Annotated in this window: 56 protein-coding genes, 1 riboswitch and 3 other annotated features (1 of these 60 running past the window's edge); of the genes, 51 read left to right on the top strand and 5 right to left on the bottom strand. The window is 45.5% G+C overall.

Annotated features, from left to right (window positions below; translation table 11 throughout):
• Nucleotides 1–209: 209 nt before the first annotated feature.
• The 22 genes from CN378_RS21775 to CN378_RS21875 all read left to right on the top strand — a co-directional run bounded on the left by CN378_RS21775 (nt 210) and on the right by CN378_RS21875 (nt 22,536).
• Nucleotides 210–929, top strand: coding sequence for a response regulator transcription factor (locus CN378_RS21775; protein WP_098354602.1), 720 nt, complete (start codon nt 210–212; stop codon nt 927–929).
• Entirely contained in the window at nt 926–2,698 is a 1,773-nt protein-coding gene (gene pnpS, locus CN378_RS21780) for a two-component system histidine kinase PnpS (protein ID WP_098354603.1), read from the top strand. The genes CN378_RS21775 and pnpS overlap by 4 nt, the downstream gene beginning before the upstream one ends.
• 332 nt (nt 2,699–3,030) lie before the next feature.
• Nucleotides 3,031–3,993, top strand: coding sequence for an FtsH protease activity modulator HflK (hflK, locus tag CN378_RS21785; protein ID WP_098354604.1), 963 nt, complete (start codon nt 3,031–3,033; stop codon nt 3,991–3,993).
• Entirely contained in the window at nt 3,986–4,921 is a 936-nt protein-coding gene (gene hflC, locus CN378_RS21790) for a protease modulator HflC (RefSeq protein WP_098354605.1), read from the top strand. Before hflK ends, hflC begins: the two co-directional genes overlap by 8 nt.
• Before the next feature lie 154 nt (nt 4,922–5,075).
• Complete coding sequence (gene polA / locus CN378_RS21795) at nt 5,076–7,706, top strand: DNA polymerase I (protein WP_098354606.1); 2,631 nt, start codon at nt 5,076–5,078, stop codon at nt 7,704–7,706.
• A 24-nt stretch (nt 7,707–7,730) separates the two neighbouring features.
• Nucleotides 7,731–8,552: a DNA-formamidopyrimidine glycosylase gene (gene mutM / locus CN378_RS21800; protein ID WP_098354607.1), complete on the top strand. Its 822-nt coding sequence runs from the start codon at nt 7,731–7,733 to the stop codon at nt 8,550–8,552.
• Nucleotides 8,553–8,620: 68 nt separating this feature from the next.
• Nucleotides 8,621–9,253 (top strand): sporulation membrane protein YtaF, encoded by a 633-nt coding sequence (gene ytaF, locus CN378_RS21805; RefSeq protein WP_098354608.1) that lies wholly within the window; start codon nt 8,621–8,623, stop codon nt 9,251–9,253.
• A 26-nt stretch (nt 9,254–9,279) separates the two neighbouring features.
• Nucleotides 9,280–9,885 (top strand): dephospho-CoA kinase, encoded by a 606-nt coding sequence (gene coaE / locus CN378_RS21810; protein ID WP_098354609.1) that lies wholly within the window; start codon nt 9,280–9,282, stop codon nt 9,883–9,885.
• A gap of 567 nt (nt 9,886–10,452) precedes the next feature.
• Nucleotides 10,453–11,481: a glyceraldehyde-3-phosphate dehydrogenase gene (locus CN378_RS21815; RefSeq protein WP_098354610.1), complete on the top strand. Its 1,029-nt coding sequence runs from the start codon at nt 10,453–10,455 to the stop codon at nt 11,479–11,481.
• A gap of 351 nt (nt 11,482–11,832) precedes the next feature.
• Complete coding sequence (speD, locus tag CN378_RS21820; protein WP_098354611.1) at nt 11,833–12,213, top strand: adenosylmethionine decarboxylase; 381 nt, start codon at nt 11,833–11,835, stop codon at nt 12,211–12,213.
• A gap of 131 nt (nt 12,214–12,344) precedes the next feature.
• Nucleotides 12,345–12,725, top strand: a complete 381-nt coding sequence (locus tag CN378_RS21825; RefSeq protein ID WP_098354612.1) for a cytosolic protein — start codon at nt 12,345–12,347, stop codon at nt 12,723–12,725.
• Nucleotides 12,726–12,807: 82 nt separating this feature from the next.
• Nucleotides 12,808–13,263: a transcriptional regulator NrdR gene (gene nrdR / locus CN378_RS21830; RefSeq protein ID WP_034757001.1), complete on the top strand. Its 456-nt coding sequence runs from the start codon at nt 12,808–12,810 to the stop codon at nt 13,261–13,263.
• 67 nt (nt 13,264–13,330) lie between these two features.
• On the top strand, nt 13,331–14,716 hold the full coding sequence (locus CN378_RS21835) for a replication initiation and membrane attachment family protein (protein ID WP_098354613.1): 1,386 nt from the start codon (nt 13,331–13,333) through the stop codon (nt 14,714–14,716).
• A gap of 12 nt (nt 14,717–14,728) precedes the next feature.
• Entirely contained in the window at nt 14,729–15,661 is a 933-nt protein-coding gene (gene dnaI / locus CN378_RS21840; RefSeq protein WP_098354614.1) for a primosomal protein DnaI, read from the top strand.
• Between the two features lie 98 nt (nt 15,662–15,759).
• A complete protein-coding gene (locus CN378_RS22385; protein WP_142323651.1) occupies nt 15,760–15,951 on the top strand; it encodes a hypothetical protein in 192 nt (63 codons plus the stop codon).
• Nucleotides 15,952–16,200: 249 nt separating this feature from the next.
• On the top strand, nt 16,201–17,067 hold the full coding sequence (locus tag CN378_RS21845) for a putative sporulation protein YtxC (RefSeq protein ID WP_098354615.1): 867 nt from the start codon (nt 16,201–16,203) through the stop codon (nt 17,065–17,067).
• Between the two features lie 52 nt (nt 17,068–17,119).
• Nucleotides 17,120–17,374: a binding site (T-box leader), on the top strand.
• A gap of 58 nt (nt 17,375–17,432) precedes the next feature.
• Nucleotides 17,433–19,364 carry a threonine--tRNA ligase gene (thrS, locus tag CN378_RS21850; RefSeq protein WP_098354616.1) on the top strand — a complete coding sequence of 644 codons (1,932 nt, stop codon included), beginning with the start codon at nt 17,433–17,435 and terminating at the stop codon, nt 19,362–19,364.
• Between the two features lie 206 nt (nt 19,365–19,570).
• Nucleotides 19,571–19,710: a sequence feature (ribosomal protein L20 leader region), on the top strand.
• Nucleotides 19,711–19,782: 72 nt separating this feature from the next.
• Nucleotides 19,783–20,301 carry a translation initiation factor IF-3 gene (infC, locus tag CN378_RS21855; RefSeq protein WP_167562127.1) on the top strand — a complete coding sequence of 173 codons (519 nt, stop codon included), beginning with the start codon at nt 19,783–19,785 and terminating at the stop codon, nt 20,299–20,301.
• Nucleotides 20,302–20,324: 23 nt separating this feature from the next.
• Nucleotides 20,325–20,525, top strand: coding sequence for a 50S ribosomal protein L35 (rpmI, locus tag CN378_RS21860; protein ID WP_032087387.1), 201 nt, complete (start codon nt 20,325–20,327; stop codon nt 20,523–20,525).
• A gap of 28 nt (nt 20,526–20,553) precedes the next feature.
• Nucleotides 20,554–20,913: a 50S ribosomal protein L20 gene (gene rplT / locus CN378_RS21865; protein ID WP_034757014.1), complete on the top strand. Its 360-nt coding sequence runs from the start codon at nt 20,554–20,556 to the stop codon at nt 20,911–20,913.
• Nucleotides 20,914–21,590: 677 nt separating this feature from the next.
• Nucleotides 21,591–21,869: a DUF1294 domain-containing protein gene (locus tag CN378_RS21870; RefSeq protein WP_098354617.1), complete on the top strand. Its 279-nt coding sequence runs from the start codon at nt 21,591–21,593 to the stop codon at nt 21,867–21,869.
• 97 nt (nt 21,870–21,966) lie between these two features.
• On the top strand, nt 21,967–22,536 hold the full coding sequence (locus CN378_RS21875) for a TVP38/TMEM64 family protein (RefSeq protein WP_098354618.1): 570 nt from the start codon (nt 21,967–21,969) through the stop codon (nt 22,534–22,536).
• Nucleotides 22,537–22,559: 23 nt separating this feature from the next.
• Here CN378_RS21875 and CN378_RS21880 read toward each other — a convergent pair whose 3' ends face one another.
• Complete coding sequence (locus CN378_RS21880) at nt 22,560–22,958, bottom strand: sigma-w pathway protein ysdB (RefSeq protein ID WP_098354619.1); 399 nt, start codon at nt 22,956–22,958, stop codon at nt 22,560–22,562.
• A 142-nt stretch (nt 22,959–23,100) separates the two neighbouring features.
• Between CN378_RS21880 and CN378_RS21885 the strand changes: the two genes are divergently transcribed.
• Nucleotides 23,101–23,589 (top strand): dUTP diphosphatase, encoded by a 489-nt coding sequence (locus CN378_RS21885; RefSeq protein ID WP_098354620.1) that lies wholly within the window; start codon nt 23,101–23,103, stop codon nt 23,587–23,589.
• 105 nt (nt 23,590–23,694) lie between these two features.
• The gene (locus CN378_RS21890; protein ID WP_098354621.1) at nt 23,695–24,780 is read left to right on the top strand and encodes a M42 family metallopeptidase; all 1,086 of its coding nucleotides are present in this window, start codon (nt 23,695–23,697) and stop codon (nt 24,778–24,780) included.
• Between the two features lie 46 nt (nt 24,781–24,826).
• Here CN378_RS21890 and CN378_RS21895 read toward each other — a convergent pair whose 3' ends face one another.
• Together CN378_RS21895 and sspI are read right to left on the bottom strand one after the other, a co-directional pair.
• Nucleotides 24,827–25,369 carry a cysteine hydrolase family protein gene (locus CN378_RS21895; RefSeq protein WP_098354622.1) on the bottom strand — a complete coding sequence of 181 codons (543 nt, stop codon included), beginning with the start codon at nt 25,367–25,369 and terminating at the stop codon, nt 24,827–24,829.
• 136 nt (nt 25,370–25,505) lie between these two features.
• The gene (sspI, locus tag CN378_RS21900) at nt 25,506–25,727 is read right to left on the bottom strand and encodes a small acid-soluble spore protein SspI (RefSeq protein ID WP_044340454.1); all 222 of its coding nucleotides are present in this window, start codon (nt 25,725–25,727) and stop codon (nt 25,506–25,508) included.
• Between the two features lie 125 nt (nt 25,728–25,852).
• On the opposite strand from sspI, the gene CN378_RS21905 reads away from it, so the two are divergent.
• The 3 genes from CN378_RS21905 (at nt 25,853) to pheT (ending at nt 30,465) form a co-directional block, all read left to right on the top strand.
• Nucleotides 25,853–26,614, top strand: a complete 762-nt coding sequence (locus tag CN378_RS21905) for a TrmH family RNA methyltransferase (RefSeq protein ID WP_098354623.1) — start codon at nt 25,853–25,855, stop codon at nt 26,612–26,614.
• Nucleotides 26,615–26,673: 59 nt separating this feature from the next.
• Nucleotides 26,674–26,914, top strand: a binding site (T-box leader).
• A gap of 71 nt (nt 26,915–26,985) precedes the next feature.
• A complete protein-coding gene (pheS, locus tag CN378_RS21910) occupies nt 26,986–28,023 on the top strand; it encodes a phenylalanine--tRNA ligase subunit alpha (RefSeq protein ID WP_098354624.1) in 1,038 nt (345 codons plus the stop codon).
• A gap of 27 nt (nt 28,024–28,050) precedes the next feature.
• Nucleotides 28,051–30,465, top strand: coding sequence for a phenylalanine--tRNA ligase subunit beta (pheT, locus tag CN378_RS21915; RefSeq protein WP_098354625.1), 2,415 nt, complete (start codon nt 28,051–28,053; stop codon nt 30,463–30,465).
• A gap of 307 nt (nt 30,466–30,772) precedes the next feature.
• Here pheT and rnhC read toward each other — a convergent pair whose 3' ends face one another.
• Nucleotides 30,773–31,696 (bottom strand): ribonuclease HIII, encoded by a 924-nt coding sequence (gene rnhC / locus CN378_RS21920; RefSeq protein ID WP_098354626.1) that lies wholly within the window; start codon nt 31,694–31,696, stop codon nt 30,773–30,775.
• A 132-nt stretch (nt 31,697–31,828) separates the two neighbouring features.
• On the opposite strand from rnhC, the gene zapA reads away from it, so the two are divergent.
• The 22 genes from zapA to CN378_RS22035 all read left to right on the top strand — a co-directional run bounded on the left by zapA (nt 31,829) and on the right by CN378_RS22035 (nt 56,093).
• Nucleotides 31,829–32,089, top strand: a complete 261-nt coding sequence (gene zapA, locus CN378_RS21925; RefSeq protein WP_098354627.1) for a cell division protein ZapA — start codon at nt 31,829–31,831, stop codon at nt 32,087–32,089.
• 7 nt (nt 32,090–32,096) lie between these two features.
• The gene (locus CN378_RS21930; protein WP_098354628.1) at nt 32,097–32,636 is read left to right on the top strand and encodes a CvpA family protein; all 540 of its coding nucleotides are present in this window, start codon (nt 32,097–32,099) and stop codon (nt 32,634–32,636) included.
• A gap of 194 nt (nt 32,637–32,830) precedes the next feature.
• Nucleotides 32,831–34,540, top strand: coding sequence for a DNA polymerase/3'-5' exonuclease PolX (polX, locus tag CN378_RS21935; protein ID WP_098354629.1), 1,710 nt, complete (start codon nt 32,831–32,833; stop codon nt 34,538–34,540).
• Between the two features lie 20 nt (nt 34,541–34,560).
• A complete protein-coding gene (locus CN378_RS21940) occupies nt 34,561–36,915 on the top strand; it encodes an endonuclease MutS2 (protein WP_098354630.1) in 2,355 nt (784 codons plus the stop codon).
• Between the two features lie 21 nt (nt 36,916–36,936).
• The gene (locus CN378_RS21945; RefSeq protein WP_098354631.1) at nt 36,937–37,344 is read left to right on the top strand and encodes a DUF350 domain-containing protein; all 408 of its coding nucleotides are present in this window, start codon (nt 36,937–36,939) and stop codon (nt 37,342–37,344) included.
• Between the two features lie 339 nt (nt 37,345–37,683).
• Nucleotides 37,684–39,378, top strand: coding sequence for a long-chain-fatty-acid--CoA ligase (locus tag CN378_RS21955; protein WP_306471903.1), 1,695 nt, complete (start codon nt 37,684–37,686; stop codon nt 39,376–39,378).
• A 135-nt stretch (nt 39,379–39,513) separates the two neighbouring features.
• Nucleotides 39,514–40,101: a fatty acid metabolism transcriptional regulator FadR gene (locus CN378_RS21960; protein WP_098354634.1), complete on the top strand. Its 588-nt coding sequence runs from the start codon at nt 39,514–39,516 to the stop codon at nt 40,099–40,101.
• A 21-nt stretch (nt 40,102–40,122) separates the two neighbouring features.
• Nucleotides 40,123–40,893, top strand: a complete 771-nt coding sequence (locus CN378_RS21965; RefSeq protein WP_098354635.1) for an enoyl-CoA hydratase — start codon at nt 40,123–40,125, stop codon at nt 40,891–40,893.
• 133 nt (nt 40,894–41,026) lie between these two features.
• Nucleotides 41,027–41,800 carry an electron transfer flavoprotein subunit beta/FixA family protein gene (locus CN378_RS21970; protein WP_098354636.1) on the top strand — a complete coding sequence of 258 codons (774 nt, stop codon included), beginning with the start codon at nt 41,027–41,029 and terminating at the stop codon, nt 41,798–41,800.
• A 43-nt stretch (nt 41,801–41,843) separates the two neighbouring features.
• The gene (locus CN378_RS21975) at nt 41,844–42,824 is read left to right on the top strand and encodes an electron transfer flavoprotein subunit alpha/FixB family protein (protein WP_098354637.1); all 981 of its coding nucleotides are present in this window, start codon (nt 41,844–41,846) and stop codon (nt 42,822–42,824) included.
• A 215-nt stretch (nt 42,825–43,039) separates the two neighbouring features.
• Complete coding sequence (gene trxA, locus CN378_RS21980; protein ID WP_098354638.1) at nt 43,040–43,354, top strand: thioredoxin; 315 nt, start codon at nt 43,040–43,042, stop codon at nt 43,352–43,354.
• Between the two features lie 172 nt (nt 43,355–43,526).
• Nucleotides 43,527–44,714, top strand: coding sequence for a hypothetical protein (locus CN378_RS21985; RefSeq protein WP_257141237.1), 1,188 nt, complete (start codon nt 43,527–43,529; stop codon nt 44,712–44,714).
• Nucleotides 44,715–44,862: 148 nt separating this feature from the next.
• Complete coding sequence (locus CN378_RS21990; RefSeq protein WP_098354639.1) at nt 44,863–45,813, top strand: NAD-dependent epimerase/dehydratase family protein; 951 nt, start codon at nt 44,863–44,865, stop codon at nt 45,811–45,813.
• Nucleotides 45,797–46,726, top strand: a complete 930-nt coding sequence (locus CN378_RS21995; protein ID WP_098354640.1) for a lysylphosphatidylglycerol synthase transmembrane domain-containing protein — start codon at nt 45,797–45,799, stop codon at nt 46,724–46,726. Before CN378_RS21990 ends, CN378_RS21995 begins: the two co-directional genes overlap by 17 nt.
• A 6-nt stretch (nt 46,727–46,732) precedes the next feature.
• The gene (locus tag CN378_RS22000; protein WP_098354667.1) at nt 46,733–48,193 is read left to right on the top strand and encodes an alkaline phosphatase family protein; all 1,461 of its coding nucleotides are present in this window, start codon (nt 46,733–46,735) and stop codon (nt 48,191–48,193) included.
• Nucleotides 48,186–48,953: a glycosyltransferase family 2 protein gene (locus tag CN378_RS22005; protein WP_098354641.1), complete on the top strand. Its 768-nt coding sequence runs from the start codon at nt 48,186–48,188 to the stop codon at nt 48,951–48,953. Before CN378_RS22000 ends, CN378_RS22005 begins: the two co-directional genes overlap by 8 nt.
• A gap of 118 nt (nt 48,954–49,071) precedes the next feature.
• Complete coding sequence (locus tag CN378_RS22010) at nt 49,072–49,821, top strand: hypothetical protein (protein WP_098354642.1); 750 nt, start codon at nt 49,072–49,074, stop codon at nt 49,819–49,821.
• 44 nt (nt 49,822–49,865) lie between these two features.
• Nucleotides 49,866–50,786, top strand: coding sequence for an FTR1 family iron permease (locus CN378_RS22015; RefSeq protein WP_098354643.1), 921 nt, complete (start codon nt 49,866–49,868; stop codon nt 50,784–50,786).
• A 148-nt stretch (nt 50,787–50,934) separates the two neighbouring features.
• The gene (locus tag CN378_RS22020) at nt 50,935–52,398 is read left to right on the top strand and encodes a hypothetical protein (RefSeq protein ID WP_098354644.1); all 1,464 of its coding nucleotides are present in this window, start codon (nt 50,935–50,937) and stop codon (nt 52,396–52,398) included.
• The gene (gene uvrC, locus CN378_RS22025; protein ID WP_098354645.1) at nt 52,395–54,164 is read left to right on the top strand and encodes an excinuclease ABC subunit UvrC; all 1,770 of its coding nucleotides are present in this window, start codon (nt 52,395–52,397) and stop codon (nt 54,162–54,164) included. Before CN378_RS22020 ends, uvrC begins: the two co-directional genes overlap by 4 nt.
• A 3-nt stretch (nt 54,165–54,167) precedes the next feature.
• Nucleotides 54,168–54,419, top strand: coding sequence for a hypothetical protein (locus CN378_RS22030; RefSeq protein ID WP_098354646.1), 252 nt, complete (start codon nt 54,168–54,170; stop codon nt 54,417–54,419).
• Nucleotides 54,420–54,483: 64 nt separating this feature from the next.
• Nucleotides 54,484–54,662: riboswitch (Lysine riboswitch) on the top strand.
• 192 nt (nt 54,663–54,854) lie between these two features.
• Nucleotides 54,855–56,093, top strand: a complete 1,239-nt coding sequence (locus tag CN378_RS22035) for an aspartate kinase (RefSeq protein WP_098354647.1) — start codon at nt 54,855–54,857, stop codon at nt 56,091–56,093.
• Between the two features lie 59 nt (nt 56,094–56,152).
• Here the strand turns inward: CN378_RS22035 and CN378_RS22040 are convergent, their stop codons facing one another.
• Nucleotides 56,153–56,590, bottom strand: coding sequence for a YslB family protein (locus tag CN378_RS22040; RefSeq protein ID WP_257141238.1), 438 nt, complete (start codon nt 56,588–56,590; stop codon nt 56,153–56,155).
• A 352-nt stretch (nt 56,591–56,942) separates the two neighbouring features.
• Between CN378_RS22040 and CN378_RS22045 the strand changes: the two genes are divergently transcribed.
• Together CN378_RS22045 and sdhA are read left to right on the top strand one after the other, a co-directional pair.
• Nucleotides 56,943–57,551 carry a succinate dehydrogenase cytochrome b558 subunit gene (locus tag CN378_RS22045; RefSeq protein WP_034757098.1) on the top strand — a complete coding sequence of 203 codons (609 nt, stop codon included), beginning with the start codon at nt 56,943–56,945 and terminating at the stop codon, nt 57,549–57,551.
• A gap of 73 nt (nt 57,552–57,624) precedes the next feature.
• Nucleotides 57,625–57,671, top strand: the 5' end (the start) of a protein-coding gene (sdhA, locus tag CN378_RS22050; RefSeq protein WP_098354648.1) for a succinate dehydrogenase flavoprotein subunit. The gene runs 1,717 nt beyond the window's last position; the window shows 47 of its 1,764 coding nt (coding positions 1–47); the start codon lies at nt 57,625–57,627; its stop codon lies beyond the right edge, outside the window.

A 57,671-nucleotide genomic window follows, 5' to 3' on the forward strand; every position in this document is an offset into this window, starting at 1 on the left:
AACTCATGATAGTTTTTTATGCATAAATATGATAGAAATAGAGGTCGGGGTGCATCATATAATAGAGTAGAGCGAGAGGTTGAAGAAAACTAAAAAGTGTTAAATCTCTTAATATGATGGTAAGCGCCGGGATTTATATTATAATGAAGGTACAATTACATAACGTTTGGATGTTGGGGTTAATTTTCTTTTGTATGGAGGCACAACAAATGAGCAAAAAAATCTTGGTAGTCGATGATGAACAATCTATTGCAACACTCTTAAAGTACAATCTGGAGCAATCCGGTTATTCGGTTACAACGGCACATGATGGCGAAGAGGGCAGGGACCTGGCGATCGAACAGTCCCCTGATTTGATCATCCTCGACCTGATGCTTCCTACCATGGATGGGATCGAGGTGTGTAAGGAGCTGCGGCAGCGTAAGATTAATATTCCGATTCTGATGTTAACGGCCAAGGATGATGAATTTGATAAGGTCCTTGGGCTGGAGCTTGGAGCAGACGACTATATGACAAAGCCGTTCAGCCCGCGTGAAGTGGTGGCGCGGGTGAAGGCGATCCTTAGACGCAGCCAGGCCATTCAGGAAGCGGCGGAACCGGCTGCCCAGGAACCGACCGATTACAAGGAAGTCGGGGAATTAAAGGTGTATCCTGAGCAATATGAGGCGTATTTCCAGGGCGAATTGCTTGAACTGACACCGAAGGAATTCGAGCTTCTCTTATACCTGACGGATAACAAAGGCAGAGTATTGACGAGAGATCAGCTCTTGAGTGCGGTATGGAACTATGATTTCGCCGGAGATACGAGAATTGTGGATGTCCATATCAGCCACCTCCGGGAAAAAATTGAATCCAATACGAAAAAACCTACCTATATCAAGACCATTCGGGGTCTGGGATATAAATTGGAGGAGCCTAAAAATCGATGACCAAATTTAGGACAAAGCTTCTTTTTGCTCTAATTACATTAATCATCGCTGTCTTAATAGGACTTGGGCTGCTTCTCGGCCAGATATTTAAGAACTTTTATTTAGATACGTTTAACTCTAGGGTACAGAAAGAGGCCAGGTTGCTGGCAAGCTCCATTGAAGAAAATGGAACACCGAAAGACATCAATCCGAATATGATCCAGGAATTGAGTGACATATTGGATGTCAGGATTACCATTGTCGACAAGACCGGAAAAGTGGTTCATGATACAGAAGCGTTGGAATCATTGGTCGGTCCCCAGCAAAAGAGGGTCATACAGGAAATCCAAAAGAATTGGGATGTCAAGCAGAAGCATAAAAAACTCGTCACTTCAGGAAAAGAATATCGGTATTATTGGTATCCATTACGAAGTGCCAATGATGAAATGATGGGCCTGCTCATTATGAGTACCGAGGTCGAAGCCATTGAAAAAGGGACCCAGCAAATCTGGTTTGTGTTGTCCATATCACTGGGCCTTGCCCTGGTCCTCATTATCATACTGGGTTCAAGGATTACTGTGAGGTATACCAAGCCCATCGAATCCGCGACCAACGTGGCGATCGAACTCGCCAAGGGGAATTACCGGGCGAGGACCTATGAGGACCGGCTGGATGAAACGAGTATGCTGAGTACCTCTATCAATATACTGGCAAGGAATCTTCAGGAAATGGTGAATGCCCAGGACATGCAGCAAAATCGATTGACGACCCTGATCGAGAACATGGGAAGTGCCCTTCTTTTGATCGATCATAACGGCTTTGTCGTATTGACGAACAGGACATTCAGGGAGTTCTTCAATTTGAAGGAAAGTCAGTTGAAGAAAGTGCGGTACCATGAGGTGATCCACTATCAGGAAGTGAATAAGCTTGTGGAGGAAATCTTCATGACAGAGGAACGGTTGAGGAAACAGATCCTCCTTCCTCATAAACTCGATCGAAAGCATTATGAAGTGTACGGTGCCCCTATCATCGGGAGCAATGACGAATGGAAAGGGATCGTTGTCGTATTCCATGACATCACGGAACTCAAAAAGCTTGAACAAATGCGGAAAGATTTTGTCGCAAATGTGTCACATGAGCTGAAAACGCCGATCACCTCCATCAAAGGATTCTCGGAAACGTTACTGGACGGGGCGATGAATGATCCCGATACGTTAAAATCGTTTCTAGATATCATCCTGATGGAAAGTGACAGGCTTCAATCCCTGATCCAAGACCTATTGGAACTGTCCAAAATCGAGAAGCAAGGATTCGAGCTCTCCATTCAAGAAGCGGAAGTGGCAGGGCTGATTGAAGATGTGATGCCGATTTTACAGGAAAAAGCGAAATCGAAAAACATCTCCCTTCAGACCTCCTTTGATTCAAGGGGAACGGCTGAAGTCGATTCTTACCGGTTAAAACAGGTGTTCATCAACTTGATCAGCAATGCCATTGTGTATACTCCAAAAGGCGGAACCGTGGAGATTACGGTAGACGAAAATCCGGACAATGTGTTTGTCAGAGTGAAGGATAACGGGATGGGGATCAGTCCTGAAGAACTTCCCCGCATCTTTGAACGCTTTTATCGTGTCGATAAAGCGAGGAGCCGTAACTCTGGTGGAACGGGCTTAGGCCTTGCCATCGTCAAACATATCATGGAAGCCCATGAGGGAAATGTGGAAGTGGAGAGTGAAGTGAATAAAGGAACGACATTCACGGTCACATTAAATAAGAAATGGTCATCCCATTAGGCGTGTACTGGAAGGAAATCCTTAGTATGTTTACGATTATTTTACATTGAGTTTACATTAGGTTTAAATCCAATTAACAATAAGGTGTTACGATACTAAGTGAAACCCCTTCATCCAAGGTGTTAAGAAAAGGCGAGAACCAACCCCGTTCTCGTCTTTTCGCTTTTTATTTTTTGAAAGCGCTGCCTTCTCCTGTGCTGAAAATCCATTCTATCTTCCACACCTTTATTACCTGTCATCTTCTCTTAATATTCTTGAAACCTTTTTGTCTTACGCCCGTATATCTTAGTAAGCAGAAAATAAGATATAGAGATAGAAAAGGGAGGGTCCATATGAGTTTGAAGCGTGTTTATATGGTAGCGGGAATGGTGCTTGCAGCCATTATTCTAATTGTTGTACTACTCACGTCCTGGTATACCGTGGATGAATCAGAACAAGCACTGGTGCTGACGTTCGGGGAAGCGGGCGAACCGGTTGTGGAGCCGGGGCTGCATTTCAAGATGCCGTGGCCGATGCAATCCGTGGAAGTGCTGTCAAAGGAAACCTTCAGTCTCCAGTTTGGTTATGAAGAAAAAGACGGAAAGATCAAAGACTTTCCGAAAGAAACCAAAATGATCACGGGAGATGAATACATCGTCCTTGCCGATCTCGTCGTTCAATGGAAAATCACGGATCCGGAAAGCTATTTATTCAACTCGGATAATCCAAAGGAAATCCTGTACGATGCGACTTCATCTTCATTAAGAAGCATAATAGGAAGCTCATTGATCGATGACGCCTTAACGTCGGGTAAGGCCGAAATCGAGGCGGATGTCAGGGATTTACTGACTGAGCTGATCGATGATTACGATATCGGTATTTCCATCCTCGCAGTTAAATTACAGGATGTGGAGCTGCCGAATGCAGAGGTGCGCTCAGCCTTCACCGCCGTTACGGATGCAAGGGAAACGATGAATACGAAAATCAATGAAGCGAAGAAATATCGTAATCAACGAACCAATGAAGCGCAAGGTGAAAAGGATGCCATCATCTCAAAAGCCAAAGGGGATAAAATCGCACGTGTGGAGCAGGCCCGTGGAGATGTAGCCGTATTCGATAAGCTTTACAATGAATATAAATCGAATCCTGAGATTACAAGGAAGCGTCTCGTGCTGGAAACCCTTGAAAATGTTCTGCCAAATGCAGAAATCTATATTATGAAGGATAGCGGCGAAACCCTGAAATACTTCCCTATCCGTCAGATGGAGAATCAGGTTCCTAAAGTGGAGCAGGAAGGAAGTGAAGGGAATGAGTGATCAAAACGTGTTCGACATCAATTCTAAGAAAAAAGAACCGATCGAATGGAAGCGTTATACGAAACTGGGTATCTTTCTGGTGATCCTCATCGCTCTTCTCCTTCTTCTGTTTACGAGTCTATTCATTGTCAAAGAGGGTGAATACAAAGTCGTCCGTCAGTTTGGGGAAGTGGTGAGGATCGATAAAGATCCCGGTCTGAAATACAAGATCCCATTCATCCAGTCGGTGACCACTCTTCCAAAGCATCAAATGACATACGACGTGACAGAAGCCGAGATCAATACAAAAGATAAAAAGCGGATGCTCATCGATAACTATGCCGTGTGGCGGATTGAAGATCCCCTTAAAATGATCAAAAATGCCCGAACGGTGATCAACGCCGAGACAAAGATGGAAGAGTTCATCTACTCCGTGGTCCGCTCAGAGCTCGGGCAATTGGAGTATGACGAAATCATCAATGATGAGAAGTCTTCACGGGGAAGCTTGAACGATAAAGTAACCGACAAGGTAAATGAATTATTGAAGCGGGACGGATACGGGATCGTCGTCCAGGATGTCCGCATGAAGCGGACGGACCTGCCTGAAGCCAATGAAAACTCCGTCTATACACGGATGATTTCAGAACGTGAATCCAAAGCCCAGGAATACCTCTCCATGGGGGATGCCGAGAAACAAAGGGTGACGGCAGAGACCGATCGTGAAGTGAAGGAGCTGCTTGCCAAAGCGGGTGCGGATGCCAATGTCATCCGTGCCGAAGGAGAAGCTGAAGCCGCGCAGGTTTACAACAAATCCTTCTCGAAAGATCCCAGCTTCTATGATTTGTATAAGACGCTTGAAACCTATAAGAAAACAGTGGATGATAAAACGGTGATCATCTTACCATCCGATTCCCCATATGCAAGGCTGTTGATGGGGTATACGGAATAACATGAAGAAACTCTTGAGAGTGGTCGTGACCATTCTTCAAGGGTTCTTTTTTTATAGAAGGATTCATATCCGACAAGGTCCCCGTTTTTCCTTTCATTCCCCAACATGATAGAATGAAGGTATAGAAACAGAAGCCTTTACAGGAGGTACTTACATGTCCAAAAAATTAGTCTTGATTGACGGTAACAGTATTGCTTACCGTGCATTCTTTGCCCTTCCTTTATTAAACAACGACAAGGGCGTACATACAAACGCGGTATATGGCTTCACGACCATGCTGCAAAAAATACTGGAAGACGAAAAACCATCTCATATCCTCGTGGCCTTTGATGCGGGAAAAACGACATTCCGTCATAAAACATTCACAGAATACAAAGGCGGCAGGCAGAAAACCCCGCCGGAATTGTCCGAGCAATTCCCTTATATCCGTGAACTGTTGGATGCTTACGGGATCAAACGCTATGAAAAAGAAAACTATGAAGCGGATGATATCATCGGAACCCTTTCCCTGCAGGCGGAATCCGACGGCTTCGAAGTAAAGGTATACTCAGGGGATAAGGATTTAACCCAGCTGAGCTCCAAGGATACGACGGTGTGCATCACGCGAAAAGGGATCACGGATATCGAAGTATACACCCCTGAGCACATAAAAGAAAAATGGGAAATCACTCCTGACCGGATCATTGACATGAAAGGCCTGATGGGGGATAGCTCTGATAACATCCCCGGGGTCCCTGGTGTCGGTGAGAAAACGGCGATCAAGCTTCTGAAGGAATTCGACTCCCTTGAAAAACTTCTGGAATCCATTGACCAGGTAAGCGGAAAGAAACTGAAAGAAAAGCTGGAAGAGAATAAGGACCAGGCGATCATGAGTAAAGAACTGGCTACGATTCTCCGGGAAGCTCCCATCGAGATTACAGTTGAAGAATTGAATTATGAAGGCTGGAATGAAGGAAAGCTGAAAGAAGTGTACCGGGATCTCGGATTCAATTCCCTGCTTGAGAAAATGGGGGAATCCACTCAAGAGGAGCCGGAGGAACTTGATGAGATTTCCTTTGAAGTGGTGGAATCCATTCAAGAAGAGCATCTTTCAGGGGAAAGCTCCCTTTACATCGAGATGCTGGAAGAGAATTATCACCTTGGGGACATCATCGGCATGAGTCTTCACAATGAGAAAGGGACGATCTTTTTCACCCTCGACACGGCATTGGATTCAGAAGTCTTCAAGAAGTGGGCAGAAGACGAATCGAATGAGAAGTATGTGTACAATTCGAAAGAAACGGTTGTTGCACTGAAGCGGCAAGGGATCGACATCAAAGGCATCGGATTCGATCTGCTGTTGGGATCCTATATCATCAACCCTTCTGAATCGAGTGAGGACTTTGCGTCGATTGCAAAAGGCCATGGTCAGCCTTCCATCGAGTCGGATGAAGCGGTGTATGGTAAAGGGGCCAAGCAGAAAGTTCCTTCCACTGAGGTCTTATCCGAGCACCTTGCACGGAAGGCCGTCATTCTTCACGAGTTGAAGGACACCTGCATGAAAGAGCTCGAAGAAAACGATCTTTATGATTTGTATATGGAGCTGGAATTACCCCTTGCGCTCATTCTTGCCGAAATGGAATTCACCGGAGTGAAAGTCGACCAGGAGCGTTTGCAGACTATGAAGGAGGAACTTGCCCTCCGCCTGGAAGAGCTGGAGAAGAACATTCACGAGCTGGCAGGTGAAAGCTTCAACATCAATTCTCCGAAGCAGCTCGGCGTGATCCTGTTTGAAAAACTGGGTCTGCCGGTTGTGAAGAAAACAAAGACGGGATACTCCACTTCGGCAGACGTTTTGGAAAAGCTGCAATCGAAGCATGAGATCATTGATCATATCCTCCATTACCGTCAGTTAGGGAAGTTACAATCGACTTATCTGGAAGGGTTATTGAAGGTCGTGCATCAAGATTCAAGCAAAATCCATACGCGTTTCAACCAGGCCCTTACACAAACGGGTCGACTGAGTTCAACGGATCCGAATCTTCAAAACATCCCGATCCGCCTTGAAGAAGGGAGAAAGATCCGTCAGGCGTTCATTCCTTCTGAGAAGGGATGGGTCATGTTCGCTGCCGACTATTCTCAAATCGAACTGCGGGTCCTTGCCCATATCGCAGGAGACGAGAAATTGGTTGAAGCCTTCCGTAACGATATGGATATCCATACGAAAACCGCGATGGACGTCTTTGGAGTGGAGAAGGACGAGGTCACGTCCAATATGAGAAGGCATGCAAAAGCCGTCAACTTCGGAATCGTCTATGGGATCAGTGATTACGGACTGTCCCAAAGCCTTGACATTACGCGTAAAGAAGCAGGGGAATTCATTAAGAAGTACCTGGAAAGCTTCCCCGGCGTGAAAGAATACATGGATGATATCGTCCAGGATGCGAAACAGAAAGGGTATGTGACAACTCTGATGAATCGCCGCCGTTACCTTCCTGAAATCACGAGCCGTAATTTCAATTTGCGAAGCTTTGCAGAACGTACAGCGATGAATACACCGATCCAGGGAAGTGCAGCAGATATCATCAAGAAAGCCATGATCGACATGGCTGCCCGGTTGAAGGAAGAGAATCTTCAATCCAGAATGTTGTTACAGGTGCATGATGAATTGATTTTTGAAGCGCCTGAGGATGAAATCGAAATGTTGAAGAAAATCGTGCCTGAAGTGATGGAAAACGCGATGGAGCTTGAGGTTCCATTGAAAGTTGATTACTCATACGGACAAACATGGTACGACGCGAAGTAGTTCTATATAGAAGGAGGTGGCACAATGCCTGAGCTGCCTGAAGTAGAAACGGTCAGAAGAACATTGGAACACCTGATCCTGGGTAAGAAAATCAAGGACGTCAGCGTCTTTTGGCCGAAAATGGTCAAACACGCTGAAACGGAAGAGTTCATTCATAGCTTGAGAGGCCAGGAAATTCTCGAAATGCGAAGAAGAGGGAAATTCTTGATCTTTTATTGCGATGATGTTGCCCTTGTTTCTCATTTGAGAATGGAAGGGAAGTACAATCTGGCAGATCAGCATGATCCCATTGAAAAACATACCCATGTGATCTTTCACTTTACGGACGGTACGGAGCTGAGATACCGTGATGTCCGGAAGTTTGGAACGATGCATCTTTTCAAGAAGGGGGAGGAACTGCTGCAGCTTCCCCTCCTTCAGCTGGGACCCGAGCCTTTTCAACCTGAGTTCACGGCGGACTATTTGACAGAAAAGCTCAGCAGGACGGAACGGATCGTGAAAGCTGCGTTACTGGATCAGACGGTCCTTGTCGGCCTCGGGAACATCTATGTGGATGAAGCCCTATTCCGTGCAGGGATACATCCCGACCGAAAGTCCAAGTCCCTGTCTGAAAAAGAGATCGAGGGGCTGCACCGGGAGATCGTCCACACCCTGACCGAAGCCGTCGACATGGGCGGGAGCACGATCCGGTCGTATGTGAATTCCCAAGGACAAATGGGGATGTTCCAACAGAACCTGTATGTTTATAGCAGAAAAGATGAGCCGTGCCGAAACTGCGGCACCCCCATCGAGAAGAAAGTCTCAGCAGGGAGAGGGACTCATTATTGTCCCCGCTGTCAGCGGTAGAAAGAACGTTTAACATTTGATAAGCCCTTACCATATAGTATTGTAATGATTTTTGGGAGGGCTATTAGATGAGTGAAACAATCTCCTTATTACTGCTGGCGTTTGCTGTGAGTCTCGATAGTTTTAGCACCGGTTTAACTTATGGATTGCGAAAAGTGAAAATCCCTACAAAATCAATCAGCATCATTTCGATCTGTTCAGCGAGCTCTTTATTGCTGGCCATGCTACTCGGTCAAACCATCGGGTCCATCATCACCACGGTCTGGGCAGGTAGGATCGGCGGACTGATCCTTGTCGTGATTGGCGCAGCCGTTCTTTACCAGTTCTTCAGACCGGAAAAGGAAACGGTGTTATCACACGAAAAAACACTGATCAATTTTGAAATCAAATCCATAGGTTTGGTGATACAAATATTAAGAAGGCCGCTGACGGCGGACTTTGATAAATCGGGTACGATTACCGGGATCGAAGCATTCATGCTGGGGATCGCCCTGTCACTCGATGCCTTCGGTGCCGGAATCGGTGCCGCCTTATTACATTTCTCGCCAGTGATGCTTACCCTAGCGATCTTTGTGATGAGCTTTACCTTCTTATTCTCGGGATTGAAGATGGGGGAATTCTTCTCGCATCTGCGCTGGATTCACCGCGTCTCGTTTCTTCCGGGAGTCTTGCTCATCCTGATCGGGATCCTGCGGTTTTAGCAGCTGGTGGAAGAAAGGATACGATCATGGCAACTATTATAGGATTAACAGGTGGGATCGCGAGTGGTAAGAGTACCATTTCCACCATGTTACATGAAAAAGGATATACGATAATCGATGCAGATCTGGCTGCCCGTATGGTCGTAGAAGTCGGCCAGCCGGCTTACCTTGCAATCGTCGAGGAATTTGGTGAACGTATCCTGCACGAAAACGATCCAACCATCAATCGGGAAAAACTCGGTCAAATCATTTTCAACTCTGAAGAAAAAAGGAAAAAACTCAATAGCATCGTCCATCCAGCTGTCAGGACCATGATGCTTCAGCACAAGGATGAAGCCATCGCATCCGGGAAAAACACGATTTTCATGGATATCCCGTTACTATTCGAAAGCGACCTGACCTGGATGGTGGAGCGCACCCTGGTCATATTCGTGAACGAAGAAACACAGCTGACACGTCTAATGGAACGGAACCATCTCAACCGTGAAGATGCAGAAGCACGAATCGCATCCCAGTTCCCACTCAAAGACAAAGTCAACCTCGCCGACGCAGTCATCGACAACAACGGATCACTGCATGAGACAAAAGAACAACTCGAAGCACTATTAACAGAATGGGACCTGCAACCATAACATCACAAATGACCGACAAGAAACCCTTGTCGGTTTTATTTTGTCTAAGAGGGTTAGAGTATTGGAATGATCTGATATCAATTATTGGTACCGTCATAATATTCATGTTGAGTGTAACGGAAGGCTGCTCGACTCCTGCGGGAAACGTGGGACAGTTCGAAAAGCGGAGGCGGCTTGTTCAGACCCGACAAGCATAAGATGAATGGAACGGGAAGGCGTTCTTTGCCTTCATGGGCCATTTAGCTTATGACCTCGAGGGGCTAGCCGCCGGAGCTGGACAGGTGAGACCCCGCTAAAGCCGAGGAGGCTCACCGCCCACCCCGCGGAAAGCGAGCAACCTGGAGTGGAACTCAACCAGCACATGCCCCGTCAAATTATTAACCGTCAACATTTGAAATCAAGTATGTTTCCAAACCACAAAAATATACATACAATAAGCCTATTTGTCAGAATTATAAAACATTTAAAATCCGCAAAATACTTATTAACTAATTCTCCAAATATGTTATACTATTTTTAGCAAATAAACATATAAGTATAACATTAATATAGAGGGGAGCCGGATTTATGAAGGCGAAAATTGCAATCAATGGTTTTGGACGTATTGGAAGAATGGTTTTCAGAAAAGCGATATTAGAGGATAACTTAGAGGTTGTAGCCATTAACGCAAGCTACCCGGCTGAAACGTTAGCTCATTTAATAAAGTATGACACAAATCATGGTACATTCCAGGCGGATGTCGTGACAGAGGACGATGCACTCATCGTCAACGGCAAACGTGTCCTGCTATTAAGCAATCGTGATCCCAAAGCATTACCTTGGAATGAACTGAACATCGATATCGTCATCGAAGCGACGGGGAAATTCAATTCAAAAGACAAAGCGAGCCTTCACTTAGAAGCAGGAGCGAAAAAAGTCATCCTGACGGCCCCGGGTAAAAATGAAGACGTTACCATTGTGATGGGCGTAAATGAAAGCGCATTAAATATAGAAGAACACAGCGTCATTTCCAATGCTTCCTGCACGACGAACTGTCTGGCTCCTGTAGCGAAAGTGCTGGATGAGCAGTTTGGAATTGAAAACGGTCTCATGACGACGGTCCATGCTTACACGAACGATCAAAAAAATATCGATAATCCTCATAAGGACTTACGAAGAGCGAGAGCGTGCGGGCAATCGATCATCCCGACAACGACTGGTGCTGCAAAAGCATTATCATTGGTCCTGCCACAATTAAGCGGGAAGCTTCACGGAATGGCGCTGCGTGTGCCGACTCCGAACGTGTCATTAGTGGATCTGGTCGTGGATGTAAAAAGAGACGTAACCGTCGAGGAAATCAATGATGCATTCATCACGGCATCCCTTGGTTCCCTGCACGGTGTGCTTCAATACACGACAGAACCATTGGTGTCGATCGACTTCAATACAAATCCTCATTCCGCGATCATCGACGGTTTGTCCACCATGGTGATGGGCAGCCGAAAAGTGAAGGTATTGGCCTGGTATGACAACGAATGGGGCTACTCATGCCGCGTCGTGGACCTGGCTAAATTCGTCGCCAACAAAATGAACGCCAAACAAGAAGTCAACGTTTGAAAGAACCAATATAAACAATAAATCAAATCGCTAGAACGTACCTTTTTCGGGTGCGTTCTTTTCTTATGATTAGACTATCTTCGTGAAATTTGTTATTTTTACAAAAGGAGGGGCCGGGGGGAGTTCATCCTGACAACCCCACTAAAAAAAGTTTGTAAAAATTTATTGCAAAAGAGATTTAAACAAAGTATACTATTTTTCGTGAACTTCTTATTAGCAAATGAATACTGATTTAACTACTTAAAGGGTTAGGACCTCTTCGGACTAACTTTCCCCCGTGGTAGTTAAGATTTTGCCAAAGGATTCGTTCATTTTGACGAAAAAAATTATGTCAAAGGGGGAAATACGAAAATGGAAACAATGGGTCGTCATGTAATCTCGGAATTATGGGGTTGCGATTTTGAAAAATTAAACGATGTAGTAGGAATTGAGAAAACATTCGTAGATGCTGCGCTTAAGTCAGGTGCAGAAGTGCGTGAGGTAGCTTTCCATAAATTTGCTCCTCAAGGTGTGAGTGGAGTCGTGATCATTTCTGAATCACACTTAACTATCCACAGTTTTCCTGAACATGGTTATGCCAGTATTGATGTATATACGTGCGGCGATTTAGATCCTAATATCGCAGCTGAATATATTGCAGATGCTCTTGGTGCTGACACACGCGAAACGATTGAATTGCCGCGTGGAATGGGTCCTGTACAAATGAAGAAGTCCCAGGCTCAAGCCCTTTAATCGATAATAACTCAGAAGAGATGCGTGAATTCATGCATCTCTTTTTTTTCGCGCCTTCGCAGGTGCACTTATGGGTTTTTCAATCTTGCCTTTTCGTGTAAAATAAGGGTAACTAAAGGGAGGAACTTGATATGAGTGGAATACGTACCCTGTTAAAGCGATTTCAATCGGAGTGTGAAACGTCCGATCAGCATGAAGATAAAGAGCTGCAATCACACTATTATAAATCGATGCACCAAGGTGTATTTAATGCGGTACTGGAATTATTCTCATCGTCGGAGTATGAGGTGATTTCCCAGTCCAAGGACAGAGGGGAAATCACGGTCCGGAAAAACGGAACGCCTCAATTATTCATCGTGGCCACGGTCATTACGGTGAGGCCGCTTGAAACGGCAGTCGATTTCAAGGTGAGTGCAGACAAAGGGAAGATCTTTGGTACATATACGGTGTTAAAAGCGCAGATCTGCCATTATTATCAGAAGCTTGACAGCGAATTGAGGAAAGTGAAATAACGGTAAATCCCATAGAAGCTTGTGTATGTCGCAGCTTTTTTATATGATGAAAGTAATAGTATGTAATAACGGAGCTGATATTATGAAATGCCCGTCTTGCCAGCATAATGGTACCCGAGTGGTCGACTCCCGGCCTGCTGATGAAGGACGTTCGATCAGGAGAAGAAGAGAATGTGAAGAATGCACGTTTCGCTTCACGACCTTTGAGAAGGTTGAAGAGCTTCCTTTAATTGTGGTGAAAAAAGAAGGGGTAAGAGAAGAGTTTAGTCGAGAAAAGATTTTAAGAGGATTGATCAAGGCCTGTGAGAAGCGCCCGGTTCCTCTTGAAAGATTAGAAAAGATCTCCACGGATATTGAAAAGGACCTTCGTAATCAGGGTGCCTCTGAAGTGGAATCCGTGAAGATCGGTGAGATGGTCATGGATCACCTTGCCAAAGTAGATGAAGTGGCATATGTCCGTTTTGCATCCGTATATCGACAGTTTAAAGATATCAATGTATTTATAGATGAATTGAAAGAATTAATCAAAAAAGAGTAGAAGAATGAGCTGAAGATGGTATTCTTTAGCTCTTTTCTCTTTATGTATTGAAAGGTAGAATCACGCTATGAAGAAGCATTGGAATGAAATACAGCCAATCGATCATTACACGGTAGGGACCCATGGGATGCTTCAGGAATATGACCGGAAAATCATCACATTTCTATACCAGCCACTGATCGGTTCCGTTTGCTACAGCCTCTATATGAGTCTTTGGGGCGAAGTGGAGGAAAATCGGCTGTGGTCGACCGAATCCACCCATTATCATCTGATGAACGTTCTTTCGGTCAATCTTCAGGATGTCTATGAGGCACGGATGAAGCTTGAAGGGATCGGGTTGTTGAAGACCTTTGAGAAAAAGGACCATGAAGAGCGCCGTTTTCTTTATGAACTGCAGCCGCCTTTATCGCCGCAGGAATTCTTTCACGATGGCATGCTGAATGTGTATTTATACCGGAAGATCGGGAGGACTCATTATCTCCGTTTGAAGAAATTTTTCACGGATGTGTCTGCTGATAAACATCAGTACACCAACATTACCCGTTCTTTTCAGGATGTCTTTAGGTCGGAACAAATTAATTTTCTACACCATGATGCGAATATGGATTCCGAAACCGCGTCTGGTGAACAATATATGAAATACGGCAAGAATGATGGACTTGCCCTGGACGAAGTCGATTTCGATTTTCAACTGTTACTGTCCGGGTTATCCGAATCCATGGTCCCGCGCAAAGCCTTTACGCCAAAAGTGAAGGAAACCGTATTGAAACTGAGCTATCTGTACGGGATCGATCCTCTTCAAATGAAGAATATCGTACTAAGCTCACTGGATGCGGACGATACGATCGATATCGAATTGTTACGAAAAACCGCCCGGGACTGGTATGGCATGCAGACAGGTGATCAACTGCCTGACTTGACTGCGAGAATGGAAACGAAACAACCTGCCCCACGGGATAAACCGCTCTCCAAGGAAGAAGAGCTCATTGAATACCTGGAAACAACGTCCCCGAAGGATGTATTATCGGACATTTCCAATGGCGGATCTCCTTCAAAGGCGGATCTCCAGGCGGTTGAAGAAGTGCTCATGTCACAGAAGCTGCCGATCGGCGTCATGAATGTGCTGGTCCAATATGTGCTGTTAAAAACCGACATGAAACTGACAAAGGGATACATGGAGAAGATTGCCTCCCACTGGTCCAGGAAAAAAGTGACCTCGGCAAGCGAAGCGATGAATCTGGCGAAAAAGGAACACAAGCAGTATCTTGAGTGGGCTGAGGGGAAAAAGGAAACCAAATCGAACAGGCGGAGAAAGCCGATCCGCACAGAGAAACTTCCTGAGTGGTTCAAGGAAGAGGAAACGTCGAACGAAGCCGATGCCTCTTCTGACGAATACGATTTCGAAGCTGAAAAGAAAAAACTCGAGGAAGAGCTTAAAAATTTTCGGAAGTAGGTGAACAATACGGTGGAGAGAATCAATAACACCTTAAAAAGGTTGGCGACTTCTGGTTCGTTTCAACAGAGATATGAACAAATGAAAAAAGAGATTTTAGAAAACAATGACGTAAAAGACTTTATCCGGAGGAACGAAGGCCTTGTAACAACTGAAATGGTCAACGAAAGCCTGATGAAGCTGTATGAATACATTTCCCAAAGCAAGGAGTGCCGGTACTGCCCTTCATTGCAGGAATGTAAAAACATGATGCAAGGCTATGACCCCCATCTGGTGATCAGGGGGAACACCATCGACATCGATTACCACCGCTGCCCGCGTAAAGTCATCCATGATGAGAGAACGAGTGCCCAGCGATTGATCAAAAGCCTGTATGTGCCAAAGGATATTTTACAAGCATCCTTCCAGACCCTCGACCTTGATTCGAAAAGCCGCCTGGAAGCTGTGCGTTTGGCGAAAAATTTCGTCGAGACCTATACGGAAGGCACAAAAATGAAGGGCCTCTATTTTTATGGGAAGTTCGGGGTGGGCAAATCCTATCTGTTAGGGGCCATGGCCAATGAACTCGCCGAGAAAAAGATCGGCTCTCTTATCGTGTATGTTCCCGAGTTCTTCAGGGAGATCAAACAATCACTCGGTGATAATACGGTAAATGAAAAGCTTGAGATGGTGAAATCGGCACCGATCCTCATGCTGGATGATATCGGCGCGGAAACGATGTCCAGCTGGGGAAGGGATGAAATCCTCGGAACGATCCTCCAGTACCGGATGCTTGAGAATCTGCCGACCTTCTTCACTTCCAACTTCAACTTCAACGAGCTGACTCATCATCTGACGTACAGTCAGCGCGGGGAAGAAGAGAAGCTGAAGGCTGCACGGATCATGGAGCGGATCAAATATCTGTCCAAGCCTGTGTTGATTGATGGGCGTAATCGAAGAGAATAGGTTGAAAGAGAGGTGATTGCTTGCGATGATCCTCTCTTTTTTTTGGTTGGGTGGTATGTGATTGTGTTTCCGATTATTGGAAAAAAGCTGGATTCTGTGTGCTTTCGGCTGGATTATTACAGGAAGCGGCTGGATTAAGCGGGATTTCCGCTGGATTCTCGTCCAAAACGGCCGGATTATCGGCAAAATCGGCTGGATTTATTGCAACGGTAGGGAGGATTCAACGCCAAATTGGTCTGGATAACTACACCAACAACCAAAACCACGTTAAACTGCCCACATCGTCCTAACCACCGACCTGAAACCCGACAAATAACCCCAACAAACGACCATACCACCTCAAACTCACAAAAATCAACGAACCGACCATCGGGTTTCGTCAAACCAATACCCCATCATCCTCATAACCGACCGATCTCTTCACCATTACGTATAAAGCACCACCCCTTACAAAAAAGAAATTCCCTCATCAACTTCTAATTTATACAAGCCTCCCATATATATAAATCAGGGAATTGGGTTTAAGGAGGCGAGAAAGTTTGATTGAATTTATTTTCAAGCAAAAAAGTGATGCGATAAAGCTTCAAGAATACCTCAATAAAGAGTTCATCCAATCATGGTTCCATGAAACGCTCTTTCAACATAAAAGGCACTATAATTTGACGATAGAGGTCTCCCCCTTTTTCAAGGAGAGAGAAAAACTGTTCAACGGGGTGACCCGCTTTGTCTTGAATGATAAATGCATGGACTGGTCCGAATCAGTCCTGAGGGAAAATTATTTCTATGAAGATAGTGATGAAATCAATCAGATTTTAGAAATCGTATCAGAGATGAGGATGGGGGAGCGGCCCGAATTGATCGAGCTGATCGGCGAATGGGACGAAGGGGGATACGTTCGTGACAGCCTGGAACATTTGTTGGAAGGGAAGGCGCCCATATCATTCGACTCGTTCAGTAAGTTCAGGCTGAAGAAGCTGGAGGAGAGGCTGCTCCTGATGGTGGACCTGGCCATCGATGAATATAAGATGGAACAGGAATATCAGATGTTCGTGCATATGCTCCGGGAGTATCTTGCGTCCAGGGAGCAGAAGGTGCTCACGATTCATCTTTACTCGACTGGATATGGTTTCCGTTTCTTTGATGAAGACATGAAAGAGCTGACCCGGCAGGACCTGACGAAGGCGATTGATAAACGGCTCCTGACCAATCACCCTTTATATGTGGATTCGTACACCATCGCCCCATTATTGTCCCTTGCCCCACGGAAGATCCACGTGTATGGGAATGGGGACCATCAATTGGTCAGGACCCTTCAGAATATTTTTGAAGAACGGATCGAGCTTTTGCCGTTGAATTATTTTCCCGACACGCTTCTGTATCCTTCGTGGGATATCGCAAGTGAATAGGCTTGCTTTTCGACACATAACCGATTATAATACCTACATAATAAGTCAATAAATAAAGGTTATGATGAGGACAACAATATTCCTATTCCATTCACAGAGAGGGAAGTCATTTGGCTGCAAGCTTCCTAATTCGGTAGTGATATTTACCACCTCGGAACTTCAATCATGAACGGAATCATAAAGGATTCACAGTAATGATTGACGGCTAAATGTCGTTATTCGTTTTCAATGAAGTCATTGTCTTTAAAACCAAGACAGTGAGAAGTTGGGTGGAACCACGAGTTTACTTATTAACCTCGTCCCTTCAAACGTGAAGGGGCGGGGTTTTTTATGTTTTATAACGATATTTTAAGGAGTGAAATCACATGTCAGAAGTAGTGAAAATGCAGTTCCCTGATGGAAATGTCAAGGAGTTTCCAAAGGGTACGACAACAGAAGAGATTGCTGCGTCCATCAGTCCGGGACTGAAGAAGAAGGCGCTGGCTGGAAAAATAAATGGTGAAATGATCGACCTGCGTACAGGAATTCAAGAAGATGGAGCAATTGAAATCGTGACGGCTCCATCAGCGGATGCCCTTGAAGTCCTTCGTCACAGTACCGCCCATTTAATGGCACAGGCCATCAAACGTTTATATCCAGAAACGAAGCTAGGGATCGGTCCGGTCATTGAAGGCGGATTCTATTACGATATCGATTCAGAGCATTCGTTCACTCCGGAGGATCTTCCGGTGATCGAGAAGGAAATGAAGAAGATCACAGGTGAAAACCTGGAAGTGATCCGTAAAGAAGTCAGCCGCGACGAGGCGCAGAAAATGTATGAGGAAATCGGAGACGAGTACAAGCTTGAACTCCTTGAAGCCATTCCTGCAGGGGAGCAGGTTTCCATTTACGAGCAAGGTGAATTCTTCGACCTTTGCCGTGGGGTCCACATCCCGTCTACGAATAAAATCAAAGAATTCAAGCTGCTGAGCATTGCCGGTGCTTACTGGCGCGGGAACAGCGATAATAAAATGCTTCAACGTATTTACGGTACCGCGTTCTTCAATAAAGAAGATCTTGAGGAGCATCTTCGCCTTTTAGAAGAAGCGAAAGAGCGTGATCACCGTAAGATCGGGAAAGAATTGAACCTATTCATGAACTCGCAAAAAGTGGGACAAGGACTGCCGATGTGGCTTCCTAAAGGTGCGACGATCCGCCGCATCATCGAACGTTACATCGTGGATAAAGAAGAGCGTCTGGGCTATGACCACGTCTACACTCCAATCATGGGTAGCGTAGAACTTTACAAAACAAGCGGTCACTGGGATCACTATCAGGAGAACATGTTCCCTGTCATGGAGATGGATAATGAAGATCTTGTCCTTCGCCCGATGAACTGCCCGCACCATATGATGATTTACAAAAACGGCATCCACAGCTACCGTGAGCTTCCGATCCGTATTGCTGAGCTTGGCACGATGCACCGTTACGAATTGTCTGGAGCCCTTTCTGGCCTGCAGCGTGTACGCGGGATGACTCTGAATGATGCCCATATCTTCGTGCGTCCCGACCAAATCAAGGAAGAGTTCAAGCGTGTTGTACGCCTTGTTCAAGAAGTATACAAAGACTTTGATCTGAATGACTATTCGTTCCGTCTTTCGTATCGTGATCCTGAAGATACTGAGAAGTACTTTGATGACGATGAGATGTGGAACCGTGCACAGGGCATGATCAAGGAAGCGATGGATGAGCTGGATGTCGAGTACTTCGAAGCAGAAGGGGAAGCGGCATTCTACGGCCCTAAACTGGACGTTCAAGTGAAAACGGCATTGGGGAAAGAAGAAACATTATCCACAGTTCAATTGGACTTCTTACTTCCAGAGCGCTTTGATCTGACTTACGTTGGAGAAGACGGGAAGCAGCACCGTCCGGTTGTTATCCACCGTGGGGTTGTTTCCACTATGGAACGCTTCGTGGCCTTCCTGATCGAAGAATACAAAGGAGCATTCCCGACATGGCTCGCTCCAACGCAGGTTCAGGTGATCCCGGTTTCTCCGGATGTTCACTTCGACTACGCGAAAGAAGTGAAAGAAAAGCTTCAGGCTGAAGGACTTCGTGTGGATATCGATGACCGTAATGAAAAGATCGGTTACAAGATCCGTGAAGCACAGATGAGTAAAGTTCCTTACATGCTTGTGGTGGGAGACAATGAAATCAAGGAAACGGCCGTCAACGTCCGTAAATACGGAGAGCAAAAATCCGAAACTATCTCCCTTGATGAATTCATTGGCCACATCACAAAAGAAGCGAATCGATAAAATCGGATGAGGGACGGACCTCCAAATGGTCATTGTGGTTTACCATAATGTTTCCGTTGGAGGTCCGTCCCTCCCGTATAAATTTCAAAAAAACTGTTGCACTCTCCTAAGATGTCTGATATTATGAAATACGTTGTGATATTAAATGATTATTTGACAGCGGTATTGTCATGTGATATAGTATCTAAGGTGAATTGAATACAGTTTGGTACAAGCAGAAGCTACCCGCTTCTCACCTGAATAACGCGTTAAAGCTGTTTACAGGTATGTGATTGACTATTAAAGCCATTAATATATGCTTAATAATCAGGTGCGGGTGTTTCGACACTCGCATCTTTTTTTGTGTGTTGCACGCAAAAAAGGACGCGAGTGCGTCGGCCAAAGCCGTGTATTCTTTTAATAAACCTTGGAGGTGCTAATTATTAGCAAAGACATGATCTTAAACGAAACGATTCGTGCCCGTGAAGTACGTCTTATCGATCAAAACGGTGAGCAGCTTGGAATCAAATCCAAGAATGAAGCTCTTGAAATTGCTGAACGTGTAAACCTTGATCTTGTTCTTGTTGCTCCAAATGCAAAACCACCCGTTGCTCGTATCATGGACTACGGTAAGTTTAAGTTTGAACAACAGAAGAAAGAAAAAGAAGCACGTAAGAATCAGAAGATCATCAATCTTAAAGAGGTGCGCCTAAGCCCTACGATTGATGAGCATGATTTCAACACAAAGCTTCGTAATGCTCGTAAGTTCCTTGAAAAAGGAGACAAAGTTAAAGCGTCAATCCGATTTAAAGGTCGTGCGATCACGCACAAAGAAATTGGTCAACGCGTTCTGGATCGCTTCAGTGATGAGTGTAAAGATGTAGCAACCGTTGAATCAAAACCGAAAATGGATGGTCGCAGTATGTTCTTGGTGCTTGCACCAGTTAACGAAAAATAAAGGACCCGAGGAGGAAAAGCATCATGCCAAAAATGAAAACTCACCGCGGCTCAGCTAAGCGTTTCAAGAAAACAGGTTCTGGTAAACTTAAACGTTCACACGCTTACACAAGCCACTTATTCGCAAACAAATCTACTAAAGCAAAGCGTAAGCTACGTAAAGCGGCTGTTGTCTCTAAAGGAGATTTCAAACGCATTCGTCATATGCTTGACAACCTAAAATAAGAAGTAATAGAAACAGGAGGGAATTATTATGCCACGCGTAAAAGGCGGAACAGTAACACGCAGACGTCGTAAAAAAGTTCTTAAATTAGCCAAAGGTTATTTCGGTTCAAAACATACTTTATATAAAGTAGCAAATCAACAAGTCATGAAATCATACATGTATGCTTATCGTGACCGTCGCCAAAAGAAACGTGACTTCCGTAAACTATGGATCACACGTATCAATGCGGCTGCACGCATGAACGGTCTTTCTTACAGCCGTCTAATGCACGGATTGAAACTTGCTGGTATCGAAGTAAACCGCAAAATGCTTGCTGAGCTTGCGATTTCTGACGAAAAAGCATTCAACCAATTAGCTGACGCTGCTAAAGCTCAACTAAACAAATAATACCTGCTGACTAAGTTAGCAGATCAAAAGGACTGGCCACTGGCCGGTCCTTTCTTATAATCTCTTTTTATCATTTTGTAGTACTGTACATAAGGTCTGCTAAGGATGAATCGATTAGGTGTGAATAATGGGGAGGAGAACTGCTAGCGTTATCCAACACCTCCATAGCTTCGCTTCCCCATTCACGTACGATACCCGACGAAGTTTACGTAGCTCACCTCACTATCTTTAATAGATAGAGCAAAAAAGTGATAATGAAAAATCTAATATAAAACAAAATTTTTCTCCTTGAAACGAAGCTATTTTCTACTTATCTTTGAACTTTAAGGATACATGCTTGAAAAGTTGATTGGAGCGGAAGGATGCTCGACTCCTGCGGGAATAGCTGGACAGCTCGAAAAGCGGAGACGGCTTGCTCAGCCCCGACAAGCATAAGGTGGATGGACCTAGAAGGCGCTTTTTGCCTTCTTGGACCATTTAACTTATGACCTCGAGGGGCTAGCCGTTGGAGCCGGACAGGTGAGACCCCACAGGCGCAGCCGAGGAGGCTCACCGCCAGCCCCGCGGAAAGCGAGCATCCTGGAGCGGAAATCAACTACTACTTACTCATCTAAGGTACTTAGGTAGTTTGAGAATAATGTTCTTATATCAATCAAACCAGAAAGCAGGTAGAAATCATGGATACATTAACAGGGATTTTATATCTATATGCCGTTATCATCAACTTCATAGGCTTTACGGTCATGGGAAGGGATAAGAAAAAAGCAAAGCGACACGAATACCGGATCAGCGAACGGGTATTGTGGCAGATTGCGATTGTAGGAGGGAGCGTAGGGGCTTACATAGGGATGAAAATCTACCGTCATAAAACCAGGCATAAACAGTTCGCCATTGGTATTCCACTCCTCGTCATGCTTCACTGCGTGCTGTTCATCTGGCTGAACGCGAAACTGTAGCAACCAAAGTTTTTCATTCTTTAACCCGTCTCCCTGACATACGATATAGAGAGTATGTAGAAACAGCTTAGAAAAGCAGAAGGAGGTCGCGTTAGCCATGGACGAACGGTTGGTTGCTGCATTCGCCCTGATGGAATCAAGCGGATATATGGCTCCTGTTCTGTTTATCTTATTTCATGTCCTGAGGCAGTTTCTGTTCATTCCCGTCGCCCTTGTCTGTATGGCGGGAGGGGTCCTGTTCGGAAGCCTCTTCGGCACGTTGTATTCATTGATCGGATTAACGCTCTTATCTGTCACTTTTTATTTTGTCATCAAAGGCTTCAAATCCTTTTATGAAAAGCTTCTGAGGCTGAAGGAAAAATGGTTCGGACGGAATGCCACCCTCACCACGGGCCAGATCGCGGTGCTCAGGTTGATCCCATTTGTCCATTATCAGCTCCTTAACCTTTGCCTGCTCGAGCGAAAGAAGGAGCTCAGACCCTTCGTTCGTGCCTCCGTCCTTTCCAACATTCCCCTGGCGTTTTTTTACACGGTATTCGGCCAATACATCAAACAATTTTCCCCGCCCATTCTCGTTATGATCTTCATCGCACTTATCGTCCTGTTTTACCTGCTGAGAGAAAAAGTAAGGGTCATTCAGTGGAGGGAGTTTTTTCCCGGTAAATAAAATCAAAAAAACGACCAGCTCTGCTAGTCGTTTTTTTGTTGGTTTTTTTGAAGGAATTCGTGAATCGGACTTTTCCAATCAAGTTTCGCGTTGGGGTAACGTTCTTTGATTTCGTTCTGCAGGTATTCGAAGTCCTCCCGGGTGAGGCCTTTTAAGGAGGAGACATTTTTCGTCCAGACGAAGATGGAAACCACTTCGAAAGACGTTTCTGTCGCCCCGAGATATTTCTCCCCTTCAAATCGGACGCCCTTGTACGTTATGTGAAAATTTTTACGGACATTTTCCTGATCATCGAGAAAATAAAAACGTTTCTGCTCCTGGGCAAGCTCCAGTTTGCGCTTTGGATTTATGATGTATTTGACGCTGCTATATAAAAGATAAAGAATAAGGAAAAAAATCACTAACCGAATAAGCCAAAGCATAACCATTACCTCCATAGGCATATTTCTTCCACTATTATTTACGATGAAAACAGAAAAAGGTTTCATATTATTTAAAATTTGCTCGAAAATTTGTCATACTAAGAGGGTGAGTCAAAAAATAAATGCCTCGGGGAGTTTTAAAATGAATATTGAAACGTTATTGGATATGCAGAAAAAGCTTGATCATCACATCGAAGAGCAACACGGTTTGGAAAAGGAAGATTTGATCGATAAGAAAATCCTTGCCCTGCTCGTCGAGGTGGGGGAACTGGCAAACGAAACGAGAAGCTTCAAATTCTGGAGCACGAAACCATCTTCCTCTAAGGACGTGATCCTGGAAGAATTCGTCGACGGCGTGCATTTCATCCTGTCACTTGGAATTGAAATCGGGATCCAGCAATTTGACTTGGGAGAGACGAATTATGCGAATGAAGATGTGACAAAGCAATTCCTAACCGTGTTTAAATATGCCAACCACTTTGCCGAAGAACGTTCGGTTGAACATTTCCAGGAGTTATTCAGACACTATGTATACCTTGGGGAGCTGCTCGGGTTCTCCCATGAAGAAGTGTTCGATGCCTATGTGAAGAAAAATGAAGTGAATTATAATCGCCAAAAAGAAGGATATTAATCAATGGATTCTTCCCATTCATAGTAAAGAAGATTCAGGAAATTTTGATGAATCACACAGATTTTAGTATAATGAAAGGGAATGAACATTTAGGGGGTCGAAACAATGGCAAAACTAGACGAAACATTGACAATGCTTAAGGATCTGACCGATGCAAAAGGTGTACCGGGTAATGAGAGAGAAGTACGGGAAGTCATGAAGAAATACATAGAGCCTTTTGCAGATGAAGTGACGACAGATAATCTCGGGAGCCTGATCGCAAAAAAAGTCGGCGATGAGAATGGTCCCAAGATCATGGTGGCAGGCCACTTGGATGAAGTCGGATTCATGATCACACAAATCGACAGCAAAGGGTTCCTGCGCTTTCAAACCGTAGGAGGCTGGTGGTCACAGGTCATGCTTGCCCAGCGTGTGACGATTGTGACTAGCACTGGGGAAGTAACGGGTGTGATTGGTTCCAAACCGCCACATATCCTGCCTCCTGAAGCCCGTAAAAAGCCGGTCGATATCAAAGATATGTTCATCGATATCGGTGCTTCAAGCCGCGAAGAAGTACAGGAATGGGGAGTGAAGCCGGGAGATATGGTTGTCCCTCATTTCGAATTCACGGTGATGAATAACGAGAAGATGCTCCTTGCGAAAGCATGGGATAACCGCATCGGATGCGCGATCGCCATCGACGTATTGAGAAACCTGAAGGATGAGAAGCATCCAAACGTTGTATATGGTGTCGGTACGGTACAGGAAGAAGTGGGTCTGCGTGGAGCGAGAACGTCGGCTGCCAAGATTCAGCCGGACATCGCATTTGGCGTGGACGTTGGAATCGCAGGGGATACTCCTGGTGTTTCCGATAAAGAAGCGTCAAGCAAGATGGGTGAAGGTCCACAGATCATCCTGTATGATGCGTCCATGGTTTCCCACAAAGGATTGCGTGACTTTGTAACGGATACAGCGGATGAGCATAATATCCCGTATCAATTCGATGCCATCGCCGGCGGTGGAACGGATTCAGGTGCGATCCACTTAACAGCGAATGGAGTCCCAGCCTTGTCCATCACTGTGGCAACGCGCTATATTCATTCCCATGCAGCGATGTTGCATCGTGATGACTACGAAAATGCCGTTAAACTGATTACCGAAGTGATCAAGAAGCTTGATCGTGATACAGTGGCGAAGATTACGTTTGATTGATTGTAATGAAGGAGACCCTTGTACATCAGGGTCTCTTTTTTTGTGTTTAAAACGTCATTTCACCCGACAAGGTCATATCCGCACCAATCGTTTTTTTGATGATGCGGACGGCGCTTTCATTGTCTTCATCCGTTTCCGAAGCCATGCAGTCCTTTGGTATCGACATTTCATACTCCCTCATATAGGCATCATTGGCTGTGTACAGGACACAGATGTCACCGGCGATTCCTGTTAAAATGAGGTTCCCTACGTCAAGCTGATGAAGCAAAATATCAAGCTGCGTTCCGAAAAAGCAGGAGTGCTTCGGCTTGATGATAAAATAATCGTCCGTATCGGGATGCAGTTTTTCAATCACCTTTTCCCCTTTTCCTTTTTTGCATTCTTCAATGATGTCATTCATATTGTCCTGCCACAGCCCGTAATTGTCATTCACATAAATGACCGGTACCCCGGCTTCCTTTGCCCGCTTCTTCAATTCGTGAATGTTTCCGACGATTTTCAATGTGTTTTCGTATAAATCCTCTCCGCCTTGGAAATCAAAGGTATTAATCATGTCGATGATCAATAAGGCGCTTTTATTTTGACTCATACATCCGTTTCCCCTTCCTTTTCTGTGATATTTTTTCATTACCACCGAAAGAGTCTAGCTAAAACAAAATCAAGGGGGAATTTTAAATGGTGAAATAAAAACAAGGGCAACCCTTTTTAAAGGATTGCCCATGCATTTATTGCGGTTGTTGCTGCTGCAATGATTCCTCCAGTGTTTCAAGGACCATTTTTTGTTCCTGGGGATCGGCGTTTTGCCAGAAGACTTCAAGAAGTACACCCAGACCTGGAAGGGTTTTTTCTTCTCCCCCCTGGATGGCGTCAACGATGGTGTCTCTCAGTTCGTCCTGGTTGTTGCCAGATACGTTGTGTATGATCGCTTTTCGTAAGTTAAGATTCATCACACATTTCTCCTTTTTCGATAGGATGAGGAATTCATTGTTATCTTGTCTCAAATTGAATTTATTATGTAAGAAAGTTAAGGTATAATGAGACCCTGAATAGTCATTTAAAGGAGCGGATACGATTGAAGTATATTCAATCCTCGAAAAATCCTGTTGTAAAGCAGTGGAAGAAATTATTGACCAAAAAGGAACGGGATCTCACCCGTACATATATCATTGAAGGTTTTCATCTCGTGGAAGAAGCATTGAAGCAGGAGGATACGGTCCTTGAGCTGATCGTTGTGGAAGGAATCGATCTTCCACAGAAATGGACAGTGGACGATGTGTCCATCACCATGGTTTCGGATGAAGTCGGAAAAGTCCTGACCGATACCGAGACATCACAAGGCGTATTTGCCATTTGTAAGCAAAAAGAAGCTGAGCATGAACTGGGCAGGGCTTCAACCCTGATGCTTCTCGACGGCCTCCAGGATCCCGGGAATATTGGAACGATCATCCGCACAGCCGATGCGGCAGGGATGGATATGGTCGTTTTAGGGAAAGGGACGGTTGACCCTTATAATCCAAAAGTATTACGCTCGGCACAAGGAAGCCACTTTCATATCCCGATTGTCAGAAAGGAACTTCCTGAAACCATTTCGGCACTGAAAGAACGCGGCATCCCCGTGTATGGGACGGCTCTGGAAAATGGAGTGGAGTATACGACGATCCAGCCTAGCTCTTCATATGCCCTCATTGTAGGAAACGAGGGAAATGGCATGTCGAAGGACCTTTTAACAGAAACGGATCAGAATCTCTACATCCCTATTTACGGCAAGAGTGAATCATTGAACGTAGCGATAGCGGCAGGGATTTTATTATACTATTTTAAAAATGGGCAGTGAATTTCGTGAAAAGGTTTGAATTATGCCGTGAAATTCACTATAATAATGCACATATAACTTTAAAAACGTTGAAAGAGGAAAGTAGCACATGACCTTCTTCAAGGGAGAGGATGCCTAAGACTGCAAGCATCCTTAAGAAAACATGGTGTGAACATTTCACCTCTCGAGTTGGCATCGGGACCATTCTTTTGATCAGAATGTAAAGATGCTCCGGCAAAGCCGTTATCCGAATGAAGTGAGTATGTCCCCTGGTGGATATGCTTATAAGGGTGGTACCGCGATATAAACCTCGTCCCTTTTTGGGATGGGGTTTTTTTATTTGTTCTAAAAAGGTACCCGTTCGGAGGATATACATTAAAGGAGGAAGAATAATGGAGGACAAATTACGATCCCTTCAACAAGAAGCAATCGAAAAGGTGAACGAAGCACAGGATCTGAAAGAGCTGAACAATATCCGTGTTGCTTATTTAGGGAAAAAAGGACCTGTCACCGAAGCCTTAAAAGGAATGGGCAAACTGTCGGCGGAAGAGCGTCCTAAAATGGGGGCCCTTGCGAATGAAGTCCGTGGAGCCATCACAGAAACCATTGAAGCAAAGCAGGCCATTCTTGAAAAAGAAGCGGTTGAAAAGAAGCTTCAATCTGAAACGATCGATGTCACACTACCGGGCCGTCCTGTGAAAAAGGGTAATCACCATCCGCTTACGATGATCATTGAAGAAATCGAAGACTTGTTCATCGGAATGGGCTACACCGTTGCCGAGGGTCCAGAAGTGGAAAAGGATTACTATAACTTCGAAGCACTGAACCTTCCGAAAGGTCACCCTGCCCGTGACATGCAGGATTCATTCTATATCACGGAAGAAACCTTGCTGCGTACCCATACGTCACCGGTTCAGGCAAGAACGATGGAGCTCGCCAAAGGGAAAGGCCCGATCAAGATCATCTGTCCGGGTAAAGTATACCGCCGCGATACCGATGACGCGACGCACTCCCATCAATTCACCCAAATCGAGGGGCTTGTCATCGATGAAAACATCCGCATGAGTGATCTGAAAGGAACGCTGAATGTGTTTGCCAAGAAAATGTTCGGGGAAGACCGCGAAATCCGCTTACGCCCAAGCTTCTTCCCATTCACAGAGCCTTCCGTCGAGATGGATATCTCTTGTAAGATCTGTGGCGGAAAAGGCTGCCGCGTATGTAAAGGAACGGGCTGGATCGAAATCCTCGGAGCAGGGATGGTTCATCCGAATGTCCTTGAAATGGCAGGATATGATTCGAAGAAATATACCGGATTTGCATTCGGTATGGGACCTGAGCGCATTGCCTTGTTGAAATACGGAATTGACGATATCCGTCATTTCTACACAAACGATACTCGCTTTGTGACACAGTTCGGAACAGAAGAGTAAAAGAAAAACGATAGGAGGTACTAACACATGTTTGTTTCATATAAATGGTTAGAAAATTATGTAGACCTGTCAGGTGTCACACCTGAAGAGTTGGCAGAGAAAATTACAAGAAGCGGGATCGAAGTCGAAGGTGTGGAACGGATCGGCGAAGAAATCAAAAATGTGGTCGTCGGCCATGTATTACAATGCGAGCCACATCCTGACGCGGATAAATTAAATAAATGCCTGGTGGACGTCGGCGAAGAAGAACCGGTCCAAATCATTTGCGGAGCACCTAACGTGGCAAAAGGTCAAAAAGTGGCTGTCGCGAAAGTTGGAGCGGTCCTTCCGGGTAACTTCAAAATCAAAAAAGCCAAGCTTCGCGGTGAAGCATCCCACGGGATGATCTGTTCCCTTCAAGAGCTTGGAGTAGAAGGAAAGCTAGTACCGAAAGAACATGCAGAGGGAATTTATGTGTTCTCGGATGATGCTGAAGTAGGCAGAAATGCCGTTGAACTACTGAATCTTGATGATGCGATTTTAGAACTTGGCTTAACGCCAAATCGTTCAGATTGCTTAAGCATGCTGGGAGTGGCGTATGAAGTGGCAGCCATCCTCGATCGTGACGTAAAGCTACCTGTAACGGAGGTATCCGAAGGCAGCGAGAAAGCATCGGATTATGTAACAGTTACCGTAGAGGCGAAAGAAGATAATCCTCTATACGGTGCTAAAATCATCAAAAATGTCAAAATCGGTCCATCTCCCCTATGGATGCAGAACGCATTGATTTCAGCAGGAATCCGCCCGCATAATAATGTGGTCGATATTACGAACTATGTATTATTGGAGTACGGTCAGCCCCTTCATGCGTTTGACTACGACCGCCTTGGATCCAAGGAAATCCTCGTCCGCCGTGCAAAAGATGGCGAAACATTCGTGACCCTGGATGACGCGGAAAGAACCCTGTCAAGCAGCCAGCTTGTGATCACAAACGGGACTGAACCCGTTGCCCTTGCCGGCGTGATGGGTGGAGCGAATTCAGAGGTTCAGAATGATACAACGACGGTGCTTCTGGAAGCTGCATACTTCACGGGCCGGATTGTCAGAGGAGCTTCCAAGGACCACGGATTGAGAAGTGAAGCGAGCACCCGCTATGAAAAGGGCGTGGATCCGAACCGTGTCCTGAAAGCAGGAGAAAGAGCCGCTGGGCTGATGGCAGAATATGCCGGCGGGGACGTTCTTGAAGGCACCGTATTATTCAACGAACTGGACGTTGAGCCGGTTAAAGTGGAGATCACATTAGAAAAAATCAACTCTTCACTGGGAACCTCCATTTCGGGTGACGAAGTCGAAGACATCTTCCGCCGCCTGCAATTCGATGGGGAAGTCGACGGGGAAACGTTTGTCATAACTGCTCCTACAAGAAGAGGGGACATCACCATCCCTGAAGATTTACTGGAAGAAGTGGCGCGCCTTTATGGCTATGACAACCTTCCAATGACTCTTCCCGAGGGAGAATCCATGGCCGGCGGATTGTCAAACCACCAGCTGAAACGCCGCAGGGTCCGCCGTTATCTAGAAGGAGCGGGACTCCTCCAGGCCATCACGTATTCGTTGACAAACGACAAGAAAGCAACCCAATACGCCCTGGACGTCAAAGAACCTGTCCGTTTATTGATGCCGATGAGCGAAGAGCGCAGCAACCTCCGCTTAAGCATCATCCCGCAGCTTCTTGAAGTGCTTTCATACAATAAAGCCCGTCAAAATGACTCCCTTGCGTTCTATGAGGTCGGATCCGTTTTCTTGCAGGAACCGGGAGAAGAGCTTCCTCAAGAAGAGGAACATATTGCCGGAGCCCTGACCGGACTATGGCATCTCCATCCTTGGCAGGGAGAGAAAAAGCCTGCTGACTTCTATGTGGCCAAAGGAATCCTTGAAGGGATGTTTGAAGAAATGGGAGTGTCTGAAGCCATCTCATACCGTCAGGCAGCCGTAGATGGTTTGCATCCGGGAAGAACCGCCGAGATCATACTCGACAACGAAGTGATCGGTTTCGTCGGAGCCATTCACCCGGAAGCGGAAAAGGAGTTGGACCTGAACGAAACATACGTCTTCGAACTGAAGGCATCACCTGTTTTCCATTATGATAAACCGGCATTGGTTTACACGCCGATCCCCCGTCACCCATCCATCACAAGAGACATCGCCCTTGTCGTGGACGGAGAGGTGAAAGCCGGGGATCTTGCCTCCATCATCAAAGAAGCGGGAGGAAAACTTCTGAAAGAAGTATCCGTCTTCGACCTTTATGAAGGGGAGCATATGGAAGCGGGCAAGAAATCTCTTGCGTTCTCCCTGAAATACTTCGATCCGGCGAAAACATTGACCGATGAAGAAGTAGTGAAAGTACATGATAACGTACTCGCTGCCGTGAAAGAAAAAGCGGGAGCCGAATTAAGAGGATAATCACGCTTGTGAAAAGAGGTGTCAGACGATGGTCTGGCATCTTTTTTTGTTTGTCTGGTAAAAAAAAGGGGGAGTTTTGACAGGAGAAATATGGCTGGAATTTAACAGGAGAAAAAACGGCGGAATTCAACAGGAGAAATATGCCCGGAATTCAACAGGAGAAAATGCGACGGAATTCAACAGCTGAAATACGTTCAAAATTCAACAGCTGAAAAACAGTGAAAAATCAGCAGCTGAATTCCCCCAAAACATTCAGCAGCTGAACCCACACCCCAACAAAAAAAGCCGCATCCCATGCGGCTTTTCCTCATTTCCTCGCTAACTTCATCGCCTTCTCGCTATTCGCGAAATGCCATTTGGTCATGGACTTTAATTCTTCGATTCCTTTTCGCTTGATGATCTTCGCTGCGGCCACGTCGACGTGGTTGCCGGCGCCTTTCGGTATGTCGACGCCCGCTTTGGCACTCAGCTTGTCCATTTCCTTTAGGAACGCATAACGGGCAATGATCGATGCCGCTGCGACGGCTAGGTGGATGCTTTCTCCCTTTGTGCTGAAATAGACGCGGTCACGCTGGATTTTCTTTTGGGCAGAGACATGCTTGAAGTATGTATTCTTTTCGACGAACTGATCGATCAGTATGCCTTCTGGCAGTTCCGGTGCCATTTTTTCAAGTAGATTCAGGATGGCTTTGTTATGAAGGAGTGCTTTCATTTTTCCCTGTGTCATGCCCTTTTCCTGCATCTCATTGTATTTCGGATTGTGGAGAATGAGCAGAGAGTAAGGGATGGTCGAGATCAGGTCCCTTGCTATGCTGATGATTTGAGGGTCGGATAAGTTTTTGGAATCCTTGACCCCGAGTTCCTTCATGAGTGGGAGGTGCTCCCTTTTCACGTAGGCACTCACCACGGTGATGGGGCCGAAGAAGTCTCCTGTCCCGACCTCATCTGAACCGATGACGGACCAATCGGCGAAGTTTTCAGGCAGGGACGTCGTGCCTTTTGAAGGGGATTTCACTTTGGCAGGGGCGCTGGTTCCCCACTGGCTTGCCTCGCCTTCCCCATTTGCCCCCTGAAACAATACTTTTCCGGATTTGTAGGCGGTAATCGTGCAGCCGGATGGCTTTGCTACAAATAGGGCCCCCGGCGGAAGCTTTTCGACCAGTACATTTCGGTAGTGACCTTTCATTTTCTCAATGGTTTCTTTCGTTGTTTGAATGACGGTGTTGGCCAAGTTTCTCTCTCCTTCTGACAATATGATTGAATTTAATAAAAAATGTGACCTTATGTGACAAATTCCTTCCAAAATCAAAAGATTTCATGGTATGATTATGTGTAGGATTCTTATGAATGGGGGGCTTTCAGGTTGTCTGAAGTACAAAAAAATCGCACCACTGTGGACATATATGGTCAACAATATACGATTGTTGGGACTGAATCAACAAGTCAAATAAGATTTGTCTGTTCAAAAGTGGATGACAAAATGAGAGAAATCAACTCCATGAATCCATCTCTCGACACAAGCAGGCTCGCCGTTTTGACAGCGGTGAATGCCGTAAATGATTATCTCAAACTTCAAGAAAAAGTTGAAGAGCTTGAACGGGAAATTAAACGATTAAAGGATTGAAAAAAAGATGTTGGACTTAGCTTTGTTGATCATCCTGGTGATAGGATTTCTAATAGGTTTGAAACGTGGATTCATTTTGCAGGTCATCCACATATTCGGTTTTATCGTTTCTTTCATTGTAGCATACATATATTATGATCAGCTTGCACCCAAGCTGACTTTATGGATTCCGTATCCTGAATTGGACGAGCAGTCCACGCTGAATATGATTTTTGAATCGACCCATTTAGATCAGGCGTACTACCGGGTGATTGCGTTTGCTGTGATTTTCTTCGCGGTGCGGATCATCCTCCAGATCATTGGTTCGATGCTCGACTTTGTTGCCCATCTACCGCTTTTGAAGCAGCTGAATATCCTTGGCGGCGGGGTACTGGGTTTTATAGAAGCATATTTAATGATATTCATTCTCTTATTCATTGCGGTATTATTGCCGATCGAGTCGGTTCAGACATTCATCAATAACTCTTTTATTGCGCAAGCGATGGTGAAACATACCCCGGTTTTCTCCGATATGGTGAAATCCTGGTGGATTGAATATGTAGCCTGAATAAGGGCTGACTATAAGTATGCAACCAATAATCCGGCAGGAAGGTCAGGCGGATTTGTTCATCTTATAAGTCAGTCTTTTTTCTTTTTATATCAATTTTGCTACTATATAGATGGAGTCGTTTTTGCTTTTATAGCGAACGAAGAAGCTGAAAGGATCCTTACTCGTTAAATCTAAGATAGAGGGTGAATCTCTTGAATAAAAAAGATATTATAAAATTATTAGAGAAAATTGCGATATATATGGAATTGAAAGGCGAAAATTCATTTAAGACATCCGCCTACCGAAAAGCGGCTGCGGCACTTGAAAATGACGACCGGAGCCTACAGGAAATCAGTGATTTCACGAAACTCTCCGGGATCGGAAAAGGTACGGCAGGGGTGATCGAAGAGTACATAAACGATGGGACATCCTCGGTTCTTGAAGAATTGAAGGAGGAGGTCCCACAGGGATTGATCCCCCTTCTTCAATTGCCTGGACTTGGCGGGAAGAAAATCGCTAAGCTGTACAGTGAGCTTGGGGTCGAAGGGATCGAAGACCTGGAAGAGGCGTGTAAAGCCAATAAGGTACAGGCGCTTGCAGGCTTTGGGAAAAAGACGGAAGAAAAGATCCTCGCTTCCATCGAACAGGTCGGAAAAAGACCCGACCGCCTCCCGATTGGTTTCATGATGGGGATTGCGGAAGAGATCGAGGGATATCTTTCACAAATGGACAGCATCGGGACTTACTCGAGAGCCGGAAGTTTGAGAAGGATGAGGGAAACCATCAAGGACCTTGATTTCATTATTTCGACCGAACGTCCCGAAAAGGTGAAGGAAGAGCTTTTGACATTGCCTCATATCGTTGAAACCATTGCTGCGGGGGATACGAAGGTTTCATTGACCCTTAAGTACGATTGGGACGTCAGCATTGATTTTCGTATCGTGAAGCCTGAGGAATTTGCGACGACCCTCCATCATTTCACAGGATCAAAGGATCATAATGTCCGCATGCGGCAGCTGGCCAAAGAACGCGGGGAGAAGATCAGTGAATATGGCGTGGAGAATAGTGAAACCGGTGAAGTGAGGACCTTTAAGACCGAGGAAGAATTCTATCATTATTTCAACCTGCCGTTCATTCCCCCGGAGCTCCGGGAAGATGGAAGAGAAGTGGAAGAGTTCAGTAAGGATTATCCTCTCCTCACATTGAAGGATATAAACGGCGACCTGCACATGCACTCGACATGGTCGGATGGTGCATATTCCATCGAGGAAATGGTGGAAGCGTGCCGAGCCAAAGGATATCAATATATGGCCATCACGGACCATTCACAGTATTTGCGGGTGGCGAATGGCCTTACGAAAGAGCGTTTATTGAAACAAATCGAGGAAATAAAAGAAATCAATCAAAAGTATGATGATATCGAAGTCCTTTCGGGAATCGAGATGGATATCCTGCCTGACGGGACTTTGGACTATGATGATGATCTTCTGGAAAAAGTGGACCTTGTCATAGCTTCCATTCATTCAAGTTTTTCACAGCCTCAAGAGAAAATCATGGAGAGACTCTCAACAGCCTTGAAGAGTACCCATGTGGATATCATCGCCCACCCGACCGGCAGGATCATCGGCAGACGGGAAGGCTACGACGTCGATGTGGATCTTCTTATCCAATTGGCGAAAGAAACCGGTACGGCACTTGAGCTGAATGCCAACCCGAATCGTCTGGATCTTTCTGCTGAAAATATCCGCAAGGCCCAGGAACAGGGTGTGAAGCTCGTCATCAATACAGATGCTCACAGTATCGATCACCTGGAGTTTATGGAAGTCGGTGTCGGCACTGCCCGTAAAGGATGGATCAAGAAAGACACGGTCATCAATGCATGGGATAAAAATGAGCTGTTACAATATATTAAGCGAAACTGATAAAAGGTGGAATACATTCCGTGAATGCTAAAGTATTAAAGACGTTGGAGTTTGATAAAATCAAAGAATTATTAAAGCAATTCGCTGCATCTGCACTCGGTCATGCAAGGGTATCCTCCCTCATGCCGTCAGTGGAATACGAAGAGATTACGGCTCTTCACGATGAGACGGATGAGGCGATGACGATTCTCCGGTTGAAGGGGCATGCGCCTTTAGGCGGGATCTTTGACATAAGGCCTCACGTGAAGCGTGCTCAAATCGGCGGTATGCTTTCCCCGTCCGAGTTCGTCCAGGTGGCGAGCACGATCCGGGCAAGCCGTAAGCTGACTCTCTTTGTGGAAGAACTCCTCGAGGAAGAGGTGGAAATCCCTCTTCTACAAGAGAAAATGGGGTCGGTCATCCCGCTTCCGCAATTGGAACAGGATATACGGAAAGTCGTGGACGACAATGGGGAAATTCTCGATACTGCCAGTGAAACACTTCGCACGATCCGTACGCAGCTTCGTGCGAATGAGGGACGGATCCGGGAGAAGCTTGAACGGATGATCCGTTCTTCCAACGCGCAAAAAATGTTATCAGATGCGATCATCACCATCCGTAATGATCGTTACGTCATTCCGGTCAAACAGGAGTACAGAGGTCAATACGGCGGGATCATCCATGATCAATCCTCTTCCGGCCAGACGTTATTCATCGAGCCTGAAGCGATCGTTCAGCTGAATAACCAGCTCAGGGAGCTCCGCTTGAAAGAACAGACGGAAATCGAAAAAATCCTTCAGGAGCTGTCTGAAAGCGTCCAGGAATCCGGGGAAGAACTTCTTCTGATCGTGAATGTCCTTTCTGACGTGGATTTCATGTTTACCAAAGCGAAGTTCGGACGGTCGATCAAGGGATCTAAGCCGACGATCAATAACGAACGACGGATGAAGCTGAACAAGGCCCGTCATCCCCTGCTTCCGATCGATGAGGCGGTGGCGAATGACATCGAGCTCGGGAATGAGTTTTCTTCCATTGTCATCACCGGTCCCAATACCGGGGGGAAAACCGTAACTCTGAAGACATTGGGATTGACGAGCCTCATGGCACAGGCAGGTCTTCCGATCCCGGCTTTGGATGGTTCAGAGGTCGGCGTATTCCGGCATATCTATGCTGACATCGGGGATGAGCAGTCGATTGAACAGAGTTTGAGTACCTTCTCGTCCCATATGGTCAATATTGTCGACATCCTGAAAAAAGTCGACCATGAGAGTCTGGTGCTCTTCGATGAGCTTGGTGCCGGGACGGATCCCCAGGAAGGTGCGGCGTTAGCGATTTCCATCCTGGATGAAGTCCATGGAACCGGGGCCAGGGTCGTAGCGACTACCCATTATCCTGAGTTGAAAGCATATGGATATAATCGTGAAGGTGTCGTGAATGCGAGTGTGGAATTCGATGTGGAAACACTAAGTCCCACGTATAAGCTGCTCCTGGGCGTACCGGGAAGGAGTAATGCGTTCGATATTTCCAAACGACTGGGACTTTCGGATCCGGTCATCCAACGTGCGAAATCCCATATCGGCACCGATAGTAAAGAAGTCGAAAATATGATCGCTTCACTTGAAGACAGCAGGCGCCAGGGTGAACGGGAGCTTGAGGAGGCCCACGAGCTGCTGAGACAGGCTGAGAAAATGCACAAAGATATGCAGAAGCAAATGATGGAGTATTACGAGAAGAAGGATACCCTCTACGAAAAAGCACAGCAGAAAGCCAGTGAAGTCGTTGAAAAGGCAAAGGCGGAAGCTGAGCAGGTGATCAAAGATCTCCGGAAGATGCAGCAGGAAAAGTCTGCCCAGATCAAAGAGCATGAACTGATCCAGGCAAAAAAGCAGCTTGAGGACGCCACACCTAAGCTGAAGACGGGGCAAAAGAAGAAAGCCACAGGGTCAAAACATGAATTGAAACCTGGTGACGAAGTCAAAGTCCTGAGCTTTGATCAAAAAGGTCATCTGGTCGAACGGGTATCTGCGAAGGAATGGCAGGTACAGATGGGCATCATGAAGATGAAAGTGAAGGAATCAGACCTTGAATTCATTCAATCTCAACAAAAGGTGGAAACGAAACCGCTGGCTACGGTGAAAGGCAAGGACTTCCATGTCAGCCTCGAACTCGACCTGCGGGGAGAACGTTTTGAAAATGCCCTATCAAGAGTGGAGAAATACATCGATGACGCTCTTCTTGCTGGCTACCCACGCGTTTCCATCATCCATGGAAAAGGGACGGGAGCTTTAAGACAGGGAGTGCAGGAGTACTTGAAGAACCACCGGTCGGTCAAAAACATCCGTTTCGGGGATGCAGGTGAAGGTGGAACGGGCGTCACGGTCGTTCAGTTTAAATAAAGAGGGTAAGGGAGCTTTACAATGGAGAACTTTTGGGAAAATGAATTTGTTCAGACGGCGGGAAATTATAGTGTGGTCATCCTTTGCCTGGTTTTGTTTTTAGCGATCTTTGAATTGGTGACCAAATACCGGAACTGGGAAGAAATCAAAAAAGGAAATTTGGCTGTGGCGATGGCAACAGGCGGGAAAATATTCGGGATAGCGAATATTTTCCGACATTCCATCAGCCATAATGATACGATCCTGACCACGATCGGGTGGGGTGTATTTGGCTTCATTCTCCTGTTGATCGGCTATTTCATCTATGAATTCCTGACGCCGAAATTCAGGATCGATGAAGAAATTGAAAATGATAACCGGGCGGTAGGCTTCATTTCGCTCGTCATTTCAGTCGGGTTATCCTATGTCATAGGAGCCGGTATATCGTAAGGAGAGGAAATATGGAAACGTTGGCGAAGGTTCTGCTCACCCTGTGCGGGGTGTTCATACTGGTTGGGATCATCTATATGCTGTTCTTTACTTGAACAGTAGACTATATAGAATCATGAGAGAGAAATAATCCTAAAATAATACTAATGTACAAACAGACTGTCATATGGTGAAATAGGCAGTCTTTTTTCATTTTTAAAAAGGGATTGTGAGGAAGGTCAAGCCTGAGGGATAGGCAGAAAGTACGGTCGGGTTGTATTTGAAATTGTAACTGAAGTCCCCTTATATTATAATAATGAATAGAAGAAATTTTCTAAAAATTATGAAGGAGGGATTACAATGACTAAACCATGGCTTGCAGAATACCCGGAAGAAATCCCAAAAGAACTAGACCTTACGGAGAAACCATTACAGTCCTATTTAACCGAAGCTGCTTCCCTTTACGGTAATAAAGCGGCGATCCACTTCATGGGGAAAGAAATAAGCTTCCGTGAATTACATGAATCGGCTCTCAAATTCGCCCATTATCTTAAAACGCTGGGGATCGAAAAAGGAGACCGGGTGGCGATCATGCTGCCGAATACCCCTCAATCCGTCATTGCTTATTACGGCACCCTTTACGCGGGCGGAGTGGTGGTACAAACCAATCCATTGTATATGGAAAGAGAAATCGAATATCAAATGAAGGATTCCGGTGCGAAAGTGATCCTCACGTTGGACATTCTTTATCCAAGAGTGTCGAAGGTGATGAAAAATACCGGTCTTGAGCACATTATTGTAACCGCTATCAAAGATTATCTTCCTTTTCCAAAGAATCTCATCTATCCGTTTATCCAGAAGAAGCAATATGGTATCGTGGTGAAGGTGGACCATAGGGGTCAAAACCATTTATTCACTGAAATCATGAAGACAGCGAGGGCAGAAGTCACACCGGAAGAGTTCGATTTCGAAAATGATCTGGCCCTGCTTCAATATACCGGCGGCACAACCGGTTTCCCGAAAGGAGTCATGCTGACCCATAAGAATCTGGTAGCGAATGCTTCCATGTGTGATGCCTGGCTTTATAAGTGTAAAAAAGGGGAAGAAAAAATGCTCGGGATCCTTCCATTCTTTCATGTGTATGGCATGACGGCGGTGCTGATTCTTTCGGTCATGCAGGGGTATAAGATGATCCTGCTCCCTAAATTTGATCCTGAAACGACGCTGAAGACGATTCAGAAACATAAGCCAACCTTATTTCCAGGTGCCCCTACCATCTATATCGGTTTATTGAATCATCCCGATGTAAAGAACTATGATCTGTCATCCATCGATTCCTGTCTCAGCGGAAGCGCCCCTTTACCGGTGGAAGTCCAGCAGCAATTCGAGGAGGTAACGGGTGGAAAGCTTGTAGAAGGATATGGACTCACAGAATCATCCCCTGTCACCCATTCCAATTTCCTTTGGGATAAAGCAAGAATCAAGGGAAGCATCGGTGTCCCTTGGCCAAGTACGGAGAGTGCCATCTTTTCACTGGAAACTGGCGAAGCCCTGCCCCCGAATGAGATCGGTGAGATCGTCGTAAAAGGCCCTCAGGTGATGAAGGGGTATTGGAACCGTCCGGAGGAAACCGAACAAACGTTAAAGGATGGCTGGCTGTTAACGGGTGATTTGGGTTATATGGATGAAAAGGGTTATTTTTACGTGGTAGATCGTAAGAAAGATATGATCATAGCAGGCGGCTTTAACATTTATCCCCGTGAAATTGAGGAGGTCCTGTATGAGCACCCTGCCATCCAGGAAGTGGTCGCAGCAGGCGTACCCGATCCTTATAGAGGGGAGACCGTCAAAGCGTACGTGGTGTTGAAAGAAGGGGAATCCCTGACGGAGGAGGAGCTCAATGTGTACGCACGTAAGTACCTGGCTGCATACAAAGTGCCGAGGATTTACGAATTCAGGAGTGAACTTCCGAAAACGGCTGTCGGGAAGATCCTGAGGAGGGCCCTTGTGGAAGAAGAGCGACAGAAGGTAGAAGATGAACAGAAAACAAGCTGAATGAATACACTTTGAGCTTTTTCTTTTTGACGAGGAATTGGACAAGGATCGATTCTTGACAATCCACGGGAAACCTTTTATTATAAAAATATGAATGAATGGTCATTCATATTTCGTTAAGGCAGGTCAGAACATATGAAACGTAATAAACCTAAATACATGCAAATTATCGATGCTGCTGTTATTGTAATAGCTGAAAATGGTTACCATCAGGCCCAGGTGTCAAAGATCGCGAAACAAGCAGGGGTCGCTGACGGAACGATTTATCTTTATTTTAAAAATAAGGAAGATATCCTGATTTCGTTGTTCAAAGAGAAAATGGTACTCTTTGTCGAAAAAATCGAGGAAGTTATTGCAGGAAAACAGACAGTTTCAGAGAAATTATTAGTGATGATTGAAAATCACTGTAGGATTCTGTCGGATGATCATCATCTGGCCATCGTCACACAGCTCGAGCTCAGACAGTCGAATAAAGACATCCGCATGAAAATCAACGATGTATTAAAGGGCTATCTGGAATTAGTCGATAAGGTCCTGATCAGCGGAATTGAATCAGGGGAGTTTTCGGATGATCTCGATGTCCGGCTGGCACGCCAAATGATCTTTGGAACATTGGATGAAATGGCGACGACATGGGTGATGAACGATCAGAAATATGATTTGGTAGCTCAAGTCCCTGCTATACACAAATTATTGCTTCATGGATGTGGCGGCAGGAACTAACTTCGTTTAGGGGGATGAGAGATGGAAAGTTTATCATGGGTCTTAGAAGGACAAGTAGCAACGGTCCTGATTCAAAGACCTCCAGCTAATGCACTTGCAAGTGGACTCATCAGGGAGATTGATTCGGTTCTTGATGAGCTTGAAACGAACAAGGATGTCAGGGTCATCTTGCTGAAAGGTGAAGGACGTTTCTTCTCGGCAGGTGCCGACATTAAGGAATTCACGACGATTGAAAGCGGTGAGGAATTCTCGCAGCTTGCCAAAAAAGGCCAGGACGTTTTTGAACGTATGGAGAATTTCCCGAAACCGATCATTGCAGCCATTCACGGAGCTGCTCTGGGTGGTGGATTGGAGCTTGCCATGGGTTGTCATATCCGACTGGTGAGTGAAAATGCGAAACTCGGATTGCCTGAACTGCAACTTGGACTTGTTCCCGGATTTGCAGGTTCACAGCGCCTTCCGAAACTGGTTGGGAGAGCGAAAGCAGCAGAAATGCTGTTGACAAGCGAGCCGATCAGCGGGACAGAAGCGGTTCAATGGGGACTGGCGAATAAGGCATACCCTGAAGACCAGCTTTTCGATAAAGCGAAGGAAATGGCCGATAAGATTGCGAAGAAGAGCCCGGGAGCGATGAAGGCAGCGATTGAGCTGTTGAGCTACACAAAAGATGATCGCTTCTATGAAGGCGTCATGAGAGAATCGGATCTTTTCGGTGAGGTATTTGTATCGGCGGATGCCAAGGAAGGCATTTCAGCATTCGTAGAAAAGAGAGAACCACACTTTAAAGGCTAGAATACATTCTAGTAATATAGTAAACTCTTAGTTAGGGGCAGTATTGCATGTCAATGCTGCCCATTCAAAGGGGTTAAATTGTCGAAATCTTTTTAAGGGAAAGAATGTTTACATTATTAGGAGGGACTTACGAATGAACATCTATGTACTTTTGAAAAGAACGTTTGATACTGAGGAGAAAATTTCGATCCAAAACGGTCAAATTGCCGAAGACGGAGCTGAATTTATCATAAATCCTTACGATGAATATGCTGTCGAAGAAGCGATTCAAGTCCGTGATGCACATGGCGGCGAAGTAACGGTCGTGACAGTCGGCGGGGAAGAAAGTGAAAAGCAATTGAGAACGGCTTTAGCCATGGGTGCGGATAAAGCGGTCCTTATCAATACAGAAGATGATCTTGATCATGGAGATCAATTCACGACAGCGAAGATCCTCGCTCACTATTTAAAAGAGCAGGAAGTCGATTTGATCCTTGCAGGTAATGTTGCCATCGACGGCGGATCTGGACAAGTCGGACCTCGTGTAGCAGAACAGCTTGATATTCCTTATGTAACAACCATCACGAAATTGGAAATCGATGGTGAAACAGTGACCGTTACCCGTGACGTAGAAGGGGATTCAGAAGTCATTGAAACATCCCTTCCACTTTTAGTGACGGCCCAACAAGGGTTGAACGAACCGCGTTATCCATCCCTTCCTGGAATCATGAAGGCGAAGAAGAAGCCTTTGGATGAAGTGGAATTGGATGATATCGACTTAGAAGAAGATGACGTAGAAGCAAAGACCAAAACAATCGAAATCTACCTTCCGCCGAAGAAGGAAGCCGGTAAAGTATTAGAAGGCGAATTGGATGCTCAAGTATCGGAGCTTGTTTCACTTCTTCGCAACGAAGCGAAAGTTATATAAGCCAGGATCAACGTAATAACTAACATTCAGGGGGTAATTTAACATGGCGAGAAAAGTATTAGTACTTGGAGAAGTTCGAGACGGATCATTACGTAATGTTTCCTTTGAAGCGATTGCGGCAGGGAAGACAGTATCTGAAGGCGGAGAAGTCGTCGGAGTTCTTATTGGCAAGAGTGTAAGCGCTTTAGGGGAAGAAATGATTCAATATGGTGCGGACAAAGTGGTAGTCGTTGAAAACGATAAACTGGAACAGTATACGTCAGACGGCTATTCACAAGCCATCCTTTCAGTCATTGAGGAAGAGAAGCCTGAAGGCATCATCTTCGGTCATACGGCACTTGGAAAAGACCTGTCCCCAAAAGTGGCAAGTAAACTTAGCACAGGGCTGATTTCAGATGCTACGGATCTTGAGGAAGCCGGCGGTAACCTCGTCTTCACAAGACCGATTTATTCAGGTAAAGCATTTGAGAAGAAAATCGTGACAGACGGAGTGATCTTTGCGACGATCCGTCCGAATAACATCGAACCATTAGCGAAAGATGAGTCCCGCACAGGGGATGTTTCCACTCTATCGGTAGACATCAAAGACTTACGTACGATCATTAAAGATGTCGTGCGCAAAGCAAGCGAAGGTGTGGATCTTTCTGAAGCGAAAGTCATCATTGCCGGCGGACGCGGAGTGAAGAGTGAAGATGGATTCAATCCTCTTAAAGAACTTGCCGATGTACTTGGTGGAGCGGTAGGAGCATCCCGTGGAGCGTGTGATGCAGATTACTGTGACTACTCCCTTCAGATCGGTCAAACGGGGAAAGTGGTAACGCCTGACCTGTATATTGCTTGCGGTATTTCCGGAGCCATCCAGCATTTAGCGGGGATGTCGAATTCCAAGGTCATCGTTGCGATCAATAAAGATCCTGAAGCGAATATCTTTAACGTAGCGGATTACGGAATCGTCGGGGACCTCTTTGAAGTGGTACCGATGCTGACGGAAGAATTTAAAAAACTTAAAGTAGCCTCTTCTTAATCTGTCCTGACGTTTTAAAGGAACGGTTACAGGGTATGAACATACTATAGAATACAAATAAGGACGTAGCTGGATCACGGGCTGCGCCTTATTTTTTCTTCTACAGTATATTCCGTTTTCAGAAGGGAATATTACCTACGAGCAGAAATATAGCATCCACCAAAAAACGGTGATATACTTACGTTACATTCAAAGATTTTAGGAGGCGCATATAAATGGCAATTACACATGCAACTGACCAATCATTCTCAACTGATACAAATTCCGGACTGGTACTGGCGGATTTCTGGGCACCTTGGTGTGGACCTTGTAAAATGATCGCACCGGTTCTTGAAGAGCTGGATAGCGAAATGGGCGACAAAGTGAAAATCGTCAAAGTGGACGTTGATGAAAACCAGGAAACAGCAGGTAAATTCGGGGTTATGAGTATCCCTACTCTAGTTGTCCTTAAAGACGGCGAAGTAGTAGACAAAGTAATCGGTTTCCAACCTAAGGAAGCACTTGCAGAATTATTAAATAAACACGCATAAGGATTTCAACTGAAAGACCGTGGCTGATCATCAGCCACGGTGTTTTTTTATGGCCTGTAATAGTCCCCTATATTAATTTTTTTAAAAAACGTTGACTATGAGAATCATTCTCGATATAATTTTAATGGAATTGAAAATCATTATCATTTAATCAGTCGGGGGGTATATACATATGAGAAAGAGAGACTTAACGAAGATCTTTGCTGCATTCCTATTAACGGGTTCTGTTCTGGCAGGCTGTGGAACAGATGAGAAAAGCAGTGAGGAAAAGGCACCTGCCTCAGCGGATTCAAAGCAAGTGGAAAAGAAAGATGAAGCTGAACAGGAGAATGTGGATTACTCTGCTTCTTTCGAAGAAGCCAAGGCGGAGCTTTCCAAAGCGAAAGAAGATAAAGAAGTCGATTTTGATAAAGTGACATCCATCTATCAGGATGATTTACAGGAACTTGTGCAAAAGCGTGATCAGGAATTTGAAGATACTGTAGACGAGCATATTTCCACTGCTCTTGAAGCAGGTAAGGAAGGTTCCCTTGATCAAGTGGTGGTCGCACAATTATTCGATAAATTAATGCAAAAAGTTTTCTATACGACGATGAAACATGAGTTCACGGAAGTAGCGGAAAACTGGGGAAATAAAGAAGAAGTAAGCGAAGAAATAGAAGAAGCGAAAGAGTTTTATGGAATTCTTGAATCAACGGTTCAAAAAAGGGATCAGGCTTATGATACGAATATGGTCGATGCCATAAATGGTGGATTCGATGAGATGGAAAAGGCCGTCGAAGAGGATGATGAGCTCGGTTTCCAACTTGGAAAGCAAGTCGTCGACAAGACGTTGATGAAAACTTTCTATCTTGCAGCAGGGGCCCTTCCAAACGGATATGCCATGAAAGCCTCTGAAGAAGCGAAGGAAGATGCGGAAGCGGCCAAAGCAGAACAAGCAGAGGGATGGGCATTCTATCAATCTCTTGCTAGTTATCTATCAGGCAACGCTCCTGAAGAAGCAGAATTCATCAACAACCAATTTGACCTGCAGACGGATGTGACAACCATCGACCCTGAAGCGGTGAATCATGCATTTGTTCGCGGATTCTCCAAAATCGCCCTGCACGAATACGAGGAGAGCGCTGAGTACTGGGGAGAAGATAAGTCAGCCATCACGGCATTGGAAGGTGCGCTGTTCATCGATCTTATCTCCTCTGATATCAAGAGGCTGATGGGTGAAGAAGTTTATCAATCTCTATCAACGGATGCTCAAAGCTACTTAGAAGCTGTTAAGTCACAGGATAAAGAAAAAGCAGAAACGCTCAGAACGAACCTGGAAAAAATGTTGAACGATGTGATGGCGAAAGCGAATAAATAGTCATTTGGGTTGACCCTGTATCTTTGTGTGAAGTCCCTCTTTCAGTAGGGTGGATTTTAGCCAATTGGGGTCAGCCCTTTTTCACTTTATGTGCAAGGTAAGGTACAATATAGAAATGATGAATTCGGAATGGTTTGAGGTGTAAGAATTGAAGATTATCGTTACAGGCGGTGCCGGCTTCATTGGATCGCATTTATCAAAGAAGCTCATTGAAGAGAAGCACGAGCTTATGATCATAGACAGTTTTCATCCCTATTACTCCCCTGAAAGGAAAAGGAGACAGTTATCCTCTGTACAGGAAAAGGGACCGGTCTCTTTCCTTCATAAGGATTTATTAGAGGATGAAGGAGAATTACAGGAAGTGTTCCAGCAATTCAAAGCGGACTGTGTGGTCCATTTGGCTGCGATTCCCGGCGTTTCCCATTCTTTGCATGTCCCGAATGAATATGTCGATTATGACATCAAAGCGACGATCAATACGCTCAGGATGGCAGGGGAGAGCGGCGTCAGGAAATTTGTCTTTGCTTCTTCCTCCTCTGTGTACGGCAATACAGACAACACCCCGTCCAGAGAAGAGGATGCCACGGGTGCGGTGGTATCGCCGTATGCAGCGGCGAAGTACAGTGCCGAATCGTTTTGTAAAGCCTACGCGTCCATTTATGGTCTGGAGATGACGATCCTTCGTTTCTTTACCGTGTACGGACCATGGGGAAGACCGGACATGGCGATTTATTCTTTTATAAGGAAGCTCATGGAGGGTCAGGAACTTCCCATCTATGGACTGGAAAACAAGAGGGATTATACGTACATAGATGATATTGTGGATGGGACATACAGGGCGATCCGAAGTGAAGAGTCAGGAACATTCAATCTTGGAAACGGTACGCCCATTTCAATGGAAAGCCTGATACATGAACTGGGAAGGCACTTTCCGTCCCTGGAGGCATTTGTCACCGACAGGAGAGTCGGGGATGTCACTTCAACTTGTGCGGATATCACGAAAGCGAAAGAGGTTCTCGGCTATTCTCCTTCCGTCTCCTTTGAAGAAGGAATGAAAAGAACGGTTCAGTGGATGAAAGAGCATGAACAAATCATATAAACTCGCCAAAAATGGCGTGAGAATCCTTTTATTGGTTTTGTTTTTCATCTTACTCTATTATTATTTCGACAAAGACTATATGATGAAAACCGTACAGCAGATGCTTGCACACCCTGTCATTCTATTATTGGTACTCGGAATCTATTTTGTCTCGTTCTTCCTGAAAGGGATCGCATGGAAACTATATCTGAATGACAATGTGAGGTTAACAAGCTGTTTGATCGGCTTATTTTACAGCTTGCTGTTTAATCACCTACTTCCTTTAAAAGTGGGGGACGGGCTTCGGGTCATGGTCATGAATCAGCGTGAAAAGCATATCAGTGTGGAACGATCGTTTCATTCCGTGTTTATTTTAAGGGTGATGGACACGCTATCGCTCATGCTCCTGGCCGGGATCGGACTGTTCTTTTTCCCGTTTGCACTGAAGCTGCCCGGTCTGTTCACGATCGGCTTGTTCTTATGTGCCGTATTGGCGGGGGGACTATTGCTGAGGTACGTGTCTGCAGGTTTTCTCACCAGACAGATGGCGATGCTGAAGCATGCCTTGTCAGGGAGCAGGGGGTTCCTGGTCATCAGCCTGATCCTCTCGAGCTGGGTGCTTGAGGGGGCGATCCTTTTTGGAGTCGCCCTGATCTTGCTTGAGCCGTTATCGATGGGAGCGTCGATTTGGGTCAATAGTGTGACGATCATCGGTCAATTATTTCAATTTGCCCCCGGAGGACTGGGGACTTATGAATCGGTTATGAGTTATACTTTGCTCTCCGCCGGTATCCCCCTTGAAAAAGGGTTTTCCATGGCTATTTTGAGTCATGGCTTGAAGTTTATCTTCTCCTTTATAGCAGGAGGAATCGTAATCGCCGTATCGCCTGTTTCCATCAGTCGTGTGAAACAATGGGTGAGGATGAAAGGATGAATGAAATTGAAGAGCGCATCAAAATTTGAGAAAACGGCGGCCAGATGCTGGAATCTGCTGAATGAAGGAAAGCCGTTCACCCCTATTTTTGTCATAGGGACCATGACGATCTTTCATTTTCAGGGGCTGCTGCATGGGGAATGGTTTTCGTTCCTCATAAGCTTGCTGTTTACACTTCCTCTATTTATTTTATATTTTTATTATGATTTTCCGTTGTTCTTGCGAAACTATTTGTGGATCCCGGTCATCGGGTTCCTGCTTCTCTTTGAACCGCCGAATCTTGCTCTATGGGGATTGGGGATCGGTCTCTATTTCTTTTTTACCGTCTTTTTCTGGGGAACGTTTTATTATCATCTCCGGATCGGGACGGACTGGCTGAATTTCACCCGTTTCTGGAAGCTGGTATTGAAGAACAGTGACTCAACGAGCGGAAATGCCCAGGAGCAGCTTCCGAAATTCCTGCTGCTGCTAGCGGTGTGGGATGGGATGATGACGAATCTGGCAACAGGCGAACTGCTCCCGACGACTCAATATTTCATTTTCTGCGGGGGTGTATTCGCATTAGCATTCATCCTTCATCATTTCTTGTTTGACTGGAAGCCAAATCAGTACGACTCCTTTACAACCGGTGAACCGGCCCACGAGGAGGCACAGAATGAAAAAGTGATGGTGATTGTGATCGACGGGATGAGAAAAGAGCGTTTCTATGAAGCGAATACCCCGTTTCTGGACGGACTGATGGAGCGGGGGACCGAGTATTTGAATATGGAAACCGTTTATCCTGCTAGAACCGTTGTCTGCTTCTCTTCCATGTTCACCGGGACCTACCCGAAAGAGCACGGAATGAAGTCCAATATGGTCTGGAAGCTCGGGATCAAGGTGGAGAGCATCTTTGATTCTTTACGTAAAGTAGGGAAAAAAGGGAAGATGCTGGGGATCGCCCATCTGGTGGATTCCTTCGGTAAAGACGTTGAAACAGTGACGGCCGTGATGCATAAAGACAAAGCAGATCGAAATATTATCAATAAAGCAAAAAAAATCATGGAAGAACAGGACCCGGATCTCTTCATCGTCCAATTGATCGGGACAGATCAAATCGGACACAGCCGGGGCGTCTTATATGATGAATACATTGAAAAAATCGAAGAAGCAGATCGTTTAATACAAGAGTACGTAGAGTGGCTGGAATCTGAAGGGAAAATGGAGAACACCACCCTCATGATCTGCGCGGATCATGGACAGGCGGATGGAATCGGCGGACATGGTCATCTTGATGAAGGAGAACGATTCGTTCCTTTCTTTATGGTGGGTCCCGGGATCAAGAAGGGAGAAAAGATCCAGGAGAAAAGAAGTCTAGTCTCCATGGCTCCGACCATCGCCTATTTATTGGGGGCGCCTTATCCGAGTCACAGCCGGGGACCTGTACTAAACGAAGCGTTAAAGGAGAGTTGGAAGCAACATGAATAAACAGAAAGTCATTGTGTTCATGCCTGCCCACAATGAAGAAGAGTCGATCGGTGAGGTAATCGGCCGGGTGCCCCGTTCTTTCCATCCTTCCGTTGAAGTGGAAGTACTGGTCATCAATGATGGTTCTAGTGATCGAACGGTTGAGGTGGCCAAAAAGGCAGGGGCCGATCACATCATTACCTTCAACCGTAACCAGGGACTGGGTGCTGCAGTGAGGGAAGGTCTGCGCGCATCCGTTGAACTCGGTGCCGATATCGGGGTTATGATCGATGCGGATGGAGAGTATCCCCCGGAACAGATCCCGGATTTATTACAGCCGATTTTCAAAGGGGAAGCGGACTATACGATGGGCTCGAGATTCCTGGGTACCATCAATGGCATGAAGCTCCACCGCCGGTTGGGGAATTACTGTTTCACGGCCCTTCAATGCCTGCTTCTCAGAAAGTGGATTTACGACGGTCAGTCCGGGATGAGGGCCTTCTCGAAACAGGCAATGGAGCATGCAGAAATCATCCATGATTACAATTACGCACAAGTGTTGACCTTGAACCTGGTCCGTAAAGGCTTCAGGGTAAAGGAAATCCCGATTTTGTATTATGTTCGCACGACGGGCCGCTCCTTCATTAAGTTTAAATCATACATGTCCTCTGTTCTTCCGGCGATCCTGAAAGAGATGCAGAAACCGGTGGAGAAAGTATATGTGGAAGAGCAGGCCCATTACATCCCTTCTGAAGAAGGAACGAACCATTTTGCCAAATAGAGCATAAAAACCTTATGATAAACGAAAAATAAGCACTTTCATTTGTAAAATGAGTGCTTATTTTTTATTGACAATACGAATGATAATCATTATCATTGAAAGCAGGAGGGAACCATACATGAAAAAAACGTTCATAACCAGTGTACTTGTGTTTGTATTTATCAATATGATGCTGTCTTCACAGGCATCCGCTTATTCATACGGAGATCCCAGTGAGGAGAAAATAGCTGAAGCTTATAAAGAAATCATGATCAAGCTTGATGAAGACCCTCCGAATTATTCAGAGTCTAAAAAGATTTATGAAACGGTTCGAGAAGAAGTGGATCAGCATATGGGGGAAGAACCCTCAAAGGTCATTCTTGAGAATCTCGAAAATAAAGAAAAAGAACAGGCAATCGAAAATTTAGATGAACTGCTCGTCCTTAATATCGCCAGGAGACTTGAGGGCATTGATAAAAACTTCTCGGAATATGATACGAGTAAGCGATTACTCGCAAAAGGATTTGCTACATATAAAACGCTGTCTCCGAAGGTCGAAGGGAAAAACCCTGAATTGGATCAGAAAATACGGACAGAATTCGATCAAGCGCTGGAATCTTTAGGGAATCCCGGGTTATTCGGTGTAGGGACCAAGGAATCCGACCAGGATGCGTTTAAACAAAGTAAAACGTTTATAATGGATTCGCTTCAAAAAGAATTCAATATCAAAAGCCTTGAAGTGGGACACTTCGCTGAAAGTGCCACAGAAGAGGCAAGTCAAAAACAGGAATGGACGGATATTTCCAATCTGAAGAACTGGGTGCCGATTGTCGTCATTGTAGTGGTCCTTGCCGCTGCGATCGTCTATGCCGTAAGAAAACGAAGATAACGTCACGATAGAAATAGTCTTTAAGCAAGTAAGGGGGAACTACGGTGGAATTACAAGCATTGCTGATCACCTTCCGTGAAGTTCTGGAAGCGTTATTGATCATCGGGATCATCACCACTTATCTGAAGAAAATGAATCATGGCCATTTCACAAAATATGTGTGGCTGGGGGCAGGGTTGGCGATTTTGGCCAGTGTCGGAGTCGCGATGCTCTTTCAGGTCGTGTTTACCGGTTTTGCCGCCATGGGAAGTGAGATGTACTTGAAGATCGGCATCATGCTGGTCTCCTCCATCCTCCTGACCCAGATGGTCTTTTGGATGGCGAAGCACAGCCGTGACCTCAAGGGGAACATGGAAGGGAAGATGAATCATTTCATCTCGACGGGAAACATCGTCGGGATGGTGATCCACTCGTTCCTGGTCGTTCTTCGTGAAGGTGTGGAGACCGTCTTCTTTTTCGCTGCCATTACAGGTGGGGATATCGGAGCGGCCATGCAGGGCTGGGGAGCGATTACCGGCGTGGTCATCGGTTGTGTAGTCGCGTACTTCTTCTTTAAAGGCACCATGAAGATCTCATTGAAGAGCTTCTTTAAAGTGACAGGGGCATTCATAATCATGATTTCTGCAGGGCTGCTCGTCCAGGCGATCTCCATGATGCAGGATATCGGGATGATCGGCAGTGTGATTCCACATCTTTACGACCTTACATGGTTCCTGCCTGAACATCCGATCGATTATGCCCATTTCCTCCGTGATACAGGGACGGCTCCGTTGTTATCAGGGGATGTCGGCATTTTTCTTAAAGCACTATTCGGATATTCTTCCATGCCTTCCATCGAGGAAGTGATTGCATATATCGGCTATTTCGTAGCGATTTACTTCCTCACTTCGTCAAAGCCCAAGACGGTGAAAGCAAAGGAAGAGGTAAAGGCGGGAGTGAAGGATTTAAGCCCGCAGGCGAAGTAATGATATGAAGTACCAAACTTCATTGCCTTAAAGATTGAACACCTATTTCGAAAGGTGTACACTCTTTAGAGGAATGTATGTTTGGTGCTTTTTTTACTGATTGGATCGTTATCCTGCAGGTATACAGAGGAAGCTGGTGAGAGTTGAGATGGTTGGGAAGTATATAAGCTGGCCGAATGTGGTCGGGGCGTTGGCTGTGATTGCTGCATTTGTTCTTCAGGTCGTCTGGGTGCCACCCTATGCGGCTACGTGGGACATGGTGGATTTTGCCCTTGGTGTCCTTCATTTTGATATGTATCAGATGCAGCCGCATTTTCCCGGATATCCTTATTTTATCCTGGGGGGCAAAGCCCTGCATCTGATGATAGGGGACCCCGTTCAAGCCCTGACCCTTTTTAATATCATCACGTATGCAAGTGCTGTCGTCCCGCTTTTTCTGTTAGTGAAAAGGATGGTCGTGCCGTCTTATGCTGTGGTGGCGACTGCGTTGATTTATACAAGCAGCTTTACGGTCCTGATGGTGAATCAGCCGATGTCCGAAGGGGCTGCCATCGGGGTGATGTGGTGGTACATATGGAGTCTGGTGGCAGCCCATGAAAGATCCCATAACGGATACCTTATCCTGCCCCTCTTCCTCTTCAGCCTGCTTCTCGGGATCCGGTTATCCTATCTGGTCCTTGGGCTCGGCATCCTTTTGGTGCTGTACAGGAAGTGGAAGGATGGAGTAATGAAATCAATGGAAATACCCCTGTATCTTCTGGTTGCCATTCTCTTCCAGCTTCTCTGGATTTCGGGGATCAGCATCTCAGAAGGGGGATATGGAAGTTTTCTGCGACTGGCCCTATCCTTCACCAATGGTCATTTTCAAGAATGGGGCGGTGCGATCGGGGCAGCGGACCTCAGCCTGCTGGACAGGGTGTGGAGGCTGATCTTCTTAAACACCATCTGGGTGGGAGGAGCTGCTGAATCCATTTTTCTTCTCGTTCTACTCATCGTCTGTGGGTTCCTGTTAAGGAGGTCACCGGTAGGGAATCATGATATGACAAGACTGATCTTGCTGCTGATGGGCAGTTACTTTCTTTGGGCTTTGTTCGCCCAGAATGTGATGAAACCCCGTCATGCCCTGCCTTTGATCGGCATGGCTTTGTTCCTGATAGCGGGAAAGCTGTTTTCACAAAGGCATTCCCGTGCTGTTTCCATCCTGCTCACCGCGGTCCTTCTGCTTCAGTTTTATCATACAAGTACGTTATTATATAAACATGCATCGGATATTCCGGCTGTCTATCAGATGGCCGATTATTTAGAGGGGGCAGACCGGCCCCTTGTCGTATATACATGGGAAGAATCAAGAGTCCTCGAGTATCTTGACGTTCCCTTTGCTCATAAAAAAGTTCAAACCTATGAAGTGTTTGCCACCGACGCCGGATATTACCCTGACCGGGAAATCTATGTGACGGATAAAGTGGTTCAAGGCTTCAAAGACCAGGGAGTCCAGGTGGACGGATTCATTCAAGTGGAAAAGCAGTTCCATTCCAGTGAACTCATCGACCCGGTCTATCATGACCTCACGTTATACAAATGGGAGAAACCAAGGAAGGAGGAAGACAGATGAATCAGAATATCTCAAATAAATTGGCGCTGCTTCCAGACCAACCGGGATGTTATTTAATGAAGGACAGGCAGGGGACGATCATTTATGTAGGAAAAGCCAAAGTGTTGAAAAATAGGGTCCGTTCCTATTTCACGGGTTCCCATGACGCGAAAACCCAGCGCCTGGTAGGAGAAATTGAAGACTTCGAATACATCATGACGTCATCTGACCTGGAAGCCCTCGTGCTTGAAATGAATCTGATCAAAAAATATGACCCTAAATACAATGTCATGTTGAAAGATGATAAAAGCTATCCCTTCATTAAATTAACGAATGAACGGCATCCGAGACTCATCACCACCCGCAAGGTTCAAAGGGGAAAAGGGAAATATTTCGGCCCTTACCCGAATGTAGGAGCGGCAAATGAAACGAAAAAGCTCCTCGATCGTCTGTATCCGTTACGTAAATGCTCCACCCTGCCTGACCGTGCCTGCCTGTACTATCATATTGGACAGTGTCTCGCTCCCTGCATTAATGAGGTGAGCAGGGACACGTACCGGGAAATGACGGATGAGATATCCCGATTCCTGAATGGCGGCTATAAGGAAATCAAGAACCAGCTGACGGTGAAAATGAATGAAGCATCTGAAAACCTGGAATTTGAAAGAGCGAAGGAATTCCGCGATCAGATCCTTCACATAGAAGCGACGATGGAAAAGCAGAAAATGACGATGACGGATTTCACCGACCGTGATGTGTTCGGGTATTCCGTTGATAAGGGCTGGATGTGTGTACAGGTATTCTTTGTCCGTCAAGGAAAGCTCATAGAGCGGGATGTGTCCTTATTTCCCCTTTATAATGAACCAGAGGATGAGTTCCTGACATTTTTAGGTCAGTTTTATTCGAAATCCAACCACTTTAAACCGAAGGAAATCTTTTTGCCTGAACAGATTGATATTGAACTCGCTGAGAAGCTTTTAGAAGTGAAAATGACCCAGCCGAAGCGCGGGAAGAAGAAAGAGCTAGTCAAGCTTGCCGAGAAAAATGCCCAGCAGGCACTTGGAGAGAAATTCGCCCTTATCGAAAGGGATGAAGAACGGACGATCAAGGCGATTGAGCGTCTTGGGGAACATATGGGGATTTACACCCCGTTCAGGATCGAAGCATTTGATAACTCCAATATTCAAGGTTCGGATCCCGTATCGGCGATGATCGTCTTCTTAGACGGGAAACCTGCGAAAAAAGAATACCGCAAGTACAAGATCAAAACCGTGAAGGGCCCCGATGATTACGATTCCATGCGTGAGGTTGTGCGCAGGCGGTATACGAGAGTCCTGAAAGACGGTCTTCCATTACCCGACCTCATTGTGATCGATGGAGGAAAAGGACAGATTGAAGCGGCGAGGGACGTCATTGAAAATGAACTCGGTCTCGACATCCCCATCGGAGGCCTGGCGAAAGATGATAAGCATCAGACATCGGAACTTCTCTACGGGAACCCGCTGCAAATCGTCCCACTTGAAAAACGCAGCCAGGAATTCTATCTTCTCCAGCGGATCCAGGATGAAGTCCACCGGTTTGCCATCACCTTCCACCGCCAGTTAAGAGGAAAAAGCGCCTTCCAATCCACCCTCGACGACATCGACGGCATCGGACCAAAGCGGAAGAAACAGCTTCTAAAGCACTTTGGTTCCATGAAAAAAATGAAAGAAGCTACCGTAGAAGAATTTGTCGAGATCGGCATACCGGAAGCCGTGGCAAAGGAATTGGTTGAGAAGTTGAAATAGCAGGTGCGTGGTACAGTAAGAATTGTTCATGATCTTTATTTTGGTTTATCGGTTGTTTCGGAAGCAGCTTGTGAATTAGCAGAGTTGATTGGAGCGGAAGTGCTCGACTCCTGCGGGAATAGCTGGACAGGTGAGACCCCGGAGGCTCACCGCCAGCCCCGCGGAAAGCGAGCACCTGCAGCGGAAATCAACCACAGCATGCTCATTCAAACCAGCTCACGAATGAATAATAAAATGAAATATTGTTTCAATTAGCCATTGAATCAATATTTCCTCTGTGCTATAATTAACGAAAATTTATATCATTATCACTTTTTAAAGTGGTGATAGAGGTGCGAACTTCAAGAGTACAGGTAAAGAGGAGTATGAGCTCCATTGAGATGCCTGGAAAGGGGAGAATCGCCGAAGTGGTTATAGACTCATGCTATATCCGCTGGTTCTACGTTTAAGAAATGTAGGATTGTCAAGATGATTGAATCTTGGAGAGCTATCTCACAATGCCGATGAACCTATTTGTATGTTCTGCTGTATGTTCATAAAGCAATGAGATATCATTCTCATTGCTTTTTTTATTATCAGCGAGAGGTCCATTTTAACCGGTCCTGTTCTATGAATGTATGGGATGATTGTGATTGTACTCTTCATCATCAAAAAGAGTAGCGAATATGCACTCAGAAAGAGGGAGAAGTCGTGAGTATTATTGTTCAGAAATTCGGTGGAACTTCAGTGGGTTCTGTAGAGAGAATTCAAAATGTTGCGTCAAGGATCATTGAGGAGAAAGAAAGAGGGAACGATGTAGTGGTCGTCGTTTCCGCCATGGGGAAAACGACAGATACACTCGTAGGTCTTGCAAGGGAGATCACCTCTCAGCCGAGCAAAAGGGAAATGGATATGCTGCTCTCAACCGGGGAACAGGTGACCATTTCACTACTGACGATGGCCCTCATCCAGTCGGGCCATGATGCCATTTCATTCACAGGCTGGCAGGCCGGTATCGAGACGGAATCTGTTCACAGCAATGCCAGGATCACCAATATTCATACCGACAAGATGTCAGCTCACCTTCAGGAAGGAAGAGTGGTCATCGTAGCAGGGTTTCAGGGAATGACTGAAACAGGTGAAATCACCACTCTCGGCAGGGGAGGGTCGGATACGACTGCAGTTGCCATTGCGGCAGCCCTCAAAGCTGAACGGTGTGACATTTATACGGATGTAGACGGGGTATACACGACAGATCCGCGATATATAAAAGGTGCAAGAAAATTACCGTCGATTTCATATGATGAAATGCTCGAGCTTGCGAATCTCGGGGCAGGGGTCCTGCATCCAAGGGCAGTCGAATTTGCCAAGAATTATCAGATTCCGTTAGAAGTGAGATCAAGCATCGAAAGAGTGGAAGGAACGTATATTGAGGAGGAAGCAAGCATGGAACAGAACTTGATTGTAAGAGGAGTAGCGTTTGAAAATGACATTACCCGGGTCACTGTATTCGGTCTGCAAAACGCTTTAACAGGACTTTCATCCGTATTCACTACGTTAGCTAAAAATCATCTGAACGTAGACATCATCATTCAGACCCAGACAGATCAGAATACCACCAATCTATCCTTCTCCATCAAGGAACAGGATCTTGAAGAAACCCTTGCTGTCCTTGAGCGAAATAAGGAACAGTTGAATTTCACCCATGTCGAGCATGAAAGCGGGCTTGCGAAAGTATCGATCGTCGGTTCCGGGATGATTTCAAACCCCGGAGTAGCAGCGGAAATGTTTGAAGTACTGGCACAGCATGACATTGTCGTAAAGATGGTCAGCACCTCTGAAATCAAAGTGTCTACGGTGGTGGACGGGGAGAATATGCAAAAGGCGGCACGCGTCTTACATACTGCCTTTAACCTCGATGCACTGAAAATGGAAGAAATCACGCTGTAAGATCAACATAGAAAAGGGTTGCCCTGAATATCAAGGGCAACCCTTTATTAGGAGGTGTACTACTCTATCAGGTCTTTGTCGTCCCATCTTACAACCACTTTGACCGATTGACTCCGTTTATGTATTTCGTCGGCAGCTTCTGCCACACATTTTCTTTGAAGCTGAATTTGTTCGGCGATAAAGCCGGTTTCCAGTTTGAAGTTCACATCCGTTTTCAGGGACAGGCGACGTTCGATTACAGGTCCGTTCAGCTCAAATGTCATCTCGTTTCTTTTTTGTTCCAGAAGTGTAAGGGTACCCCATCCGGCCTCAGTGAAAAAGGAAGACACTTCCTCTGTTGACTGAAGGGGGAACTTCCGTGAAAGCTGTTTTCCTCCCCAGTACAGGATATCGGGAGTGTGCTTTCCCAGTATGTCTGGTATCAAGATGTCGCGTAACATTTCATATCCGAAAATTGGAACGGACGGCTGATGTACTTCTTCTTTTTTCTGTTCCAAGTAAATCCCCTCTTTCTATAAAACTATTATATACATGAAAAGGGGAATTATCATCCCATACTGTGAAAAAATGACCTTGGGATATTTTGGTGAAATAATATTAATTCATTGTTTATCGAAATTTTCGCACATTTCAATTGGACAAAACCTCATCTTTTCTGTTATCAATATATTAAAAATATTTTTGCGGTATTGTCGAAATTATGTATACGTTTTCTTGACGCTTCCACTCCTTGGGAGTAAAATGAACATGTCACATTATTGTTACAATATAAAATATGTATCGTCGTCTAATACGTTATGAGTTTGATTAGAAAACGAATTCATATTTTATCATTAAGGGGGGTAAATCATGGCTGGAAATCGAGAATTTAATTATCGCAGGCTTCATTCATTGCTAGGTGTTATTCCAGTTGGATTATTTTTAACACAACATTTAGTCGTGAACCATTTTGCCACTGGTGGGGAAGAATCTTTCAATCAGGCGGCACACTTTATGGAAAGTCTTCCTTTCCGTTATTTCCTTGAAATTTTTATCATCTTCCTTCCATTGTATTTCCATGCGATTTACGGAATTTACATTGCATTCACTTCGAAGAATAATGCAAGTAAGTTTGGTTATTTCCGTAACTGGATGTTCTTACTTCAACGTGTTTCCGGGGTGATCACATTCATTTTCGTCACATGGCATATTTGGGAAACAAGGGTCGCAGCAGCTTTCGGAGCTGAAGTGAACTTTCAAATGATGGAAAACATTTTATCCAATCCGTTGATGCTGGGATTTTATGTGCTTGGTGTACTTTCAACAATTTTCCACTTTGCAAACGGATTATGGTCATTCTGCGTTAGCTGGGGACTTACGGTTACACCTCGTTCTCAATTAATTGCTACATATGTTACGATCGGGATTTTTGTAGCGTTATCGATTGTCGGTATGCGTGCAATCTTTGCTTTCGTATAAGCAGAATCAATATACGAGTCTGATAGATTAAGTAAGTGCTCTCGAAGTATGGTAGGAAAAGGAGTGAGTCACGATGAGTAAAGGTAAAATCATCGTTGTCGGTGGCGGTTTAGCCGGCCT

Source organism: Bacillus sp. AFS015802 (assembly GCF_002561455.1).
Lineage (GTDB): Bacteria > Bacillota > Bacilli > Bacillales > Bacillaceae_B > Rossellomorea.

Bases quoted from the DNA above. Each gene is read 5' to 3' on its own strand.
- CN378_RS21930 (WP_098354628.1), top strand. From the start codon at position 32,097: ATGTTGGACTTAGCTTTGTTGATCATCCTGGTGATAGGATTTCTAATA.
- coaE (WP_098354609.1), top strand. From the start codon at position 9,280: ATGGCAACTATTATAGGATTAACAGGTGGGATCGCGAGTGGTAAGAGT.
- CN378_RS21995 (WP_098354640.1), top strand. From the start codon at position 45,797: ATGAACAAATCATATAAACTCGCCAAAAATGGCGTGAGAATCCTTTTA.
- CN378_RS21880 (WP_098354619.1), bottom strand. From the start codon at position 22,958: ATGCTTTGGCTTATTCGGTTAGTGATTTTTTTCCTTATTCTTTATCTT.
- CN378_RS21960 (WP_098354634.1), top strand. From the start codon at position 39,514: ATGAAACGTAATAAACCTAAATACATGCAAATTATCGATGCTGCTGTT.
- sspI (WP_044340454.1), bottom strand. From the start codon at position 25,727: ATGAATCTTAACTTACGAAAAGCGATCATACACAACGTATCTGGCAAC.
- CN378_RS21815 (WP_098354610.1), top strand. From the start codon at position 10,453: ATGAAGGCGAAAATTGCAATCAATGGTTTTGGACGTATTGGAAGAATG.
- pheS (WP_098354624.1), top strand. From the start codon at position 26,986: ATGGAGGACAAATTACGATCCCTTCAACAAGAAGCAATCGAAAAGGTG.
- CN378_RS21895 (WP_098354622.1), bottom strand. From the start codon at position 25,369: ATGAGTCAAAATAAAAGCGCCTTATTGATCATCGACATGATTAATACC.
- CN378_RS21955 (WP_306471903.1), top strand. From the start codon at position 37,684: ATGACTAAACCATGGCTTGCAGAATACCCGGAAGAAATCCCAAAAGAA.
- CN378_RS22045 (WP_034757098.1), top strand. From the start codon at position 56,943: ATGGCTGGAAATCGAGAATTTAATTATCGCAGGCTTCATTCATTGCTA.
- CN378_RS21965 (WP_098354635.1), top strand. From the start codon at position 40,123: ATGGAAAGTTTATCATGGGTCTTAGAAGGACAAGTAGCAACGGTCCTG.
- uvrC (WP_098354645.1), top strand. From the start codon at position 52,395: ATGAATCAGAATATCTCAAATAAATTGGCGCTGCTTCCAGACCAACCG.
- CN378_RS21985 (WP_257141237.1), top strand. From the start codon at position 43,527: ATGAGAAAGAGAGACTTAACGAAGATCTTTGCTGCATTCCTATTAACG.
- CN378_RS21885 (WP_098354620.1), top strand. From the start codon at position 23,101: ATGAATATTGAAACGTTATTGGATATGCAGAAAAAGCTTGATCATCAC.
- CN378_RS21875 (WP_098354618.1), top strand. From the start codon at position 21,967: ATGGACGAACGGTTGGTTGCTGCATTCGCCCTGATGGAATCAAGCGGA.
- nrdR (WP_034757001.1), top strand. From the start codon at position 12,808: ATGAAATGCCCGTCTTGCCAGCATAATGGTACCCGAGTGGTCGACTCC.
- rpmI (WP_032087387.1), top strand. From the start codon at position 20,325: ATGCCAAAAATGAAAACTCACCGCGGCTCAGCTAAGCGTTTCAAGAAA.
- CN378_RS22005 (WP_098354641.1), top strand. From the start codon at position 48,186: ATGAATAAACAGAAAGTCATTGTGTTCATGCCTGCCCACAATGAAGAA.
- CN378_RS22020 (WP_098354644.1), top strand. From the start codon at position 50,935: ATGGTTGGGAAGTATATAAGCTGGCCGAATGTGGTCGGGGCGTTGGCT.
- CN378_RS21775 (WP_098354602.1), top strand. From the start codon at position 210: ATGAGCAAAAAAATCTTGGTAGTCGATGATGAACAATCTATTGCAACA.
- pnpS (WP_098354603.1), top strand. From the start codon at position 926: ATGACCAAATTTAGGACAAAGCTTCTTTTTGCTCTAATTACATTAATC.
- CN378_RS21970 (WP_098354636.1), top strand. From the start codon at position 41,027: ATGAACATCTATGTACTTTTGAAAAGAACGTTTGATACTGAGGAGAAA.
- rplT (WP_034757014.1), top strand. From the start codon at position 20,554: ATGCCACGCGTAAAAGGCGGAACAGTAACACGCAGACGTCGTAAAAAA.
- hflK (WP_098354604.1), top strand. From the start codon at position 3,031: ATGAGTTTGAAGCGTGTTTATATGGTAGCGGGAATGGTGCTTGCAGCC.
- CN378_RS21825 (WP_098354612.1), top strand. From the start codon at position 12,345: ATGAGTGGAATACGTACCCTGTTAAAGCGATTTCAATCGGAGTGTGAA.
- pheT (WP_098354625.1), top strand. From the start codon at position 28,051: ATGTTTGTTTCATATAAATGGTTAGAAAATTATGTAGACCTGTCAGGT.
- CN378_RS21890 (WP_098354621.1), top strand. From the start codon at position 23,695: ATGGCAAAACTAGACGAAACATTGACAATGCTTAAGGATCTGACCGAT.
- thrS (WP_098354616.1), top strand. From the start codon at position 17,433: ATGTCAGAAGTAGTGAAAATGCAGTTCCCTGATGGAAATGTCAAGGAG.
- polA (WP_098354606.1), top strand. From the start codon at position 5,076: ATGTCCAAAAAATTAGTCTTGATTGACGGTAACAGTATTGCTTACCGT.
- CN378_RS21945 (WP_098354631.1), top strand. From the start codon at position 36,937: ATGGAGAACTTTTGGGAAAATGAATTTGTTCAGACGGCGGGAAATTAT.
- hflC (WP_098354605.1), top strand. From the start codon at position 3,986: ATGAGTGATCAAAACGTGTTCGACATCAATTCTAAGAAAAAAGAACCG.
- mutM (WP_098354607.1), top strand. From the start codon at position 7,731: ATGCCTGAGCTGCCTGAAGTAGAAACGGTCAGAAGAACATTGGAACAC.
- CN378_RS22010 (WP_098354642.1), top strand. From the start codon at position 49,072: ATGAAAAAAACGTTCATAACCAGTGTACTTGTGTTTGTATTTATCAAT.
- CN378_RS21870 (WP_098354617.1), top strand. From the start codon at position 21,591: ATGGATACATTAACAGGGATTTTATATCTATATGCCGTTATCATCAAC.
- ytaF (WP_098354608.1), top strand. From the start codon at position 8,621: ATGAGTGAAACAATCTCCTTATTACTGCTGGCGTTTGCTGTGAGTCTC.
- speD (WP_098354611.1), top strand. From the start codon at position 11,833: ATGGAAACAATGGGTCGTCATGTAATCTCGGAATTATGGGGTTGCGAT.
- CN378_RS21975 (WP_098354637.1), top strand. From the start codon at position 41,844: ATGGCGAGAAAAGTATTAGTACTTGGAGAAGTTCGAGACGGATCATTA.
- trxA (WP_098354638.1), top strand. From the start codon at position 43,040: ATGGCAATTACACATGCAACTGACCAATCATTCTCAACTGATACAAAT.
- CN378_RS21835 (WP_098354613.1), top strand. From the start codon at position 13,331: ATGAAGAAGCATTGGAATGAAATACAGCCAATCGATCATTACACGGTA.